General features: G+C 71.0%; 52 protein-coding genes and 1 tRNA gene (1 of these 53 running past the window's edge). 29 read left to right on the top strand and 24 right to left on the bottom strand.

Going from position 1 to position 46162, the window contains the following annotated elements:
- Positions 1 to 91: 91 nt before the first annotated feature.
- From AC068B_RS35005 to AC068B_RS34995, 3 genes are all read right to left on the bottom strand, one after another.
- Positions 92 to 910: a YceI family protein gene (locus AC068B_RS35005; protein WP_468565515.1), complete on the bottom strand. Its 819-nt coding sequence runs from the start codon at positions 908 to 910 to the stop codon at positions 92 to 94.
- Positions 911 to 1110: 200 nt separating this feature from the next.
- The gene (locus AC068B_RS35000; protein WP_478675542.1) at positions 1111 to 3609 is read right to left on the bottom strand and encodes an MFS transporter; all 2499 of its coding nucleotides are present in this window, start codon (positions 3607 to 3609) and stop codon (positions 1111 to 1113) included.
- A gap of 97 nt (positions 3610 to 3706) precedes the next feature.
- Entirely contained in the window at positions 3707 to 4201 is a 495-nt protein-coding gene (locus tag AC068B_RS34995) for a MarR family winged helix-turn-helix transcriptional regulator (protein ID WP_478675536.1), read from the bottom strand.
- A gap of 175 nt (positions 4202 to 4376) precedes the next feature.
- Here AC068B_RS34995 and AC068B_RS34990 point away from each other — a divergent pair, with 175 nt between their 5' ends.
- Positions 4377 to 4580 carry a hypothetical protein gene (locus AC068B_RS34990; protein ID WP_356261330.1) on the top strand — a complete coding sequence of 68 codons (204 nt, stop codon included), beginning with the start codon at positions 4377 to 4379 and terminating at the stop codon, positions 4578 to 4580.
- Between the two features lie 287 nt (positions 4581 to 4867).
- On the opposite strand, the gene AC068B_RS34985 is transcribed toward AC068B_RS34990, so the two are convergent.
- The 9 genes from AC068B_RS34985 to AC068B_RS34945 form a co-directional block, all read right to left on the bottom strand.
- The gene (locus tag AC068B_RS34985; protein WP_478675535.1) at positions 4868 to 5656 is read right to left on the bottom strand and encodes a hypothetical protein; all 789 of its coding nucleotides are present in this window, start codon (positions 5654 to 5656) and stop codon (positions 4868 to 4870) included.
- Positions 5657 to 5754: 98 nt separating this feature from the next.
- On the bottom strand, positions 5755 to 6618 hold the full coding sequence (locus AC068B_RS34980) for an RNA polymerase sigma factor SigF (protein ID WP_356261335.1): 864 nt from the start codon (positions 6616 to 6618) through the stop codon (positions 5755 to 5757).
- A gap of 244 nt (positions 6619 to 6862) precedes the next feature.
- Entirely contained in the window at positions 6863 to 7753 is an 891-nt protein-coding gene (locus AC068B_RS34975; protein ID WP_478675534.1) for an RNA polymerase sigma factor SigF, read from the bottom strand.
- A gap of 221 nt (positions 7754 to 7974) precedes the next feature.
- Positions 7975 to 8268: a Dabb family protein gene (locus AC068B_RS34970; RefSeq protein WP_478675533.1), complete on the bottom strand. Its 294-nt coding sequence runs from the start codon at positions 8266 to 8268 to the stop codon at positions 7975 to 7977.
- A gap of 49 nt (positions 8269 to 8317) precedes the next feature.
- Positions 8318 to 8497: a hypothetical protein gene (locus tag AC068B_RS34965; protein WP_356261344.1), complete on the bottom strand. Its 180-nt coding sequence runs from the start codon at positions 8495 to 8497 to the stop codon at positions 8318 to 8320.
- A 426-nt stretch (positions 8498 to 8923) separates the two neighbouring features.
- Positions 8924 to 9011, bottom strand: a tRNA-Ser gene (locus tag AC068B_RS34960).
- An 82-nt stretch (positions 9012 to 9093) separates the two neighbouring features.
- Positions 9094 to 9525, bottom strand: coding sequence for a tRNA adenosine(34) deaminase TadA (gene tadA, locus AC068B_RS34955; RefSeq protein WP_356261631.1), 432 nt, complete (start codon positions 9523 to 9525; stop codon positions 9094 to 9096).
- A gap of 94 nt (positions 9526 to 9619) precedes the next feature.
- On the bottom strand, positions 9620 to 10177 hold the full coding sequence (locus AC068B_RS34950) for a tRNA adenosine deaminase-associated protein (RefSeq protein WP_356261634.1): 558 nt from the start codon (positions 10175 to 10177) through the stop codon (positions 9620 to 9622).
- A 240-nt stretch (positions 10178 to 10417) separates the two neighbouring features.
- Positions 10418 to 10588: a hypothetical protein gene (locus AC068B_RS34945; RefSeq protein WP_167355623.1), complete on the bottom strand. Its 171-nt coding sequence runs from the start codon at positions 10586 to 10588 to the stop codon at positions 10418 to 10420.
- Between the two features lie 99 nt (positions 10589 to 10687).
- On the opposite strand from AC068B_RS34945, the gene upp reads away from it, so the two are divergent.
- Positions 10688 to 11323, top strand: coding sequence for a uracil phosphoribosyltransferase (gene upp, locus AC068B_RS34940; RefSeq protein ID WP_356261347.1), 636 nt, complete (start codon positions 10688 to 10690; stop codon positions 11321 to 11323).
- Here upp and AC068B_RS34935 read toward each other — a convergent pair whose 3' ends face one another.
- Both AC068B_RS34935 and AC068B_RS34930 read right to left on the bottom strand, forming a co-directional pair.
- Positions 11324 to 11977 (bottom strand): LytR C-terminal domain-containing protein, encoded by a 654-nt coding sequence (locus AC068B_RS34935; protein ID WP_478675532.1) that lies wholly within the window; start codon positions 11975 to 11977, stop codon positions 11324 to 11326.
- A 181-nt stretch (positions 11978 to 12158) separates the two neighbouring features.
- Positions 12159 to 12455 carry a type II toxin-antitoxin system VapB family antitoxin gene (locus AC068B_RS34930; protein WP_003955420.1) on the bottom strand — a complete coding sequence of 99 codons (297 nt, stop codon included), beginning with the start codon at positions 12453 to 12455 and terminating at the stop codon, positions 12159 to 12161.
- Positions 12456 to 12602: 147 nt separating this feature from the next.
- On the opposite strand from AC068B_RS34930, the gene AC068B_RS34925 reads away from it, so the two are divergent.
- A complete protein-coding gene (locus AC068B_RS34925) occupies positions 12603 to 14333 on the top strand; it encodes a helicase HerA-like domain-containing protein (RefSeq protein WP_478675541.1) in 1731 nt (576 codons plus the stop codon).
- Positions 14334 to 14604: 271 nt separating this feature from the next.
- Here the strand turns inward: AC068B_RS34925 and AC068B_RS34920 are convergent, their stop codons facing one another.
- The gene (locus tag AC068B_RS34920; RefSeq protein ID WP_478675531.1) at positions 14605 to 14928 is read right to left on the bottom strand and encodes a hypothetical protein; all 324 of its coding nucleotides are present in this window, start codon (positions 14926 to 14928) and stop codon (positions 14605 to 14607) included.
- A 763-nt stretch (positions 14929 to 15691) separates the two neighbouring features.
- Here AC068B_RS34920 and AC068B_RS34915 point away from each other — a divergent pair.
- From AC068B_RS34915 to AC068B_RS34905, 3 genes are all read left to right on the top strand, one after another.
- Positions 15692 to 16282 carry an HhH-GPD-type base excision DNA repair protein gene (locus AC068B_RS34915; protein WP_478675530.1) on the top strand — a complete coding sequence of 197 codons (591 nt, stop codon included), beginning with the start codon at positions 15692 to 15694 and terminating at the stop codon, positions 16280 to 16282.
- 160 nt (positions 16283 to 16442) lie between these two features.
- Positions 16443 to 18044 (top strand): ABC-F family ATP-binding cassette domain-containing protein, encoded by a 1602-nt coding sequence (locus tag AC068B_RS34910; RefSeq protein WP_478675529.1) that lies wholly within the window; start codon positions 16443 to 16445, stop codon positions 18042 to 18044.
- A gap of 95 nt (positions 18045 to 18139) precedes the next feature.
- A complete protein-coding gene (locus tag AC068B_RS34905) occupies positions 18140 to 18697 on the top strand; it encodes a GNAT family N-acetyltransferase (protein ID WP_478675528.1) in 558 nt (185 codons plus the stop codon).
- A 4-nt stretch (positions 18698 to 18701) separates the two neighbouring features.
- Here the strand turns inward: AC068B_RS34905 and AC068B_RS34900 are convergent, their stop codons facing one another.
- The 5 genes from AC068B_RS34900 to AC068B_RS34880 all read right to left on the bottom strand — a co-directional run bounded on the left by AC068B_RS34900 (position 18702) and on the right by AC068B_RS34880 (position 22072).
- The gene (locus tag AC068B_RS34900) at positions 18702 to 19433 is read right to left on the bottom strand and encodes a sensor domain-containing protein (protein WP_478675527.1); all 732 of its coding nucleotides are present in this window, start codon (positions 19431 to 19433) and stop codon (positions 18702 to 18704) included.
- 167 nt (positions 19434 to 19600) lie between these two features.
- On the bottom strand, positions 19601 to 20347 hold the full coding sequence (locus tag AC068B_RS34895; protein WP_478675526.1) for an ankyrin repeat domain-containing protein: 747 nt from the start codon (positions 20345 to 20347) through the stop codon (positions 19601 to 19603).
- Positions 20283 to 21077, bottom strand: a complete 795-nt coding sequence (locus AC068B_RS34890; protein ID WP_478675525.1) for a hypothetical protein — start codon at positions 21075 to 21077, stop codon at positions 20283 to 20285. The genes AC068B_RS34895 and AC068B_RS34890 overlap by 65 nt, the downstream gene beginning before the upstream one ends.
- Before the next feature lie 91 nt (positions 21078 to 21168).
- Positions 21169 to 21660, bottom strand: a complete 492-nt coding sequence (locus AC068B_RS34885) for a hypothetical protein (RefSeq protein WP_478675524.1) — start codon at positions 21658 to 21660, stop codon at positions 21169 to 21171.
- A 55-nt stretch (positions 21661 to 21715) separates the two neighbouring features.
- Positions 21716 to 22072, bottom strand: a complete 357-nt coding sequence (locus AC068B_RS34880) for a transcriptional regulator (protein ID WP_055565485.1) — start codon at positions 22070 to 22072, stop codon at positions 21716 to 21718.
- 482 nt (positions 22073 to 22554) lie between these two features.
- On the opposite strand from AC068B_RS34880, the gene AC068B_RS34875 reads away from it, so the two are divergent.
- From AC068B_RS34875 to AC068B_RS34765, 23 genes are all read left to right on the top strand, one after another.
- Positions 22555 to 22821: a WhiB family transcriptional regulator gene (locus tag AC068B_RS34875; protein WP_478675523.1), complete on the top strand. Its 267-nt coding sequence runs from the start codon at positions 22555 to 22557 to the stop codon at positions 22819 to 22821.
- The gene (locus tag AC068B_RS34870; RefSeq protein ID WP_478675522.1) at positions 22821 to 23384 is read left to right on the top strand and encodes a hypothetical protein; all 564 of its coding nucleotides are present in this window, start codon (positions 22821 to 22823) and stop codon (positions 23382 to 23384) included. The genes AC068B_RS34875 and AC068B_RS34870 overlap by 1 nt, the downstream gene beginning before the upstream one ends.
- Positions 23381 to 23578, top strand: coding sequence for a helix-turn-helix domain-containing protein (locus AC068B_RS34865; RefSeq protein ID WP_468565500.1), 198 nt, complete (start codon positions 23381 to 23383; stop codon positions 23576 to 23578). Before AC068B_RS34870 ends, AC068B_RS34865 begins: the two co-directional genes overlap by 4 nt.
- 243 nt (positions 23579 to 23821) lie before the next feature.
- Positions 23822 to 24223 carry a hypothetical protein gene (locus AC068B_RS34860; protein ID WP_478675521.1) on the top strand — a complete coding sequence of 134 codons (402 nt, stop codon included), beginning with the start codon at positions 23822 to 23824 and terminating at the stop codon, positions 24221 to 24223.
- A gap of 105 nt (positions 24224 to 24328) precedes the next feature.
- Complete coding sequence (locus AC068B_RS34855; protein ID WP_478675520.1) at positions 24329 to 24943, top strand: phage tail tube protein; 615 nt, start codon at positions 24329 to 24331, stop codon at positions 24941 to 24943.
- Positions 24944 to 25115: 172 nt separating this feature from the next.
- Positions 25116 to 25406, top strand: coding sequence for a hypothetical protein (locus tag AC068B_RS34850; protein ID WP_478675519.1), 291 nt, complete (start codon positions 25116 to 25118; stop codon positions 25404 to 25406).
- An 8-nt stretch (positions 25407 to 25414) separates the two neighbouring features.
- The gene (locus AC068B_RS34845; protein ID WP_478675518.1) at positions 25415 to 25825 is read left to right on the top strand and encodes a hypothetical protein; all 411 of its coding nucleotides are present in this window, start codon (positions 25415 to 25417) and stop codon (positions 25823 to 25825) included.
- A gap of 66 nt (positions 25826 to 25891) precedes the next feature.
- Positions 25892 to 26446 carry a hypothetical protein gene (locus tag AC068B_RS34840; protein ID WP_478675517.1) on the top strand — a complete coding sequence of 185 codons (555 nt, stop codon included), beginning with the start codon at positions 25892 to 25894 and terminating at the stop codon, positions 26444 to 26446.
- Between the two features lie 75 nt (positions 26447 to 26521).
- Positions 26522 to 27070 carry a hypothetical protein gene (locus tag AC068B_RS34835; protein ID WP_478675516.1) on the top strand — a complete coding sequence of 183 codons (549 nt, stop codon included), beginning with the start codon at positions 26522 to 26524 and terminating at the stop codon, positions 27068 to 27070.
- A 41-nt stretch (positions 27071 to 27111) separates the two neighbouring features.
- Positions 27112 to 28224, top strand: coding sequence for a hypothetical protein (locus tag AC068B_RS34830; RefSeq protein ID WP_478675515.1), 1113 nt, complete (start codon positions 27112 to 27114; stop codon positions 28222 to 28224).
- A gap of 48 nt (positions 28225 to 28272) precedes the next feature.
- The gene (locus AC068B_RS34825) at positions 28273 to 29091 is read left to right on the top strand and encodes a hypothetical protein (protein WP_478675514.1); all 819 of its coding nucleotides are present in this window, start codon (positions 28273 to 28275) and stop codon (positions 29089 to 29091) included.
- A complete protein-coding gene (locus tag AC068B_RS34820; protein ID WP_478675513.1) occupies positions 29078 to 31450 on the top strand; it encodes a hypothetical protein in 2373 nt (790 codons plus the stop codon). Before AC068B_RS34825 ends, AC068B_RS34820 begins: the two co-directional genes overlap by 14 nt.
- Positions 31447 to 31569 carry a hypothetical protein gene (locus tag AC068B_RS34815; protein ID WP_478675512.1) on the top strand — a complete coding sequence of 41 codons (123 nt, stop codon included), beginning with the start codon at positions 31447 to 31449 and terminating at the stop codon, positions 31567 to 31569. The genes AC068B_RS34820 and AC068B_RS34815 overlap by 4 nt, the downstream gene beginning before the upstream one ends.
- Before the next feature lie 72 nt (positions 31570 to 31641).
- Complete coding sequence (locus AC068B_RS34810) at positions 31642 to 32277, top strand: hypothetical protein (protein ID WP_478675511.1); 636 nt, start codon at positions 31642 to 31644, stop codon at positions 32275 to 32277.
- A gap of 25 nt (positions 32278 to 32302) precedes the next feature.
- Positions 32303 to 33157, top strand: coding sequence for a peptidoglycan-binding protein (locus tag AC068B_RS34805; RefSeq protein WP_478675510.1), 855 nt, complete (start codon positions 32303 to 32305; stop codon positions 33155 to 33157).
- A gap of 79 nt (positions 33158 to 33236) precedes the next feature.
- Positions 33237 to 33464, top strand: a complete 228-nt coding sequence (locus AC068B_RS34800) for a hypothetical protein (RefSeq protein ID WP_468565488.1) — start codon at positions 33237 to 33239, stop codon at positions 33462 to 33464.
- The gene (locus AC068B_RS34795) at positions 33451 to 33705 is read left to right on the top strand and encodes a hypothetical protein (protein WP_468565487.1); all 255 of its coding nucleotides are present in this window, start codon (positions 33451 to 33453) and stop codon (positions 33703 to 33705) included. The genes AC068B_RS34800 and AC068B_RS34795 overlap by 14 nt, the downstream gene beginning before the upstream one ends.
- A 210-nt stretch (positions 33706 to 33915) precedes the next feature.
- A complete protein-coding gene (locus AC068B_RS34790; RefSeq protein WP_478675509.1) occupies positions 33916 to 34335 on the top strand; it encodes a DUF7144 family membrane protein in 420 nt (139 codons plus the stop codon).
- A 56-nt stretch (positions 34336 to 34391) separates the two neighbouring features.
- Positions 34392 to 35444, top strand: a complete 1053-nt coding sequence (locus tag AC068B_RS34785; RefSeq protein ID WP_478675508.1) for a polyphosphate kinase 2 family protein — start codon at positions 34392 to 34394, stop codon at positions 35442 to 35444.
- Positions 35441 to 38197: a cation-translocating P-type ATPase gene (locus tag AC068B_RS34780; protein WP_478675507.1), complete on the top strand. Its 2757-nt coding sequence runs from the start codon at positions 35441 to 35443 to the stop codon at positions 38195 to 38197. The genes AC068B_RS34785 and AC068B_RS34780 overlap by 4 nt, the downstream gene beginning before the upstream one ends.
- Positions 38198 to 38233: 36 nt before the next feature.
- Entirely contained in the window at positions 38234 to 38701 is a 468-nt protein-coding gene (locus AC068B_RS34775) for a DUF7144 family membrane protein (protein ID WP_478675506.1), read from the top strand.
- Positions 38702 to 38780: 79 nt separating this feature from the next.
- The gene (locus tag AC068B_RS34770; RefSeq protein WP_478675505.1) at positions 38781 to 39398 is read left to right on the top strand and encodes a hypothetical protein; all 618 of its coding nucleotides are present in this window, start codon (positions 38781 to 38783) and stop codon (positions 39396 to 39398) included.
- Between the two features lie 14 nt (positions 39399 to 39412).
- Complete coding sequence (locus AC068B_RS34765) at positions 39413 to 39970, top strand: RDD family protein (RefSeq protein ID WP_478675504.1); 558 nt, start codon at positions 39413 to 39415, stop codon at positions 39968 to 39970.
- Positions 39971 to 39981: 11 nt separating this feature from the next.
- On the opposite strand, the gene AC068B_RS34760 is transcribed toward AC068B_RS34765, so the two are convergent.
- The 4 genes in view from AC068B_RS34760 to AC068B_RS34745 are tightly spaced (at most 12 nt apart) and all read right to left on the bottom strand, a layout consistent with a single transcriptional unit that may run on beyond the window.
- Positions 39982 to 41397, bottom strand: a complete 1416-nt coding sequence (locus tag AC068B_RS34760) for an MFS transporter (protein WP_478675503.1) — start codon at positions 41395 to 41397, stop codon at positions 39982 to 39984.
- 12 nt (positions 41398 to 41409) lie between these two features.
- On the bottom strand, positions 41410 to 42897 hold the full coding sequence (locus tag AC068B_RS34755) for an alpha-amylase (protein WP_478675502.1): 1488 nt from the start codon (positions 42895 to 42897) through the stop codon (positions 41410 to 41412).
- Positions 42894 to 45626 (bottom strand): MGH1-like glycoside hydrolase domain-containing protein, encoded by a 2733-nt coding sequence (locus AC068B_RS34750; RefSeq protein ID WP_478675501.1) that lies wholly within the window; start codon positions 45624 to 45626, stop codon positions 42894 to 42896. The genes AC068B_RS34755 and AC068B_RS34750 overlap by 4 nt, the downstream gene beginning before the upstream one ends.
- Positions 45623 to 46162 carry the 3' portion of a hypothetical protein gene (locus AC068B_RS34745; protein WP_478675500.1) on the bottom strand. It continues 975 nt past the right edge of the window, so only the last 540 of its 1515 coding nucleotides appear in the window; its start codon lies off the right edge, out of view; it ends in the stop codon at positions 45623 to 45625. Before AC068B_RS34745 ends, AC068B_RS34750 begins: the two co-directional genes overlap by 4 nt.

Raw genomic sequence — 46162 nt, 5'->3', positions numbered from 1 at the left:
CTAGTAGCTCCGCTACGAGGGCCTTCCGGCGCCTTGCGATCGCACGCACCAGACGCCGCTCCTTGCTCCACGCCGACCCATCGGACAGACCCTAGACCTGCGGCAGGACCTCCCCCTGCACGGCCTGGATGTCCAGCGTCACCTTCAGCGTCGTGCCGATCGCCGAGATGCCCGCCTGCACCACCTGGTTGTAGTTCATCGCGAAGTCCTCGCGCCGCAGCTCCGCCGTGGCCCGGAAGGCCGCCCGCGTGCCACCCCACGGGTCGGCCCCGGTCCCCAGGTAGCTCAGGTCCAGGTCCACCGGCCGTACGACCCCGTGCATGCCGAGCTCGCCGTGGACCGTCCACCGGTCCGTCCCCGCGGGCGTTAGCCCGCTGGACCGGTACGTGATCTCCGGGTACTGCTCGACGTCCAGGAAGTCCGCCGACTTCAGGTGCCCGTCCCGCATGCCGTTGCCCGTGTCGATCGAGGCCGACCTGATGACCGCCTCGACCCGCGACTTCTCGACGTCCTCGGCGATCTCGATCCGGCCGCCGAACTCGGTGAACCGCCCGTGCACGCTGGTGATCCCGAGGTGCTGGGCGACCGCGCCCACGGTCGAGTGGGCCGGGTCGACGGTCCACGGGCCCGGCGGCGGCAGCTCGGTGCCGCCCTGCCGGGCGAGGACGACGTTGCCGACCTCCGCCCGCCCGCTCGCCGTGACGAGCGCGGTGGACGCGACGGGCGCGTATCCGACGGCGGTGACGATGACGGTGTAGGGCCCGGCCGCGAGGGCGGTCCCATCCCGTACGACGCCTTCCACGTCCGCGTCGGCCCGCAGTACCTGCGTCCCGGTCATGTCCGTCACCGTGACGACGGCGTGGGGCACGGCCCATCCGTCACGCGTCCGGATCCGAGCGTTCAGTGCCATCCCGTTTACTCCTTGCCGGGCCTTCCGCTGCGGAAAGCCCCAAAGTCCAAGCTCAGTTCACGCTTAACAAGCAGACGGCCCCCGGCCCGGCGGTGACTGGCCGTCCCCTGCCATGAATGCCACCGCCGGGCCGGGGGCCCTTTCCGCAACCGGCCCGGGGCCGCGCCTCCGCTCGGGGCGCGGCCTCGGACCGGAGCCGGTCACTCGCCCGGGTGGGCGAGCTCGATGTCGTGGCCGTCGATGCCGCTGCCGGCCACCGTCAGCCCCGTGGCCACCGGCGGGTAGCCGGTCGCGATGACCGTGTAGTCGCCGCTGTCCAGGTCGGTGAAGGCATACGCCCCGTCCGTCCCGGTGGTCGCGGTGGCGACGACGTTGCCCGCGGCGTCCACCAGGGTGACGCGGGCGTCGTTCAGGGCCTTGCCGCCCGCCCGCACGGTGCCGAGCACCTGCGCGCCGGAGTTGAGCTCGACCTCGACCCGGGTGACCCCGGTGCCGCCGACCTCGACGGGGAGCGCGAGCGGCCGGTGTCCGGCGGCGTTCACCGCGATGGTGACGGTGCCGGGGACCAGCTCGGCGAAGGTGAACTCGCCCTGCTCACCGGAGAGTCCGGTGGCGAGGACGTCACCGCGCACGTCGGTCACGATGACCATCGCGCCGCTCACGGGCAGCTTGCTGTCCGCGTCCCGCACCAGACCGCTGAGCCCGCTGGTGCCGCTGAGCAGGATGTCGTACGCGAGGGCGTCCTCGCCCACGACGACCGTGGAGGCCTGCGGCTGGAACCCGTCGGCCGACGCGATGAGCACGTACGAACCCGCACCCGGGGCGTCGACGGCGTAGGAGCCGTCGCCCTGGGCGACCGAGCGGCCGAGCTGCCGTCCCCCGAGGGAGATCAGCGTGACGGCGGCCTGCGGGACGGGCGCGCTCTCGGCGCCGCGGACGAAGCCGCGTACCGGAACGCCACCCGTGACCGGCGGCAGCTCACCGGCGCCGGGCTGTGCGGCGGACGCCGTGGCGGCGAGCCGCTGGGTGCCCTCCGGGCCGGTCCCGTCCCCCGTGGCGACGGAGGCGAGCACGGGCTGCTCGGCGGTGGCGGCCGTGGCGGCCGTGGTGGCCGTGGTGTCGGTGGTGGCGGTGGCGACCGCGGTGTCGGCCGGAGCCGGGCTGTCCGCGGTCTGCGCGGCGGCCTGGGCCAGGGCGCCCGACGTCCGCAGCGGGACCTCCTTGATGAACAGCGTGAGCAGGAAGGCGATCAGCGCCATCGGAGCGGCGATGAGGAAGACATCGGCGATGCCGTGTCCGTACGCGCTCTCCATGACCGTGCGGAACGGCTCCGGGATCTTGTCGAGGTCCGGGATGCCGCCGCCACCGGTGCCGCCGTGGCCGAATTGCGCCGCGGCCTTCGGGCCGAGGTCGGTGATGCCGTCCTTGACGTAGTCGGTGATCCGCGTGGCCATGATCGCGCCGAGCGCCGAGACACCCATCGCACCGCCCAGGGAGCGGAAGAAGGTGACGGTGGAGCTGGCGGAGCCGAGGTCCTCGGGAGCGACCTGGTTCTGCGTGCAGAGCACGAGGTTCTGCATCATCATGCCGATGCCGAGACCCATCAGGGCCATGAAGATCGCGATGTGCCAGTACTCGGTGTCGTACCGGATGGTGCCGAGCAGCCCGAGACCCGCGGTGACCAGCAGGCCGCCCGCGACCAGCCAGGCCTTCCACTTGCCCGTCTTGGTGATGATCTGACCGGACACGGTGGAGGAGACGAACAGTCCACCGATCATCGGGATGGTCATGACGCCGGACATCGTCGGGGACTCGCCCCGCGCCAGCTGGAAGTACTGGCTGAAGAAGACCGTGCCCGCGAACATCGCGACACCCACGAAGAGCGAGGCGAGCGAGGCGAGCGTGATGGTGGGGTTGCGGAAGAGCCGCAGCGGGATGATCGGCTCGGCCGCCCTGGACTCGACGAACACGAAGATCAGCGCGAGCAGCACCGAACCGCCGACCATGGCGCCGGTCTGCCACGACATCCAGTCGTACTTGTCACCGGCGAAGGTGACCCAGACGAGCAGCAGGCAGACGGCGGCGCTGATGAAGAAGGCACCGGCCCAGTCGACCTTGACGTCACGCTTGACGACGGGGAGCTTCAGGGTCTTCTGCAGGACGATGAGCGCGATGATCGCGAAGGGCACGCCGACGTAGAAGCACCAGCGCCAGCCGAGCCACGAGGTGTCCGTGATGACACCGCCGAGCAGCGGGCCGCCGACGGTGGCGACGGCGAAGGTCGCGCCGAGGTAGCCGGAGTAACGCCCGCGCTCGCGCGGGGAGATCATCGCGGCCATGACGATCTGCGCAAGGGCGGAGAGACCGCCCACGCCGATGCCCTGCACAACGCGGCAGGCGATCAGCATCCCTGCGCTCTGCGAGAGACCGGCGACGACCGAGCCGCCGACGTAGATGACCAGGGCTATCTGGACCAGGGCCTTCTTGCTGAAGAGGTCCGAGAGCTTGCCCCACAGCGGCGTCGTCGCGGTCATCGCGAGCAGCGACGCGGTGACGACCCAGGTGTAGGCGGACTGGCCGCCGCCGAGGTCGCCGATGATTTCGGGCAGGGCGTTGGAGACGATCGTCGACGACAGGATCGCCACGAACATGCCGAGCAGCAGCCCGGACAGTGCTTCCATGATCTGCCGGTGCGTCATCGGAGCGTTCTCACCGTTGTGGCCGTGGTGAGCTCCGTGCTTGGCGTGGCTGCCCCGCACACCGGCTGGTGTGGTTGTTGCCATGGACTTCCTTTTCTTACGCGGGTGTACGGGTGGTCTCGGACGTGGTCCGCACGTCGTGGGCCAGCCGGGCGGTGGCCGCACGGCAGTCCCCGAAGCTGTCGCGCAGTCGCGCCAGCAACGTGCTGAGCTGGACGACCTCGTCGTCGCTCCAGTCGTGCAGGTAGTGGGTGAGCGTCCGGATGGAGAGCTCGGAGAGCTCGTCCACCTTGGCCTTGCCCTCGGGCGTGAGCCGCAGGATCCGGGAGCGCTTGTCGGCGGGGTCGGGATCGCGGACGATCCACTCCTTCTCCGCGACATGGGCGACGTGGCGGCTGGTCACCGACGTGTCGACGGCGAGCAGCTCCGCGAGCCTGCTCATCCGCATCGCACCGTGCCGGTCGAGCAGAATGAGTACGGCGGCGGATCCGGCGGGGCAGTCGTGCGGCAGGCCCCGTCCGAGACCACGCTTCACGGCACCGATGGCGCTGAGCTGTCGGGCCAGCTCCTCGTACTGACGCTGCGCGGCCACGGCACCTCCAATTTTTTTGTTGCTTAGGGCAACGATAGAAGCAGTTGGTTGCCGCAGGCAAACTAAAACGGGGCGGGCGGACTAAAGAGTCGGCAAAGCTCTGGGACCCCGCTTGTAAAGTCCCTGGCCAGAGGGGGTTGGGCCGATGGCGGTGGATTCGCTAGGGTCCTGCTCCATGGCACACAACCCCCAGGGCAATCAGGGCAACCCCGACCCCGCCGGTAACACGCAGATGTTCCGCGCCTTCGTCGACGAGGCGCCGCAGGGCCGCCAGCAGCAGGCGGCGGCTTCCTCTTCCGGCCCGCGGGTGGGCCTGATCATCGGCGTGATCCTCGCGATCGCCGTCGTGGCGGGCGTGGCCTGGCTGGCGCTCGCCTAGCGGCGCTTGGGCGGTTTCGTCTGCGGGTCGGCTGTGGCTGGTCGCGCAGTTCCCCGCGCCCCTGGGTGGTCCGGGGTTGGCCTGGACTCTGTTTCGGTGGGGCCGGGCGAGGCTCTGGTGCGGGTCGGCTGTGGCTGGGCGCGCAGTTCCCCGCGCCCCTGGGCAGGCCGGGGCGGGCCCGGACTTTTGGTGGGGCCGGGCGAGGTTCTGGTCAGGGGCGCGGGGAACTGCGCGAGCGACCACGACGCAGCCGCAGACGAAACCGGCCCCCGGCGGCAGCCCCTCCGCTACTGCCACTTCACCGCGACGTCCCGCGTCTCCACGTGCATGCCGAGTGGAACCCGCCACGCGTCGACGCATACCGGCCAGGTTTTCTCCTTCTTCTGACCGGGGCCGAGCGGCGCGGGCAGCTTCACGGTCGACTCGATCGTGGCCCAGTCGACGCCGAGCGCGCCGATGATGTGCGTACCGAAGGTGACCGTGCCCGAACGCACCGGTGAGCCACCGGTGTTGCGGAAGGCGACGGTCACTTTCTCGCACCAGCGCTTGTCCGCGGGCTTCCGCTCGGGGTCGCCGACGGAGAGCGCGGCGGGGCCGTCCGGCGGCTGCGGCTTCGGGTTCGGCTTCGGGTCCTGAGTGCCGGGGCCGTCCGTGCCGGGGGCCGACGGGCTGCCTGAGCCGCCGTTCGTACGCCCGGAGTCCGGACCGTCGCTCGACGAGGAGCCGTCGCCGGACGGGGCCGAGGACCCGGAACTCCCTTCCGCGGCGGGCGACTTCCCCTCCGAGCCGCCTGCGCCGCGCGACGCGGCCGAGGAGGACGAGTCGCCCGAGGGCGCCCCGGACGCGCTGTCGCCCTTGCCGGAGGGCCTCGCGCCGTCGCCGCCCTTGTCGAGCGGCACCAGCTTCACGTCGCCGCTCGGCCCCACGGTCTTCCCGGGGGCCCGCTCGGGCGCGGCTCCGGCCGCGCCTGTCGCCACGTAACCGTCGCCGCCGCTGTTGCCGCAGGCGGACAGCAGCCCGCCGAGGCAGAGCGCGGCGGCACTCGCACCGAGCACGTTCCGTACGCCACGTCGCATCGCGCCAGTGTCGCTGACGGGTCGTCAATTAGGAACCCCGTCAGCAACACCGGCCACGCGACCGTGTGGCTGTGCGTCCGCGTCACCTGCCCGCGCCGTCAGTCCGAGATGAGCCCCTCGCGGAGCTGCGCGAGCGTCCGGGTCAGCAGCCGGGAGACGTGCATCTGCGAGATGCCGACCTCCTCGCCGATCTGCGACTGCGTCATGTTGGCGAAGAAGCGCAGCATGATGATGCGGCGCTCGCGCGGCGGCAGCTTGGCGAGCAGCGGCTTGAGGGACTCGCGGTACTCCACGCCCTCCAGCGCCGTGTCCTCGTACCCGAGGCGGTCGGCGAGGGAGCCCTCGCCGCCGTCGTCCTCGGGGGTCGGGGAGTCGAGCGAGGAGGCCGTGTACGCGTTCCCCACCGCGAGGCCGTCGACGACGTCCTCCTCCGAGACGCCGAGCGCGGCGGCGAGCTCGGGCACGGTCGGCGAGCGGTCGAGCCGCTGGGCGAGCTCGTCACTGGTCTTCGTGAGCGCGAGCCGCAGCTCCTGCAGTCGGCGCGGCACGCGCACCGACCAACTGGTGTCCCGGAAGAAGCGCTTGATCTCCCCGACGACCGTCGGCATCGCGAACGTCGGGAATTCCACGCCGCGTTCGCAGTCGAAACGGTCGATGGCCTTGATCAGGCCGATCGTGCCGACCTGGACGATGTCCTCCATCGGTTCGTTGCGACTGCGGAAGCGTGCTGCCGCGTACCGCACGAGCGGGAGGTTGAGTTCGATGAGCGTGTCGCGCACATACATGCGCTCCGGGCTGTCCTGGTCGAGCGCGGCGAGCCGCAGGAAGAGGGAGCGGGACAGGGTCCGGGTGTCGATGGCTTCCGAGGCTGTTGAGCTTTGAAGCGCGTCGGGCGCGGATTCGCTCGGGCTCTTGACGAGCGTGAGCGTGAGCACCTTCGAGCTGCCCTGGTCTGCGGACATGCCACCCCCTTGAGGTCGCGGACGGTCGCGGCGAGCGCTCCCGTCGGAGGAACGCAGCCTCCACCTGAATACCGGAGGTGGGGCTACGGCAAACGCGGTTCCAGCAGAATGTCACATGTCGGCAACACGCTGTAGTTACTTGTCGACAAACAAGGGTGACATCCGTGCAGGAAAGAGGGGGTCTGGGGCTTTTCAGCAAACAGTGCCGTCGGGAACAGCCCCGACGGCACTCCACTCGATACGGTTACGCCTCGATCCGATTTGCGGACCGAAGGCGTGCGAAGCTCCGGGCCAGCAATCGCGACACATGCATCTGGGAGACGCCCAGTTCGGCACTGATCTGTGACTGCGTCAGATTGCTGTAGTAGCGCAGGAGAAGGATCCGCTGCTCGCGCTCGGGCAGTTGGACCAGGAGGTGGCGTACGAGGTCGCGGTGCTCGACGCCGTCGAGTGCGGGGTCCTCGTAGCCGAGCCGGTCGAGCAGGCCGGGCAGCCCGTCGCCCTCCTGGGCCGCTTCCAGCGAGGTCGCGTGGTACGACCGTCCTGCCTCGATGCAGGCGAGCACCTCGTCCTCGGTGATGCGCAGCCGCTCGGCGATCTCCGAGGTGGTCGGCGAGCGCCCGAAGGCGGTGGTGAGGTCCTCGGTCGCCCCGGTCACCTGCACCCACAGTTCGTGCAGGCGCCGCGGTACGTGGACCGTGCGGACGTTGTCGCGGAAGTACCGCTTGATCTCGCCCACCACGGTCGGCATCGCGAAGGTCGGGAACTGCACGCCGCGCTCGGGGTCGAACCGGTCGATGGCGTTGATCAGGCCGATCGTGCCGACCTGGACGACGTCCTCCATGGGTTCGTTGCGGCTGCGGAAGCGCGCGGCGGCGTACCGCACGAGCGGCAGGTTGGCCTCGATGAGCGCACCGCGCACCCGGCCGTGCTCGCGGCTGCCCGGCTCGAGGTCCTTGAGCTGGCCGAAGAGCACCTGGGTGAGGGCGCGGGTGTCGGCGCCGCGGGTGCTTCCCGTGCCCACGGCCTTGGGGGGCGGGGTCGTGGGTGGGGTCGTGGCGGGCGGAGCCTTCGCGGAGGGGGCCTCCGCGGGAGGAGCCTCGGGCGCAGTACTGGCCGGCACGGTCAACGCCACCCCTTCTCAGACAGGCACTGTCAGGCAGAGTCAAGCTCGGTCGACGCGTGGTCGACCTCGGTCAACTCATCCGTCAAAAGCGGTCATAGCATCACAAGACATGTGCACTGTGTGCAAGCACCTGATAACTACGTGTTGAAGGCAAGTTGAGGCGTACGAGAGCGAAGGGCCCCGCACCTTCGAGGTGCGGGGCCCTTCGGGGAGCAGGTGGGGAGGGTGGCTCAGAACTCGTAGTCGGCGATCACCCACGTGGCGAACTCGCGCCACAGCGCGACGCCCGCCTGGTGGGCCGGGTGCTCGATGTACCGCTTCAGCGCATCGACGTCGTCGACCGCCGAGTTGATGGCGAAGTCGTACGCGATGGGGCGGTCGGTGATGTTCCAGTCGCACTCCCAGAACGTGAGCTCCGGGATCTGCCCGCCGAGGGCGCGGAAGGCCTTGACGCCCTCGACCACGCGCGGCTCGTCGCGCTGCACGCCGTCGTTGAGCTTGAAGAGGACCAGATGGCGGATCACGGGCACTCCTTGGAGAGGGCTAGGCGGCTTCGGCGGCCGGGGCGACCGCTCAGTCCTTGCCTCCGTTGGCGACCCACGTCATGAAGTCGCCGATGCTCTGAGCGGCGCTCGAGACGCCTTCGAAGCCTATCTGCACATAGTCCGCGGCCTTGGCCGGGTCAGTGATGATCACGTAGAGCACGAAGACGACCACTGCGAAAAGGCCGAGCTTCTTCCACTGCACTGCCACGATCTCTGGCCTCCCCTTGCCGTGCCCCGTGTGACCCCTGTGACGGCGGCGAGTCTAACCCGGACCGTACTCACGGGGCTTTTAGGGACCAACGACCCGGCAGCAGAGGCCCTTTGCCCGCGCTCGAAGGCGGGTGCGGAGCGCAGGATTGGTGATGAGCCCCAGCGGATCTGGCAGGAATCCGCGGGGCGAGGGACCGGCCCTACTGCGGGGTCCGCGCCGTCTGCTTCCCCCCTGACGGCGGCGCTGACTTGAGGGCCTGTCCTCGTCGGGGGGAGCGGCTTGTCCCCCCGATGCCGCTTCCCCCGTCCTGACGGGAGAGAACCCCGGTGCCGTGCGGGCGCCGGGGTTCTCTGTATGCGTGCTTCTTTTGTGTAGTGCACGACGAAGGGCCCGTCCCTGAGGACGGGCCCTTCGTATCAAGAGCGGTAGCGGTGGGATTTGAACCCACGGAAGGGGGTTACCCTTCACTCGCTTTCGAGGCGAGCTCCTTCGGCCGCTCGGACACGCTACCGAGAGGAACTCTAGCCCAAGGTGGGCCGTGGACTGAAATCCGTTTGGGCCGCCTCTTGAATCAGCTCGAGCCAGTGGTTGAGTCAGCGGTTGCGGAAGAAGTCCGTCAGCTGTGCGGCGCACTCGTCCGCGAGGACACCGTGGACGACTTCCGGGCGGTGGTTGAGCCTTCTGTCGCGGACGACGTCCCAGAGCGAGCCCGCCGCGCCCGCCTTCTCGTCGCGCGCTCCATAGACGACCCGGTCCACGCGGGACTGCACGAGCGCACCGGCGCACATCGTGCACGGCTCCAGCGTCACGACGAGCGTGCAGCCCGTCAGCCGCCACTCGCCGAGCTCGGCGGCGGCCCTGCGCAGCGCGAGCACCTCCGCGTGCGCCGTGGGGTCGGCGGCCGCCTCGCGTTCGTTGTGCCCGACCGCGAGCACCGTCGTGCCGTCCGGGGACAGCACGACGGCGCCGACGGGTACGTCACCGCCCCTGACGGCGAGCTCGGCCTCGGCCAGAGCGAGCCGCATGGGCGCCCGCCAGCGGTCGCGTACGGGATCGGGATCGGTTTCGGGATCGGTGCTGATGTCGGTGCGGTCGTTCACACCGGGAACCTACGGGAACCTAGCGGACGGTCTCGAGCACCTCCGCCGCTCCGAGGATGTCGGCGATCTCGCTGAGCGCGTCGCCGCTCTCCAGGCCGAGCAGATCCTTCTCGGGTACGCCCAGGTCGGCGAGGATCTCCGAGTCGCCGAGCGGCCCGGAAGGCACCCCCGACGCCCCGGCTTCGGCTTCGGCGTCCGGGTCCGCCTCGGCTTCGGAGGCCTCGGGTTCACCGTCCTCCGTGCCGTCGAGGTCGAGGGCGTCCAGGTCGTCCGCCCCTTCGTCGTCCGGGTCCCGGCCGAGCATCTCGTCGGTGAGCAGGATCTCCCCGTACGAGCTGCGGGCGGCCGCGGCCGCGTCGGACACGTAGATACGAGGGTCCTCCTCACCGTCCACGCGGACGACGCCGAACCACGCGTCTTCCTGTTCGATGAAGACGAGCACCGTGTCGTCGTCGTAATCGGCCGTGGCTTCACGGGCCAGGTCGGCCAGATCCGACAGGGTCTCCACATCGTCGAGCTCCGTGTCGCTCGCTTCCCACCCGTCTTCGGTGCGCGCGAGCAGTGCGGCGAAGTACACCGTGACTCTCCCACTGGTCATAGGCAGTGCCGGTTGGCGGTTTTGGGGTCCCCCCGGCGAGGTCGGGGAGCGGGGATGCGGTACCTAGCCCCCGCCCATTCGGAATCGTGGCAGAAACGGCGCCGTCAGGAGAGGTCTTCCGGCCGCTGTGTTCCGCGTCGCGTTTTTCCGGGGCCTTCGGCGTGGTCTCCGCGGTGGCCTTCGGCGGGTCCGCCACCGGGCTCGTCGCGGCGCGGGTGGCTACCAGCGGAACGTGCGCATGCGCATCTGCTGCCGCATGCGTGCCGCCCGGGCGCGGCGCGGCTTCACGCGGTCGCGGAGCTCGATGGCCTCGGTGCGTTCACGCAGGAACTGGGCGCGCCGCCTGCGGCGCTCGGTGTCGGTCTCGTCTTCCGGACTGTGCCCCGTCATAGCCACACCACCTCAGTTCGTACGTCACCACCTTCCCTCGGATGGCGGTGTTGATGCCAGCGAGAGGCGCGGGGCCCGGGCCCGGTTACTGTTGATGTCATGCGGATCCACGTCGTCGACCACCCGCTGGTGGCGCACAAACTCACCACGCTGCGCGACAAGCGCACCGACTCCCCGACCTTCCGGCGCCTCGCCGACGAGCTGGTCACCCTGCTCGCGTACGAGGCCACCCGGGACGTGCGCACCGAGCAGGTCGACATCGAGACCCCGGTGACGGGGACGACCGGCGTGAAGCTGTCGTACCCGCGTCCGCTGGTGGTGCCGATCCTGCGCGCCGGTCTCGGCATGCTCGACGGCATGGTGCGGCTGCTGCCGACCGCCGAGGTGGGCTTCCTCGGCATGATCCGCAACGAGGAGACCCTGGAGGCCTCCACGTACGCGACGCGCATGCCGGAGGACCTCTCCGGGCGTCAGGTGTACGTCCTGGACCCCATGCTCGCCACGGGCGGCACGCTCGTCGCGGCGATCCGGGAGCTCATCAAGCGCGGCGCCGACGACGTGACCGCCGTGGTGCTGCTCGCCGCCCCCGAGGGCGTCGAGATCATGGAGCGCGAGCTGGCGGGCACGCCGGTGACGGTCGTGACGGCCTCGGTCGACGAGCGGCTCAACGAGCAGGGGTACATCGTGCCCGGGCTCGGTGACGCGGGTGACCGGATGTACGGGACCGCGGAGTAGTCAGCAGTTCTCTTTGCCCGACGGAGTGGGCGTCGGCTTGGGCTTGGCCAGTGCGGCCAGGGCCTTGTCGGCGTCCTCTTTTTTGGCCAGATTCTTGAACTGGTTGCCGATGACCAGGTCGACCTCGCCGCCCTTGCGGGTGTCGGACCGGTGCTCGGCCCCGGCGAGCTGCGTGCCGAGCACCGGGATCGCGGTGTCCGCGGCCGACTCGGCGCCGAGCAGCAGCCCGGTGCCCTTGACCTTCTTGTCGTACGCCTTCGTCGCGTTGCCGACCTTGCCGATGGCGAACCCGCGCTTCTTGAGCTCGTCGGCGGTGCTCTTGGCGAGGCCGCCGCGGGGCGTGGCGTTGAAGACGTTGACGGTGATCTGGCCCGGCTTGGGCAGCGGTTTCTGCTTCCGCACCGGCTCCGAGGCGGCCGCGGCCGGTTTGCGGTCGCAGTCCTGGGACGCGTGGCCCGCGGCCGATGCCTTGCTGCCGCCCGTGAACACGTCGATGAGCTGCAGGGTGCCCCAGCCGATCAGGCCGATGGCCGCGGCGGACGCGATGACCGCGAGCACGATCCTGCGGCGACCGCTCGGGCGGCGCATCCGTGGATATTTGTCCCCCGTGATGCGGTACTTGCCGCCCATGCCGGGGGGAGTGAGCATGCTCATGGGCGCAGCGTAGTGCGGCCGGACGGCGATGCCTACTAAATGATCATTACGCGGGGCCCAGTCCAACCCGAAAGGGCCAATGCGGGCCGTGGGGTCGCCTGAATGGCCGGTGCGGTGTGGGTCCGCCCGTGCGGGTGGGTCGTGCGGGTCGAACGGGTCGTGTGGGCCCGGCGGTCCGGGATCAGCCCAGTTCGAGCACGCGCGCGTGCAGCACCTGGCGCTGCTGGAGCGCGGCGCGGACCGCGCGGTGCAGGCCGTCCTCGAGGTAGAGGTCGCCCTGCCACTTCACGACGTGCGCGAAGAGGTCGCCGTAGAACGTCGAGTCCTCGGCGAGCAGGGTCTCCAGGTCGAGCTGGCCCTTGGTCGTCACGAGCTGATCGAGGCGGACCGGGCGCGGCGCGACGTCCGCCCACTGCCGGGTGCTTTCCCGGCCGTGGTCGGGGTACGGCCGGCCGTTTCCGATGCGCTTGAAGATCACACGGAAAGCCTACCGGGCAAGGCTCTCCGGGCGCAGCCATGGCGACGGAGTGCGACCCTGGGAAATGACGCCTTAAATCGGGTCAAACCGGGAACACGTCAGCCGGGAACAGGGGCCGAAGTGAGCGAGAGCCAGTCGATTCCGTCCATGCCGGGCCGCGTGAACCGCCCGAACGAGTCTGCGCCGGGCGTGGAGGTGACGGGCGGAGGCGAGGGTTCCGCGGGGGTGGGGGCGGATGTTGGTGCGGGGGCTGGTGCGGGTTCGGGTGTGTATGTGGATGTTGTTGAGGGTGCGGGTGCTGTTCTGCCTCGGGAAGCCTTGGAGATCGCTGCCGGGTACGCCTTCGAGGGGCCCGCCCTCGAACTCGGTGCGCTGCTGTGGGGCGGGGAGTGCCTCGCCGACGCGCAGGTCCGCATCCCGCTGCCCATGCTCAACCGGCACGGGCTGGTCGCCGGGGCCACCGGTACCGGCAAGACCAAGACCCTGCAGCTCATCGCCGAGCAGCTCGCCGCGCAGGGCGTCCCCGTCTTCCTCGCGGACATCAAGGGCGACGTCTCGGGGATCTCCGTACCCGGCGAGGCGGGTGACAAGGTCGCCGAGCGGGCCGCGGACGTGGGGCAGGAGTGGCAGGCCACCGGGTTTCCCAGCGAGTTCTACGCGCTCGGGGGCATCGGAACGGGGATTCCGGTCCGGGCGACGATCACCAGCTTCGGGCCCGTGCTGCTCTCCAAGGTGCTGCAGCTCAACCAGACCCAGGAGCAGTCGCTCGGCCTGATCTTCCACTACGCCGACCAGAAGGGGCTGGAACTGGTCGACTTGAAGGACCTCCGCGCGGTCGTCACCTTCCTCACCTCGGACGAGGGCAAGCCGGAGCTCAAGGGCATCGGCGGGCTCTCGACCGTGACGGCCGGGGTCATCCTGCGGGCGCTCACCGCCTTCGAGGCGCAGGGGATGGGCGACTTCTTCGGAGAGCCCGAGTTCGACACGAGCGAGTTCCTGCGGCTGGCGCCGGACGGGCGGGGTCTGGTGTCGGTCCTGGAGCTGCCCGCCGTCCAGGACAAGCCGCAGCTCTTCTCGACCTTCCTGATGTGGTTGCTGGCCGACCTCTACAACGACCTGCCGGAAGTGGGCGACGTCGAGAAGCCGAAGCTCGTCTTCTTCTTCGACGAGGCGCATCTGCTCTTCAACGGGGCCTCCAAGGCGTTCCTCGCGGCGATCACGCAGACCGTGCGGCTGATCCGCTCGAAGGGCGTCGGCGTCTTCTTCGTGACGCAGACGCCGAAGGACGTGCCCGCGGATGTGCTCGGACAGCTCGGCAATCGCGTCCAGCACGCGCTGCGGGCGTTCACTCCCGACGACCAGAAGGCGCTGAAGGCGACGGTGCGGACGTTTCCCGATTCGGCGTACGACCTGGAGGAGATCCTCACCGGGATCGGTACGGGTGAGGCCGTGGTCACCGTGCTCAGCGAGAAGGGCGCGCCCACGCCGGTCGCGGCGACGCGGCTGCGGGCGCCGGAGTCGCTGATGGGGCCGGTGGAGGCGGGGGCGCTGGAGCAGGCCGTGCGGTCGTCGGTGCTCTATTCGCGGTACGCGGAGGCGGTTGATCGGGAGTCGGCGTACGAGAAGTTGACTGCGCGGGAGGCGGAGAGGGTGGCGGGGGCGGAGGCGGCGGCCGAGGCGGAGCGTGCGGCTCGGGGCAAGTCGGCTGGGTCTGGGTCTGGGTCTGGGTCTGGGGCCGGGGCTGGGGCTGGGTCTGGGTCTGTGGTGGAGCAAGTCGTGGGGAGCGGGATGTTCAAGTCCCTGTTGCGGTCCATGGGGACGCAGATCGGGCGGGAGATCTCGCGGTCCGTGTTCGGGACGGCTCGGCGCAGGCGCTGAGTCTGGCGGGGGCGCCTTGAGCGGTTCGTCCTGCGCCGGCCGTCGCCTTCGGCTGGGTCAGGCGTCGTTGGGCTGTTGACGACGGTGGTGCTCGGGGGCTTGGTCGTCGTGCTCAAGAGGTGCCTGAGGTGCCGGGCGGGGTTCCTCGGGAGGCGTCGCGCGTACCGCTTCTGCGCGGAGCAAGGCTTGCAGGGCCGCGTAGGGGTCCATGGGCATGAGGTGTCCTTCTGCTCGTGCTGGTGGGGTGGAGGGCGTTTGCTTTGCCCTCCTGTCAGCAGCGCAGGACCACCGAGCGGGGGGTGGGGACGTGGGGGTGGAGGTGGGGCGGGGCCGGTGTGGGGTTTGTGGTGCGGTGGGGCGGTGCCGGGGTGTGGGGGCGTGCGGTGGGCAGGCGGGTGGCGTGGCGGGTGGGGAGGCGCAGGGCCGTTTCTGCGACGTCGTGCTGGGTCTCGCTGCCGGTCTCCGTGGAGATTGCGGTGGGGGGTGGCGGGGCGGTGGGGGCCGGGGCGAGGGTGGTCAGGAGGACCAGGAGGAGGATGAGCAGCGCCCTTGGCCACGCGGGGTGGCGGCGTGATGGAGGGGGCGGGGCGCTCATGGAGGGCATGTCCCCGGGCGGGCCCCTGCTTGATCGCACCGGGTCCGGATGCCGCCCTCATGGGCTAGGGGCGGGTCGCTTTGGGCGGGGGGCTGCGCTTGGGGTTCGTCGGTGGGCGCGCTTTGGGCGGGCGTCTGCGCCTGGGGTTCGGTTGTGGGTGCGGGGCCGCGGGGGTATGTACGTACTCGCTATCCCTGCGCCGCGCCTGGAGAGCTTCTGGCTGTCAGGGTTGGCTCGGTGCTCCGTGCGCACATACCCCCGCGTCCCCTCCCGTCTCGTACGCGGCTGCGGCCCGGCGGGGGCGGAGGACGCCCCGACCGCTGATCTCTCTGACGGCTGCGGAGGTCTCCCGCCCGCCCACTCACGCCCCGGCCCGGTGGGGGCCCCGGGGCTGCTGGTCTTGCTGACGGCTGCGAAGGGCCTCCCACTCGCCCACCCAGTCCCCTCGGCCGCTCGCGGGCTCTCCCACCCGCCCCCTGGCGACGGCGGGGCGGCCTCGGCCCCTGCCCCGCTGCTGCGGAGGGTCTCCCGCCCACCCCCACACCCTGGCGACGCCGGGACAGCCCCGGCCCCCACCCCCGCTGGACGTCGCGGGGCAAACGGGTGGGTGGGTGGGGAACATCCGCCGCGGAGCGGCGGGCTTGAGGTTCCTACCCCCGCCGGACGGCGCAGGGCGCCTGCGGGTTCCTGGCCCCGCCGGGCGGCGCGGGGTTCTGTACCTGGCCGGGCTGCGGGGGTGTGGGGAGCGGGGGATTATCGGGGTATGGAGCTTCATCTTGCTCAGGAGCCGGACGCGGACGCGCTGCTCGGGCGGAGTCCGCTCGCCGCGCTGGTCGGCATGCTTCTGGACCAGCAGGTCCCCATGGAGTGGGCGTTCGCGGGGCCGTACACGATCGCCACCCGCCTGGGGGCGGACGACCTGGACGCCCACGAGATCGCCGCGTACGACCCCGAGGACTTCGCCGCGCTCCTCTCCGCCAAGCCCGCGGTGCACCGCTACCCGGGCTCGATGGCCAAGCGGATCCAGCAGCTCTGCCAGTACCTGGTCGACCACTATGAAGGCGACCCGACGGTGTTGTGGCGGGATGCCGAATCGGGGCAGGAGCTTTTCGGGCGGCTGCACGCGCTGCCCGGCTTCGGTGAGCAGAAGGCCCGGATCTTCCTGGCCCTGCTCGGCAAGCAGATGGACGTCACGCCGAAGGGCTGGCGGGAGGCGGCGGGGGATTACGGCGCCCCCAAGGCGTACCGCTCGGTCGCGGACATCACCGGCCCGGACTCCCTGCACAAGGTCCGCGCCCACAAGCAGGAGCTGAAGGCCGCGGCGAAGGCCGCCGCCTCGAAGAAGGGGAAGTAGGGAGGGAGCAGGCGGCCGTGCGCGGGCGGGGGGAAATCGGGTGCGGGGGGAGCGAGCGCGGCGTTAGCCTCGGGGGTATGTCTACGCCTCGCATTTCCTAGCTGGGACACACGCCTTCACGTCACCCGTGTGTCCATTCGCTATTGCGGAGCGTTACCCCATGATCACCCTTCGAGGTGTCGACGTGCGCGTCGGCGCCCGCCTTCTGCTGTCCCACGTCTCCTTCCACATCGCCCCCGGCGACCGCGTCGGCCTGGTCGGGCGCAACGGCGCGGGCAAGACCAGCCTCATGAAGATCCTCGCGGGGCGGGAGGCCCCGGCCGACGGCGACGTCAGCCGGACGGGATCCGTCGGATATCTCGCCCAGGATCCCGGCGCCGCCGACCCCGCCGTCACCGTCACCGACCGCATCCTGTCCGCGCGGGGCCTGGACGAGGCCGTCGCGGCGCTGCGTACCGCCGAGGCCGCCATGGCCGAAGCCGCGGGACCGGCAGCGCAGGAGCGCGCCATGGCTGCCTACGCCCGCGCGGAGGACCGCTTCCAGGCGTGCGGCGGGTACGCCGCGGAGGCGGAGGCCGCCCGGGTCGCCGCCGGGCTCGGGCTGCCCGAGCGGGTGCTCGACCGGCCCGTCGGCGAGCTGTCGGGCGGCCAGCGACGCCGCGTCGAGCTCGCGCGGATCCTGTTCGCGCGGCACGACACCGTGCTCCTCGACGAGCCGACCAACCACCTGGACGCCGACTCGGTGGCATGGCTGCGCACCTACCTGGCCGGATATCCGGGCGGCGTCGTGCTGATCAGCCACGACACCGGGCTCCTCGCCGAGACGGTCAACCGCGTCCTGCACGTCGATGCGCTGCGTACCGCCATCGACGTCCACAACACCGGCTGGCAGGCCTACCGCGCCCAGCGCGCGGCCGACGAGCGGCGGCGTACTCGCGAGCGCGCCAACGCCGAGCGCAAGGCCGCCTCGCTGCGCGCCCAGGCCGACAAGATGCGCTCCCACGTCGCCACCGCCACCGCCGCGAAGAACATGGACCGGCGCGCCGCACGCATGCTCGCCGGGACCGAGCCGGTGCGGCGGGGCGAGAAGGTCGCGCGGATCCGGCTGCCGGAGCCCGCGCCGTGCGGCCGCATGCCGCTGGGCGCGGTGCGGCTGACCAAGGCGTACGGGTCCCATCGCGTGCTCGACGGTGTCGATCTGGCCGTCGACCGGGCGAGTCGGCTCGTCGTCCTCGGTCTCAACGGGGCCGGGAAGACGACGCTGCTTCGGCTGCTTGCCGGGCGTGAACTGCCCGATGGGGGGCGGGTGGTTGCCGGGAGTGGGCTGCGGCTCGGGTATTTCGCTCAGGAGCACGACACCCTCGACGGTGCGCTGACCGTCCGGGAGAACCTCGCGGGTGCCGCCCCGCATCTGACGGACGGCGAGGTGCGGCGCGTTCTGGGGGCCTTTCTGTTCGGCGGCGACGATGCGGACAAGCCCGCCTCGGTCCTCTCGGGCGGCGAGAAGACGCGGCTCGCGCTCGCCGGGCTCGTCCACTCCGGCGCGAACGTCCTGCTCCTCGACGAGCCCACCAACAACCTCGATCCGGCGTCCAGGGATGAGGTGCTGGGTGCTGTGGGGACGTATCCAGGAGCCATCGTGATGGTCACGCACGACGAGGGCGCCATCGACGCCCTGCGGCCGGATCGGGTGCTGCTCCTCCCTGACGGGGAGGAGGATTTGTGGAGCTCCGGCTATCGGGAGCTCGTCGCGCTCGCCTGATGGGTGGGTCTGCCCATGGACGGTAACGCTGTTGTCGGAGTGTCTACTTGGGCGTGCGGGGCGTGCTCGGTCGGCCACTGTGATTCGATGCTTCGATGAGACGAGACCGGGCCGCCGACGCGGCAGACGGCCACCCCGTCCTGCGGCTGCGGGAACGTTCCGGCCAGCGTGACCTGGAGGCCTGCGTCGGTGTGCTCGCCGCCGTCCACAAGGCCGACGGGTACCCGGTCAACTGGCCGCGGGAGCCCGGCGGCTGGCTGGAAGGAGCCGACGCCTTCGGGGCCTGGGTGGCCGAGCTCGACGGGCGGGTCGTCGGGCACGTGGCGCTGTCCAGGCCCGGGGCGGGGGACGAGGCGCCCGGGCTCTGGGGCGGGCGGGCGGGGGTCGAAGGGGCCGACGCGGCCGCGGTGGTGAGCCGCCTCTTCGTCGCGCCGGACGCCCGCGGTCACGGGATCGGTGCCCTGCTGATGGGGCGGGCCGTGCGGGAGGCGCGGGCGCGCGGGCTGCATCCGGTGCTTGACGTCGTGTCCACCGACGCCTCGGCTGCCGCGCTCTACGAACGCATGGGATGGCAGCTGCTCGGCATCGTCGAGCAGGAGTGGGGGCCGGGGCAGCGGGTCGCCCTGCACTGTTACGCGGCCCCCGCCGAGTAACCGCTCAGCCGAGGAGCGAGCGGACCGCGGCGCGGTCTACGTTCGTCAGGGCGCGGACCAGCTTCGGGGTGAGCAGGACGATCACCGCGCCGACGAGGGCGACCGCGGCGATCTGGAAGGGCGAGGTGATGTAGTACGCGTGCCGCTCGCCGCCCGAGGTGAAGTCGTAGACGCGGTAGCCGGGCCAGTCGAGGTAGCGGTGGAAGACCCAGGAGTACGTGGGGAAGAGCGCGACCACCCAGCCGGTGACCAGGAACGTCACCGTCAGGACGAAACTCGCCACCCGCCAGGGGAACATGACCACCTGGAAGAGCAGCGCCCGCCAGCCCGCCGCGTCCGCGAGCCGGGCCCTGACACCGGCCCACCGGCCCCCGGCGCGCGCCGTGTCGAGCGTGGCGGGGCCGACGACGTCCAGCCCGAGCCCCGCGCGGGCCCGGCCCCGCTCGGCGGCACCCAGCCCGCGCGCCCCGGCGAGCGCCGCGGCCAGGACGGGCAGGCCGAGCACGGTGACGAGCAGGCCCGCGCCGAGCGAGAACATGGTGACGGCGAAGACGAATGCGGCGATCGCGACGGGCAGGGACACCAGCACGTAGCCGACCTCACGGAAGGTGCCCGCGGCGAAGGGGGCGCGCCAGAAGCCGGGCCTCTCGGCGGAGGCGGAGGTGGCGGTGGAGGCGGGGGCGGGGGTGGGTGTGGGGGTGGGTGTCTGCCGGGCGGAGAGTGTGCTGGCGCTCATGGCGGTCTCGAATCGTCGCGGGGAGAGGGGAGATGAGGAGAGGGGGACGTGCCTTGCTGGTGTCCTCTACGCTCCCGGATCCGCAGGTCCGGCGGCATACGGCGACATGGTGTCCTGAGGGTGGTGCTAGGCCCCCTGTCGGCGGGGGGTGCACAGGAAAGGGGGCGTCACGTCAACTCCCTGCGCGTTCTTGCACCTTGCGCGCGCAGCCACTCCGCGACCTCGGCGGCCCCGGCCTCCACGGCGACGTCCAGCGGCGTCAGGCCGTCGTACCCGATCCAGTCGAGGTCGGCGCCCCGCTCCAGGAGGAACCGGGCGGTCGCCTGCTGCCCGCCGTGGCACGCGCCCCAGAAGGCGCTGGTGATGTCGTCGGCGTCGGGCGGGTCCGCCCCCTCCGCCCCGTCTTCGACGAGGGACGCGACCCGGTCGACGAGGCCCAGCGTCGCCGCGTCCTGCAAGGTCGTCCGCGCCCCGTGCGCGAGGAGCCGCCGGGCCGCCCGCCACTGCCCGAAGCCGCGCGCGTCGGCCAGCGGTGTGCCGCCCCCGATGACCGCCCCGGTCGCCTCGATGTCCGCACCGGCCGCGATCAGCGCGTCCAGCGCCGCGACGTCGTCGTTGCTCGCGGCCCAGTGCAGGGGAGTCTCCCGGTGCGCGCCGACGAACCGGGCGTCGGGGTCGGCGCCCGCCGCGACGAGGACCGCGATGACCTCGGGTCCGGCGGGGAGGTGGCCCGGCCAGTCCGTGGCGACATGGAGCAGGCTGCGCGTCCCCGCCGCCTCGCCGGTCCGCTCGATGCCCGTGGCGGCGAGCCCGGGGTGCGCGTCCAGCAGTTCGCGCAGCGCCGGGACGTCACCCGTCCTGATCGCTCCGGTCACCGCGACGGCCAGTGGGTCGCCCGCGTCGAGAACCGCCATGCCCGACCTCCTGAACTACTTGATCGACTTCCATCGATTCTGCCCGGCCTTCCTTCCGTCCGGGCAGGACGACCGCGAGGATCATCGCCACGGCGACGGCGACCAGGTGCTCGCGGCCCGCGAGGTTCGGCTCGGCGATCGACCCGGCCACCGTCGGGACGACCGCGGCGAGGAAGAGCAGTGGCGACCGCAGGGTCACGGCCGTAAAGGCGAAGAGGCCGACGATCGCCGCCGAGGCCCCCGTGTCCACCGTGTGCGCGGCCTCCGCGGGGAGACCGAGCCGGTCGGGGCCGAGGGCGATCATGACGCGCGCCCCGAGGGTTCCGGCGAGCGTGACGGCGTACGCGACCACCAGCGTGCGTACGCGACCGAAGAGCAGCTCGGCGAGTGCGAACGCCAGGAACAGGCGGGGCAGGCCGCCCCACGCGGGCAGGTCCACCGCGGGCACGAAGAGCGAGACGGGCGTGCGCAGCAGGGACAGCCAGACGGGCTGGTCGGCCCGCACCTCACTGAGCACACGCACCACACCGGCACCGGCGGCTGTCTGCTGGAACTCGTGCAGGCCGATCACGGCGACGCACGCGATGACAGCGAGCGAGACGCCAAGGGGGCCGCGCTCCCAGAGCCTGCGGCACGGGTCCGCGACAACGTTCCGCCACTCATGGAGCACGGCGTTCCGGCACCAGCCGGTCAGGCGCGACACCAGTGAGACCCGTGGGACCAGTGACACCGGCGTCCATCCTCTTCCCGATTGTTCGCCCGGACGGGCGAATGCGGAGGATACGTGACAGGTGGTGGCGGCGCGGCGGAGGAGAGTCGGCCTACTCGTCGGGGCCGGTGTGCTTCGGGTCGTCCTGCTCCCGCCGCCTGCGCGGCCGGTGCGCCATCAAGTCCCGTGTGCCGCGGGCCTCGTCCCTGCCCACGATCGGGAGCGGGTGCGTGCCTCGTGGCGCGTCTGAGGGGAACCGGAGCAGCCTCGCGGATCCGGCAGCCGCCGACGGCGGTTCTACGTCCACGTGGCCCGCCGGAGGCTCGGCGTCGGCGTCGGACGTACGGGCGTGCTCCGCCGCGCGGGCGTGTTCCGTCCAGCCCTCGCGGAACCAGCGCAGCTGGCTCTGCTGCGCCTCCTCCTCGGTGAGTATCCGGACGCCGTCGATCCCGGCCTCCTGGATCTTCGAGCCGAGTTCGATCAGCAGCGCGCCGACGAGGTGGGCGAGCTCCTCCGACGCCCTCGTTCCGCTCTCGACGTCATGGCGCCCCGCACCGCGACGCCGTGCGCCCCCGGACGGCCCCTCCGCTTCGTCAGTCGGCATGTTCGCACTCCCTCTGTGCCCCCGGGCTGCGCAAGTTCGGCCCCCTGCTGTTCGGCTACTCGACCTGCGGCAGGAACGCCTTCGTGACCCTCACGAAGACCGCCTGCAGTTCTGGGGGCACCCCCATTCTCCGGGCCGCTTCCTCGGGGCTCAGCAGTCGGGGGGCATCGGTCTCCCCGCCTCGCCCCGCCGCGATCGGCAGGTCATTCTCGGACAGTCGGCCGGAGCGGATCAGCATGTCCCGCAGCGGAACTCCGAGCACCGCCGCGAGGCGTCGCATCGTCTCCAGGTCGGGCATGCTCTGCCGCTGGATGAGGCGGCTGACGGCGGCCCGGTGCACACCTGCGTCGTCCGCCAGTTTCGACTTGCCGCCGCCGCGCGGACTGTCGATGTCGTAGCCGCGCTCGCGCATCACGCCCTCGATCCACTCGGCGAACTCCTCCAGTTCGTCCGCTCGGTTTCGGCCACTCTCCCGGACCTGCTCGTGGTCGCTCCCGGGTCGGTACCCCTGTTCGCTGCGGGCACTGGCCCGCGGGCTGGACACCATGTCGTCGTTCTCCCCTCGTCGCAGAGCGAGGGTACCGATCGTGCGCGCACCGAAATATGTGCGCGCTCGCACGTTGTTGTGAAGATCCCGGGCAGGCGGGCGCCGGAGTGCGCCCGACGGGCCGCCCCGGCGCCTTCGCGGCGCTGTCACGGCGGTTGTTTCCAGCCACCCCTTACGTCCCTTCCTGTCTCACGCCTCTCTGTTTTTAGTTGCGCATGCGCACGCAGCGTGGAACTCTGATCACGCATCGACGTGTTCGAACTAATGTTCGCATACCTGCGGAGGGGTTGCGCATGCCCAATCGGCCAGATCTGCTCGCACCTGCTCTGAACAGCGCTTTTACTGGAATGCAAGTCTCCGGACCCGGCCCGGACGAGGCTCTCGACTGGCGTCGGGACGCCGCCTGCGCGGATCTCCCCCAGCAGTACGTCTTCACTCGCACCCCCGCCGAGGCGGCGCCGGTATTGCGCGCCTGCAATCAGTGTCCGATCCGGCGCGAGTGCGAAGCCATCGTCGATCCCTCGCGCACCTGGTTCGACGGGGTCAGCGGGGGACGCCTGTGGCGCAACGGCCGCGAGGTCAAACCGCGCAAGTCGACCAAGGGGAGGTCGTGATGAGCGGTGGGGACGTCGTGAGGAGCGGTGGGGACACCATGGTGAGCGGCTCGGTCGGGCGCGCGGCCCTCTGGATCGATTCGCTGCGCCGCCGGTACCCCTTGCTCCTGGAGGAGCTTGCGCCCGGCACGGGACGGACGTTCCGCGAGGTGCGGGGCGGCGGTCCGGCCGCGTCCACCCTCGCGCCCGTACGCCTCTACGTCTCCGACGCCCTCCGCGACATCGGTGACGGCGTGGTCGAACTGGAGGAGGCCGTACGGGACCGGCTCGGCCTGCGCCGCATCTCCGCCGCCCCGGTGGCGGTCCGCCTCGGTCGACTCGCCGAACTCCTCGACGCGCTCGGGGAGATGCCCGACCTGGCGGCCCACGTCGAGGAGGAGACCCGCCGGATGGCCCACCGCTGCGCACGCGCCCTGGGGGACCCCGAGCAGCTGGTGCGGCTTCCGGGGCGCTGCCCGGCCTGCGGTTCGGTCTCGCTGCGGGCCTTTCCCGAGCGAGGCGTCGCGATGTGTGTGAACCCGCCCTGCCGACACGTGCTCGACGAGGCGGAGGAGACGGCATGAACACACCGCTGATCTCGGGAGACCTCGCCGCCACCGAGGCCGACGTCTCGCCCGCGACCATCCGCAAGTGGGTGCAGCTCGGTCATCTGAAGGCCGCGGGACGGCAGGGGCGCCGCTCGATGTACCGCCTGGAGGACGTGTTCGCCGCCGAGCGCTTCGTACGAGGGGTGGGGGCGGCGCGGCCGCAGACGTAACCGTACGAGGACGAGGCGATGGAGTGGCGTGGGGCCCCGCACCGGGTGGTGCGGGGCCCTTCGCGCGTCCCGGGACGGGCTCAACGGGGGCTCAACGAACCCTGCTCAGCGCTCAGTTGCGGGATCGGGGCCCCTGGATCACACTTGAAGCAGCGGCAGAGCTGCGCCCCACACCGGGGTGGCGGACCTGCCGCTTTGTGTTGCCCCCACTCATGTCCCTTCTGACTGACAGGGAGTGTCCATGTGTCCATCCTGACCTTTCCCGACGCGGAACGGCTCGTCGTCGACTTCCTCAAGAACCGGGCCGAGCTGGCCGGTTCGGTCGTCGACAACAAGCCGCCCGCCGGGTTCGACGGCACCCAGAAGGCCGTCCTCGTCTCCCGTGTCGGCGGCGCGTGGGTCGACGACCGGCATCTCGACCAGCCGCTGCTCGACCTCGAGGTCTACGGCCCGGACAAGTCCACCGCGCACGGCATCTCCCTCGCCGCCCGTGCCTGTGTGCTCGAACTGGCCGGCACCTCGTACGGCGGGGCCGTCGTCACCGACGTCACCGAGGCGGACGGGCCGCGCTGGCTGCCCGACTACAACCGCCCGGCGGGCAGCCGGTACCTGTCGACGGTGCGGATCTCGATCCGCCCCGAGTGAGCACACCGCATCTCCCCGCACGCATCACGCATCACGCACCAGAACCACAGGCCCTGCCGATCCGGCGGGGCCTTCGTCGTACCAACTGAGATCTGAGGAGTACCCATGGCAGGCAACAACGGCAAGGAAATCCGCGTCGCCGGTACCGGACGCGTGCTGATCGCGCCCGTCGAGACCGAGGCCCCGGCCAGCATCGGCACCGCGTGGGACCCGGCGAAGTGGACCGACCTCGGTTACACCACGACCGACGGCATCAAGTTCAACAAGAAGGACAAGATCGACCCGGTCGACACCTGGCAGTCGGTGAGCCCGGCGCGGTTCATCTACTCCGACCGTGACCTCACGGTGAAGTTCCAGCTGATGCAGCTGAACAAGGCGACCCTGGCCTTCTTCATGGGTGGTGGCGCGGTCAAGCCGGCCACCACCAGCACCCCGCCGGCGGGGCTCGACGCGCAGGCCGATCCCGAGTTCAAGGAGTTCACGTACGACCTCGCCAACTCCCCGGCGGCGGACGAGCGGGCGCTGGGCATCGAGTTCACCGACGGTGCGTCGATCTACCGGTTCGTCGTGCCGCGCGGGCAGGTCACCGAGACCGAGGAGATCGGTCTGACCCGGACCGGTGCGGTGAAGCTGGGCGTGACGTTCACGGCGCTCGCCAAGAACGACACCGCGCCGCTGGCCAGCTTCCGCATCAAGGAACTGTCCACGTCCTACTCGTAGGCGGACCGGGCTGGTAGGTGGACCGGTCCCAACCCGACCGGGCCCGCCCCTGCCCTGCTGGTTGATTGCGCAAAATCGCCGGTTGCGCTTGCGCGCGACCGCATAGGATCCCAGCGACGCCCGGCCCGTGCCCCCAGCACGGCCGGGCGTCGCCTTGCCGAAGGAGAGACCCGTGTCCGGCTTCAACGTCAACGCCGCCCGCGCCCAGCGCCTCGAAGCGCTCGGCCGGGCCTGGACCTTCGAGCTCGACTCCGACAGCTTCGAGCTGCCGACCGAACTGACCCGCGCGACCGCGCGCAAACTGCGGGACCTCGACGACAACGATGTGGACGGCCTGCTCGAACTCCTCCTCGGAGAGGAGCAGTTCGCCCGCTTCGAGCGGCATGAGGTCACGATGCAGGACATCGCGGCGATCCTGGAGGCGTACGGCAAGGAGACCGGGCTCGGCCTGGGGGAAGGCTGAGCCTCGGCGTGTTCGTCGACGAACACGCCGAGGCTCTGGAGGCCGACCTGCTCCGCTTCTACGGCCTCGACCTCCTGGACTGGCACCGCGGCCGCCTGTCCTCCCGCCGCCTCGCGGTCCTGATCCGGCACTTGCCGCGGGACGGGGCGGTGGCGCGGGAGACGGAGGGGGAGGGGGCGGAGTGGTCGGTGGGTGACTATCTCCTCGCCCACGTGGTGGATCAACTGGCCGACGCGAACTGGATGTTCGCGACGGTCAACCAGGACGAGGACGCGGACCCCCTGGATCCCCCGAAGCCACTGCCGCGCCCGGGCGCGGACCGGCCGCCGGAGGCCCGGGACGACGAGGAGCCCGCCCCCGACACCACCGCCGCCGACCCCAAACCGTCAGCCGTGCAACTGGCGGCCTTCTTCTCCTGACCTTCCCGCCACGACAACCGACAGGCGATGATCTGCCGGACAGCGTGGACCAGGGGAGGGAACCTCGTGAACGACCCGAAACAGCAGTGGTCATCTTGGCGCAGCCGCGAAATCCTCATCCGTGAGGCGGGCGATGCCGCGCCCATACCGCTGGAAATCCGCGGAGTGTTCGGAGCACGGCTCGACGCGTATGTCGTCCGTCGCACGGAGGCGACACAGGAAGCGGGATACGGCTCCACTCTGTCGGGTATGCAACGCCACCGGTTCGTGCTGCCGTCGGATTTCAATTCCCTCAGGCTGTTCCGGCACGGCGGCAAAGCCACTTTCACGGGTTTCGGCGGGTGGCGGGTGAGCCGGTTGACCGAGCAGGACGTCGAGTTCGTCGCCGGTGAGATGTCCGGTGAAGGACCGTGGGTGCTGCGGGTCGCCGAAGGCGCGAAGAAGCGGCTTCGCATCACGTGGAACAAGGGCGCGTACGCGGGGGCGTTGACGCTATTCGGCCCCGCTTTCGGCGCCGGTAAGGAGCTGTCCGCGCCGCATCACACGCACGAGACCATCAGTGTCACCGGGCCCGGATACCTCCTGTTGAACGCCCAGCACTGGAGCCTCACCACCGACTGAACGCACCAACCCCAACTGGCGGCCTCCCATGCCTGATCCGACGGCATGTGGGGCCGTCACCTGTTTTAGGAGCTGATGATGGCCGACGGTAGTCAGCCGGAAAACAGTACGGTCAAGCTGATCAAGGACATCACGGAGCGCGAATACGTCAAGAAGGCCGAGCTGACGGCATTCAAAAGCGAGTTCAATGGCGGCGCCTTCGCCTTCAACGCCGCTGGTGGTGGGCTGACCGGGCTCAAGCTGGAGCACACCATATGGGACCCCATAGGCGACCTGAAGGCAAAGCGGGAGAAAGAAAAGGAAGCAGCCGAGGCGCGTTCGCGCAACCAGCACCCGGAGCAGCTGAAGAGCGCGGCCACCAAGGCCCAGACGACCGCCGACAAGGCGATCACCAAGGCCAACGGAGCCAACCGGCGCATCAACGACTTGGCCCGTGACATCAACCAGAAGCTCCGCCGCAAGGCCGACAGGTCCACGGTGTCGCTGGCCAACGACCGGCAGAACAGCCAGCTCTCGGCCCTGCGAAGCAGTCAGGTCGCCGCGCTGCGTCGGGAGTCCGAGCGGGCCAGCGCCAATGTGCAGCGCCTGAACAACCAGATAGCCCGGCTCAATTCCCGCTTCTGACGCGGCGATCGAGGAGTGGAAACGCAGAGGAGTAGAAGACCATGGGACTGAACCAGTCCATAAGCACCGCGGCCACCCAGCTCGGCCGCATGCGCAGCGCCGCGGGCCAGACCGCCACCCAGGTCGGCAAGCTCGGCAAGTCCACCGGCTCCGCCGCAGGATCCGTCAACAAGCTGGGCAAGCCCACCAGTTCCGCCGCCACCGCCGTCGGCAAGCTCGGCAAGTCCACCACGTCCGCCGCCACGGCGGTGGGCAAGCTGCGTACGTCCGCCAACAGCAGCAGCAGCGCGGTGAAGAAGCTGCACAGCGGGCTGCGTACCGCCGACGGGTCCCTGGGGAAGGCGAAGAAGGAGTCCGACAAATTCAAGAGTTCGCTCGACAAGCTGCGGAGCTCCGCGAACAAGGCCAAGACCGCCCTGCGTGACGTGAAGCGCCAGGCCGACGCCGTGGACAAGTCCGTCGGCAAGGCGGGCAAGAACGCCGACAAGGGCGGCAAGTCCATGGGCAAGCTGGGCAAGGGGCTCAAGGGGGCGAGCGCCGCGCAGAAGGGGCTCAACCTCGCCATGGCGGGCAGCCCGTTCGGGCTGATCATGACGCTCGCCGCCCCGCTGATCACCCAGTTCGTGAAGATGGACAAGGTCACCGCCGCCCTCAAGCGCGGTATGAACGCCGCCTGGAAGGGCATCAAGACCGGCACCCGCGCGGCCGTGGACTTCGTGAAGCCGCTGGTCAAGGGGTTGGGCAATCTGATCCTGACGCCGATCAAGGGGCTCGCGTCCGCCCTGAACGGCGTGTTCAACGTCCTCGCCGGGATCAAGATCTCCATCCCCAGCTGGGTGCCGAAGTGGGGCGGGAAGTCGTTCGGCTTCCCGCGCCTCCACGTGCCGGTGCCCCACCTCGCCCAGGGCGGCATCGTCCAGGCCCGCAACGGCGGCACGCTCGCGCTCGTCGGCGAGGCGGGCGAGCACGAAGCCGTCATCCCGCTCTCCCGGCTGGAACGGATGATCAGCAACGGCGGCGGCAACGCCGTCGCCCTGCGCCGCCTCGCCGAGGCCATGGAGCGCCTCGCCGACCGGCCCGTCCACGTAGACGTCGACTCGCAGACCATCGCCCGCGCCGTCTTCGCGGGCCGCCGCGCCCTCGCCCGCCGATAGCCCCGGCGGCACTGAAAGCCACAACAGAACACAGAACAGGAGGAGTCCATGGCCAGGAACCTGTGGATCGGAGCCCCCGGCCGGCTCCGGGAAATCCGGCAGGCGGCGAAGAGCTGGGACCGCACCGCCGAGCTCAACGTCACCGAGTTCAAGGCGCTCGAAGGCCGCGTCACCACCTTCGCCCCCACCCGCACCACCCGCCGCCTCAAGCTCTCCTTCGAGTGGCTGGAGCCCGCGGACGCCCAGCACCTCGCCCAGTTGGCCCGCCGCGTCGGCACCGGACGCGGCCCCCTCGTCGTCCTCGACCCCGCCTCCGTCAATCTGCTCGACCCCTATCAGGCGGCCGGGCAGTCGGACATCCCCGGCGGCTGGGACCACTGGTTCACCATGAACGGCGACATCGCGCTCGCCCGCGGCGCCGACGGCATCACCACCGTCGACTGCCGGGACGCGGCCGCCGCCGTCGGGTGGATCCACGGAGTCTGGTCCGGATGGCCGGTGGAGCCGGGCATGCGGGTGTCCTGGCTGCTGCCCGCGGGCTGGGACCCGGCCATCGCCACCGCCCAGCTGGACTGGAAGGCGGCGGACGGGACCTACCTCAGCAGCAGCCACGCCGTCGGCGGCTCCGTCACCGCCACCGCCCCCGCGGGCGCCGCCTTCGCCACGCCCGTCGGACGGCCCGGCGCCGTCGGCCTGTTCGGGCTCGCGGGCGGCTGCCTCACCCTCGACGAGGAGCCGGTCGCGCACGCCCTGGGCGACGGCTGCCCGGCCATGGTCGTCACCGCGTACGGAGACGTCCCCTCGGCCCGGCTGCCGTACCGGAACGTCAACCTCGACCTCGTGGAGGTCCGAGATGCAGCGCTCTGACGAGGTCCTCGACCGGGCCCTGACCACACCCGAGCGCGTGCCCTCCCACTCCACCCGCCTCGGCGGCAAGGAGGTCGGCCCGCAGGTCCAGTCGTGGAAGATCGAACGGGCGTACGCGACGGACCTGCCCGAGGCGATGCGCGCCGTGTCGGGCAGCGCGTCCGCCCAGCTGGAGCTGCTGCTCGGCGGTGCGGAAGGCGTCCCCGCGCCGCGGCTCTACTCGGCCTGGGCGGACCGCCTCACCGGTGATCTCGTACGGCCAGGACAGTCCGTCGTCCATACGGCGGGGGCGGGCGGCCGCACCGTGCCCGCCTTCCGCGGCACCGTGCGTTCGCGCACGGCGGCCTCCGGCAGCGACACCGTCACCGTGCAGGCGCTGGACGGGGCGGAGCGGTTGCGGGGGCCTGCTTATCTGCCGCGTCCGTACCACGGCTTCATGTCGGGCCGCCCCGTCGCCACCGCGACCTGGTGCGTCGACGAACTCCTGCGCCAGGGCGGCATCCACAGCTGTCCGCCGCCGCGGGCCCCGGACATCGACCCGGCCGACACGAAGCCGTTCACCGCGCTGTACGCCTCCCTGCACGGCGGGTTCAACGCGACGTACGGCCAGCCCGAGACGCTGCCCGATCCGTCGGAGTACGACTGGATCAGGGATGGCGCGCCCTTCGAGATGGCCCTGATGCCCAAGGCGGCCGGGCTCAAGGCGTCCTGGATGCCGCGCTCGCGGTTCACCCTGCCGGGCAGCGTCTTCCAGCTGGAGTGCTGGGTCAACACGGCGCTCACGCACGGCAACATCGTCGAGTTGTCGGCGGTCTTCGACCAGAACGGCACCAGGACGGGGACCATCAAGGCCGCCTTCGACATCGCCACGGGCGACGTGAACATCGCATCGGGCACCGACAACGTCGGCAGCCTGGGGATCACCAAGAACTTCCCCAAGCTGGCCACGCTGCGCGGGACCTGGCACCTGAGCCTCATGGTCGACACGACGTCGACCGGGACGGTCGTCCGTCCGACGGTGCTGCCACGCCTGACCGCGCCCGACGGCTCGTACCACGTGGCGGAGAAGTACACCTTCGTGGGCGAGGCCACGTGGCAGCCGGTCTCGGAGCTGCACCGGGTCGACCTGAAGACCGACATGGCCGTCGAATGCGTCCAGGTCACCGACCGGGTCTGGAAGGACACCACCACCTACCCGCAGGAGGAGTGGGAGCAGCGGGGGCAGTGGACCAAGGGTGCTGCCCTCGACACCCCCGAACTGCCGCTCTTCGACATCCCGAAGGTGTCGGGATCCCAGTGGGACGCGATCACCGAGATCGCCAGGGCCAGCATGTCCACCGCCGAATTCGACGAGCAGGGCGTCTTCCGCTGGCGCGGCCCCTCGCGGTTCACCACGGTGCCGACCGTGCCCGACCTCACCGTGACCACGCGTCGGGACATCTCGTCGCTCACCGTCACCGAGGAGATCGACGCCTGCCGCAACTACTGCGAGCAGCCCTACCAGGACTGGAACGGGATCAAGGCGGTCGTCGGCGAGCCGATCCAGGACACGGTGGTACGGGAGATCAAGCCGAACTCGGCGATCGTCGTGCAGTACGCCATGGCCGAGGACGACGTCGAGGTCGGCCCGCCCGGAGTCCTGGACGACTCCGTCTCCGGCGAGGGGCACCAGGTGCGCTTCGGCACCGCGAAGACCGGTGGGACGTCGGTCAAGGGCGATGTCACGGTGAGCTGTTGGCGGGACGGTCCGACGTACTCCGTGCGGTTCGCCAACCACAGCGCGGCCACCCTGTGGACGGTGACGAAGGACGGCAAGCCCTCCGTGCGGCTCCAGCCGCTCAAACGGTCGGCCGACCCGAAGCAGCGCTCGTACGCGTGGCGGAACACGACCAGTCAGAAGTACTACGGCAAACAGCAGTACACGGCGCCGACCGGAGACTGGGTGCAGACGGTCGAGACCGCCTCCGCCCTGTCGAAGGCCATGCTCACCGCGGGCCGCTACCCCGTGCCGCTCCTCGGCGACGTCGAGGTCCTGCATGATCCGCGCATCCAGCTCGGCGACGTTGTCCGGGTGGTCGACACCGCGGGCGCCGAACTCGACACGCTCGCCTGGGTCGTGGGCATCCGCACCACGCACGCGGCCGACGGCGCGCCGCAGCAGACCCTCACCCTGCGCGGCACCGCCTTCAACGGCGTACCGGCCGACTCCGGGCTCGCCCCCGACGCACCGGTCGACCCCGCGTACGGCCAGCAGCGGAAGTACCAGCGGCTCACCGCGCAGTACGCGACGCTCGACGCCCTCACCAAGCAGGCGATCAGCTACCGGACGCTGCTTGACACGCCGGGAGGCACGGCATGAACGAAGAGGAGACGCCGGTCGACGACGGCTACGAGCCGCCGTCGGGGCCCGTCCAGATCGACGACCCCCTCGTGGAGGCGGGCGACGAAGGGCCGGACTGGAGCCAGCTGCTGCCGTAGCCCCTCGAATCCGACCTCGACCACCCCGCCCCCGCCCCCGCCCTCGCCCCCGCCCAAGGAGGATCCGAACCCATGGTCGCTCTCACCCCTCTCGGCAGCCTGCCCTACCCGCAGCCCGCCGACAACGCCGACATCCCCGTCCACCTGCAGTCCCTCGCCGAGGCCGTCGACGGCCGCACCGTGCTGCGGTTCGCCGACGCGGCGGCCCGCGACGCGAAGGTGACCGACCCGATCCCGGGGATGGTCGCCTGGCTCAACAACCCGGGGCACCACTACTACTTCACCGCCGCCAAGCAGTGGGCCCCGATGGGGCCCGGCCCGATCGCCTGGTTCAGCAATCTGAGCGGTACGACGGCCTCGACCGCGTACGTCGAGACGCTGACCGGCGCCACCGATCCCCTCGCCGTCACGTTCATCGCCCCGCCGTCCGGCGCGGCGCTCGTGATGGTCGGCGCCCGGGTCAACAACAGCGCGGCGGGCACGGCCTACTTCTCGGCCTCCGTGAAGCAGGGCACCCGGGTGGTCAGCGCCGCCGCCGACACCCGTGCGGCCGTCGTGGGCGGCACGACCTCGACCTCGGCGAGCAGCGTGTTCCCGCTCACCGGGCTCACTCCGGGCGCCGCCCACACGGTGACCGGCGCCTTCCGCACGACCGCCGCGTCGACGGCCTTCGCCAACCGCTTCCTCACCATCACACCCATGATCTGAGAACCGACGCACCGAGGAGGCCCTCATGGCCACACCTCTGTCCCCCGACGCCCTCGTCCGCGCGCTGCGCGGCGAGGGCGTCCGCATGAGAGAACACGGCAACTGGAGGACGTACAACCGCAATCACAAGGGCCCCTGGGGCCCGGTGCACGGCGTCATGCTGCACCACACCGCCGGTCGCGACAGCCTCGCGCTGTGCCGCCGCGGCACCCCCGACCTGCCGGGTCCGCTCTGCATCGGCCTGATCACCAAGGACGGCACGCTCCACCTCGTCGGCTACGGCCGCACCAACCACGCGGGCAACGGCTCGTCGGCGGTGCTCGACGCGGTCCGCGCGTCGAAGGTGCTGCCGTCCCGGCCGGGCCCCGACGCCGTGGACGGCAACGCCCGCTTCTACGGCTTCGAGATCGAGAACCTCGGCAACGGCAGCGACCCCTTCCCCGCCGCCCAGCTCGCCACGGTGGAGCGCCTGTCGGCCGCCCTGTGCCGGGCGCACGGCTGGTCGGGGGCGAGCGTCATCGGCCACAAGGAGTGGACCCGCCGCAAGATCGACCCGACCTTCTCGATGCCGGTGATGCGCGGCCGCGTGGCGGCCCGCCTCGGCAAGGATGCGCCGGGCGACGACGACACCGCGTACGAAGCGTTCCCCGGTGCCGCGTACTTCGCGATCGGGCGGCGTGCCGAGCTGTTCACGGCGGTCGGACGCCGCCTGGTCAAGGAGGGCTGCGGACGGTACGCCGTCGGGCCCGGGCCGGTGTGGAGCGAGGCCGACCGTGCCTCGTACGCCGCCTGGCAGCACAAGCTCGGCTACCGGGGCGGCGACGCGGACGGGATACCGGGGCGGGCCAGCTGGGACCGGCTGCGCGTGCCGCGGTCCTGACCCGGAGCCCCCAGCCCCAGCCCCAGTCCCAGTCCCAGTCCCAGTCCCAGTCCCGGTCCCGAGTCCTGGGAGGACGACCATGACCGATGCCACGCGCAGAGGCCTGCGCACCGCCGTACAAGCCCTGTTCACCCTCGTCGCCGCCGTGCCGCTGCTCGCGGCCGCCCCGGGGATCGCCGACATCCCGGTGCTCGCGGGCCTCGTGGCCTTCGCCACGGCACTGAGCCGCGTGATGGCCGTCCCGGCCGTCGAGGCGCTGCTGCCCCCGTGGCTGCGGAGGAAGGGGGCGGACGATGGCGGGAGCTGACACGGGGAGCGTCCCCCTGGAGCTGGAGCGGCTGCGCCGTTCCGTGGACGTCGGTTTCGCCACCACCCGGGGCGATCTCGCCCTCCTGCTCCAGCGCGCCGACCAGACCGACAAGACCCTCTCGGAGCACGAGGACCGCCTGGACGCCCTGGAGCGCAGCCGCTGGCCCCTGCCGTCCCTGGCAGCGATCACCTCCTGCACCGCCCTGGCCCTCACCCTGTGGCAGCAGGGGGGCAGGTGAGGCGTTGAACCACGAGGGCCCCGGCCGCAGCTGCGGCCGGGGCCCTTTTCCGCTGTTTCGGGGCTGTGCCGGGCCGTTCCGGGCCGTTCCGGGCCGGGGCGCGCGGCTCCGCTATCACCCCCGGAGGGTGACCACCAGCGCTCCGGCCAGGGGGAAAACTCGAAGCACAACGGTGCAACCGGCACTCTCCCTGAGCTTGGAGGTCCTGTCATGGCCACCTCGACCCCTGTGCACCACGGCTCGAGCAGCACTGCGCAGGCGGCCGCCGCCGGGCTGACCGTCTTTGCCGCGGTCATGCTGATGATCGCCGGCATCCTCGGATTCATCCGCGGCCTGATGGCCGTCCTCGAGGACAAGGTGTTCCTCTCGACACCCGACTACGTCTTCCAGTTCGACCTGACGACCTGGGGCTGGATCCACCTGATCCTCGGTGTCGTCGCGATCGGCGTCAGCGTCGGTCTGTTCCAGGCGATGGCGTGGGCCCGGGTCCTCGGCATCATCATCGCCGGGCTGTTGATGATCGCCAACTTCCTGTCGATCCCTTACTACCCCTTCTGGTCCCTGACCCTGATCGCCGTGAACGGCTTCATCATCTGGGGGCTGTGCGTGGTGCGCCGCGAGGACGTCTGACCGACATCCAGGAGTCGCGGTAAGTGCAGGAAACCTGCCATCCGTCAGGAGGGGCCATGCAGGCCGGACGGGAACGTACGTCGGACAAGCAGGCCCGACGGATCGCGGAGTTCATCGCCCCGCTCCGGGTCGAGCCCGGAGCGAAGGTGAACCTGGCCAAGGACTTCGACCCCGCCCACAAGGCGGGGATCAAGAACAAGGCGGCCGGCCAGGAACTGCTGGGCGTCGGCGTCGAGTTGCTCGCCGACTACCAGCGGCGCCTGGCCGCCCAGGGCACGCACGGCGTGCTGGTCTGTCTCCAGGCGCTGGACGCCGGAGGCAAGGACGGCACCATCCGGCACGTCATGAGCGGGGTGAACCCGCAGGGCGTGCACGTGAACAACTTCCGGGTGCCCTCGGCCGAGGAGCTCGGCCACGACTACCTCTGGCGCTATGCGTGCAGGCTGCCGCGGCGCGGGGAGATCGGCATCTTCAACCGGTCGCACTACGAGGAGGTCCTCGTCGTGCGGGTGCACCCCGAACTCCTCACCCGGCAGGGGATACCGGGGGCGGACGAGGGGGAGAAGGCGGTCTGGCGGCGGCGCTTCCGGGAGATCAACGACTGGGAGCGGTATCTGACCGACAACGGCTTCAGGGTCGTCAAGCTGTTCCTCAACCTGTCCAAGGAAGAACAGCGCACCCGCTTCCTGCGGCGCATCGACGTCCCGGAACGGAACTGGAAGTTCTCCGCGGCCGACGCCCGTGAGCGCACCTTCTGGGACGCCTACCAGGCCGCGTTCTCCGAGATGCTCGCCGCCACGAGCACTCCCTGGGCACCTTGGTACGTGATCCCGGCCGACCGCAAGTGGTTCGGCCGCATCTGCGCGGCGGCGGTCCTCGCCGACACCCTGATCGGCATCGACCCGCGCTATCCGGAGATCGGCGACAAGAGCCGACGCGAACTGGCGCGGGAGAAGGTGCTGTTGGAGAGCGAGGCCCCGGAGGGTGCGGCGCCCGACCCGTACGCGGCGTCGGCCACCGCGGGACCGAAGCACGGGAACCGCGGCAACCACGAGAAGCGGGGCAAGGGCGACCGGAGCGGCAGGAACCACGGGAGGCGGCAGCGATGACGGCACCTGCACCCGCACCCGGCCACCGCCCGCCCCCCGCAAGGACCACCACCTGGCACGCGGACTCCGCCGACGTGGTCGCCGCGCAGCTCGGCGTCGACCCGGCGGCGGGCCTGGATGCTCAGCAGGTTGCCGCACGGCTCGCAGAGGACGGCCCCAACGCGCTGCCGGAGGAGAAGCCGCAGTCCGGCTGGCACCGGTTCCTCGGGCAGTACGCCTCGTACATGCAGATCATTCTCGTCGGCGCCGCGGTGGTGTCCCTCGCCGTCCAGGAGTGGGGGACCGCGGTGGTGCTCGCGGCCCTGACCGTGCTGAACGCGGTGATCGGCATACGCCAGGAGGGCAAGGCCGAGAGCGCCATGAACGCCCTCAAGGCGATGACGAAGGCCACCGCGCGGGTGCGGCGCGACGGCACCGAGGCCAGGATCCCGGCGGAGGAGATCGTCGTCGGGGACGTCGTCCTCCTCACCGCGGGGGACGAGGTCCCCGCCGACGGACGGCTCGTCCGGGCGAACGCCCTGCAGATCGACGAGTCCGCCCTGACCGGGGAGAGCGTGCCCGCCGCCAAGGACGCCGCACCGGTGCGGCTGTCGCCGGACATCGAGCCGACGCCCGCCGACCTGACCAACATGGCGTTCATGAACACCCCGGTGACGCACGGCAGCGCCGTCCTCGTGGTCACCGCCGTCGGGTCCGGCACCGAGCTGGGCCGGATCGCGGGGATGCTGTCGACCACGCCCCGCGAAGAGTCGCCCCTCACCCGTGAGTTGAACCGGCTGACGCTGTGGATCGTGGGGGCCGCGGGCCTGACGATGTTCATGATGTTCGTCCTGGGCCGGGAGCGGGGCGACGCGTGGGACGCCCTCTTCATCAGCGCGGTGTCCCTGGCGATCGCCGCCGTCCCCGAGGCGCTGCCCACGGTGACGCAGACGATCCTCTCCCTCGGCGGCCTCGAACTCGCCCGCAGGCACGCGATCGTCAAGGATCTGCCCTCGGTGGAGACCCTGGGCTTCACCTCGGCGATCAACTCCGACAAGACCGGCACGCTGACGCTCAACCAGATGACCGTGGTGGAGGTCGTCGATCCCTGCGACCGCTACACGGTCTCGGGCACGGGCTACGGCCTGGCAGGCGGCATCCAGCACGCCGCGGGGACGAGCGCGAGCATCGAGGGCGCGATCCTGCCGTACCTCGTCGCGAGCGACGCCTCGCTGGTGGCGGGCAACGTGGTGGGCGACCCCACCGAGGGCGCCCTGCTCGTACTGGGCCACAAGGCGGGACTCGACGTCGACGCCACGCGCGCCCGCCTGCCCCGGCTCGCCACGCTGCCGTTCGACCCCGCGTACAAGCTGATGGCGACCTTCCACGAAGCGCGGGACGCGCAGGGGCGCACGGTGGTGCGCTGCTTCGTGAAGGGAGCGGCACCGGCCGTGCTGGCCCGCGCGACCACGGCTCTCTCGGACGGCGCGGCCGTCCCCTTCGACAAGGTCCTGAGCGAGCGGGCGCAGGGCGAGCTGGAGCGGATGGAGCGGGCGGGCCGCCGGGTGATGGCCGCCGCGGTCCGCGACCTCGACCCGTCGGCGTTCACGCCCAACGGCGATCTCCTGTCCCTGATGACGGAGTTGACGGTGACCAGCCTCGTCGGCATGGTCGACCCGCCGCGCACCGAGTCCCGTGAGGCCGTGGCCGCGGCCCAGGCGGCCCACATCCGGGTCCGCATGGTCACCGGCGACGACGTCATCACGGCCGCCGCCGTCGCCGAGCAGGTCGGCATCCCGGGCGAGGCCATCCTCGGCGCCGAGTTCGCGGCCCTGCCGGAGCGGGAGCGGCTGGCCCGCATCGACGACATCGGCGTCGTCGGGCGCGTGGCCCCCGAGCACAAGGTGCTGCTGGCCGAGACCCTCAAGAAGAAGGGCGACGTCGTCGCCATGACCGGTGACGGGGTGAATGACGCCCCGGCCATCAAGGCCGCCGACATCGGCATCGCCATGGGGTCGGGCACGGAGGTCACGAGGAACGCCGGACGCATGATCCTGGCCGACGACAACTTCGCCACGATCGTCCACGCGGTCGAGCAGGGCCGCAAGATCTACGACAACCTCACCAAGTACATCCGGTTCGTGCTCGTGCTGCTCGTCGCCTTCGTGCTGACGTTCCTCGGCGCGACGCTGTTCGACATCGCCGACGGCGAGCCCTTCACGCCCGCCCAGGTGCTGTGGATCCACTTCTTCGTCAACGCGGCGTTCGGCTTCGCCCTCGGCTTCGACCGGGTGAGCGCGGGCCTGATGAACCGCCGCCCGCGCCCTCGCGGCGAACCCGTGATGACCCCGGGCCTGATGCTCACCGTCGGGCTCGTCGGGACGGCCCTCACCGTCGGACTGCTCAGCATGATCAAGCTCGGCGAGTCGCGGTACGACAGCCTGGCCGTGGGCAACTCCATCGCCTTCACGACGTTCGCGCTCTGTCTCCTGGTCGCCGCCCTCGAATGCCGCAACCAGACGGGCACGGTCTTCACCGCCGACTCCTTCGACAGCAAGCAGCTGAACTGGACGCTCCTCGGGGAGTTCGCGCTCGCCGTCGTCGTGACCCAGATGGAAGTCTTCAACCGTCTCCTTGACACCACACCGCTGAGCGTCGGCCAGTTCGGCTGGGCCCTGCTGCCCGCCCTCGCGCTCCTCGGCCTGTGGGAGCTGGGCAAGCTCGCCGCCCGCCGACGGCTGCACGCGCGGCCGCACCGTGATTCCGCATCGTGATCTTGCATCGTGATTTCGTCGAGGAGGAGGTTCGACATGGCTGAGCAGTACCCCCGGGGCCAGGCCGGTCCCGCTGCACCCCCGCCCGAGCCGGAGCACCGCGTCGGTGTGGTCACCCTCGGCGGGGTGGTGTTCGCCGCGTGCGTGCTGGGCCTCGTCGGCTCGTACCACGTCATCGCGGGACTCTCCGCGATCCTGGGCGACAACTACTACGAGACGCAGAACAACTACTCCTACGACTTCGACGTCAACACCAGGGGCTGGGTCGAGATGCTCACCGGCGTCGTGGTGCTCGCCGCGGCGCTGAGCCTCTTCTCAGGACGCACATGGGCCCGTGTCGTCGGCATCGTGATCGCGGGGCTGAGCGCGATGGAGCACTTCTTCTTCACGCCGTACCACCCCGTGTGGTCGGCCCTCATCATCCTGCTCGACGTCCTGGTGATCTGGTCCCTCGCCACGTACGGCCACCGCGAGGCGCACAAGGCGTACGGGGCACCCATGTGAGCCACGGACGACCCGCGGCGGCGTGAACTCACCCGCCAGGGAGGATGGCGGCGGCCCCGCGATCCGGTGCGATGTCGAGGTGAACGCATACAGAGGCCCCGACATCGTGGGCACGCTGCTGATCGTGCCGCGCATGGTGCTCAGGGCCGCGGGCGTCGGTCTCGACACGGTCGTACGGGAAGTGCTCGCTGCCGTGGTCCGGCGCATCGAACTCGACGACGTGGTGTCCCGGGTCGATGTGGACCGGGTCGTCGAGCGGGTCGACGTGGACCGGGTCGTGGAGCGCGTCGACGTGGACCGGGTCGTGGAGCGGGTCGACGTGGACCGGATCGTGTCCCGGGTCGACGTGGACCGGATCGTGTCCCGGGTCGATGTGGACCGGATCGTGGGGCGCGTCGACGTGGACCGGGTCGTGGACCGGGTCGACGTCGACGTCATCGCCCGGCGCCTCGACATCGACGCCGTGATCGCCCGGATCGACCTCGTCACCCTGGTCGTCGACGTCCTGGCGGAGATCGATGTGCAGCACATCGCCAGGGAGGCGGGCAGCGGCATGACGCGCGAGACCGTCGAAGCCGTGCGGGAGCGCGGCATCCGGGCCGACCGGCTGGTCGGCCAGCTCGCCGACCGGCTGCTGCGCCGCGCGGGCGACGAGCGCGCCGGAGCGCCCCGGCCACCGCGCGTCCGGCCGGTGTGAACGGCGGCGCGGGGATGGCGGGTCCGGGGGAGCCGTGGCAGGCCCAGGGCCGGGCGGCCGGACTCGTCTCGCGTCTCCTCGCCGCCGGAATCGACGCGCTGGTGGTGACGCTGCTCGGCGTCCTCCTGCATCTGGGGGCGTCCGCCGCCGTGTTGGTGGTGACCGGGCCACCGTTCGAGATCCTCGACCCGCCCTCCTGGGTCACGGCCGCCTGCGGCACCGCGATCGCCCTGGGCTACGCGGCGGGCAGCTGGGTCACGACCGGGCGTACGGCGGGCGACCAGGTGATGGGCCTGCGGGTGAGCGCCCGTTCGGGGCGGCTGCTCGGGGTGGCGCCCGCGGTGCTGCGGGCCGCGCTCTGCCTCGCCCTCCCGGCGGGGCTGCTGTGGATTCCGCTGAGCCGCCGGTGCGCGTCCGTCCAGGACCTCCTGGTGCGGAGCACGGTGGTCTACGACTGGACGCCTCGCGACCCGGGCGTCGCCGCGTACCGCAGCAGCCGCCCGGGGGCCTCTTCGTACCGCAGGAGCGCTGCTCGCGCTCAGCAGCCGCCGGAACCGGAAGAAGAGCCCTAGGGGCAGGGGCCCTAACCCGCCCCGGCGGGCCGCGTCGTCGCCACGTTCGGGGCGGTGCCGCCGGGCAGCAGCGTCGCGGCGCCGAGTCCGACCAGGCCCAGCGCGGCGAGGGTGATCATCGCGGCGGCGTAGGCGTGGGCGGGGTCGGCGACGAGGATGGTGCCCGCGATGGCGGTGCCCACCGAGGAGCCCAGGTTCGAGACGCTGCGGGACAGGCCGGATATCTCGCCCTGCTCGTCCTCGGCGAAGCTCGACTGGACGATGTTGACCGACGGGGTCAGCATCACGCCGAGGCCCACTCCGACGAGGAACAGTCCGGGGGACGAGGCCCAGGCGCTGGCGCTGCCGCCCGTCATGGCGAGCAGCACGACGATGCCGCCCAGGGTGAGGACGAACCCGGCCATGATGAGCGTCCGTTGGGCCCTGCGCTTGGCGAACCGCTCGGCGGCCAGGGACGAGGCGAGCAGGCCCACCGTGGCCGCCGTGAAGATCACGCCGGTCTCGATGGCGTTGTAGCCGCGGACGACCTGGAGATAGGCGGCGACCACGAACGACGTCCCCATCAGGACCAGCCACTGCACGTGCTGGGTGATCAGGCCCAGGTTGGAGGTGCGGTTGCGGAAGAGGTCCGCCGACAGGAGCGGTTCCTTGCCCGCCGCTTCCATGGTGCGCGCCGCACGGAAGAACCACAGGAGGATCAGCGCCCCGGCGGCGAGGAGCCCGGCGGCCAGCCAGCCGTTGTCGTCGACGGCCAGGATGCCCGTGACCAGGACGATGAGGCCGACGGCGCTCAGCACCGCGCCGCGGATGTCGAAGGACGCGGTCGGATCCGCGGGCAGCGGGTCGGGCACGCGACGGCTCAGCACGAGGATGAACCCGACGATCAGGGCCTGGAACACGAAGGCCGCACGCCAGCTGATCGCGGTGGTGATGAGCCCGCCGATCAGCGGTCCCGCGGCCGCCCCGATGCCGCCCATCGCCATGATGGCGCCGAAGGCCTTGGCCCGCGAGGTCATCTCGGTGAAGAGCAGCGTGGCGAGGATGTACACGGGCGGGATCAGCAGGGCCGTACCGATGCCCTCCAGGATGGAGTTGCCGATGATGAGCACGCCGAGGCCGGGGGCGAACGCGCTGAGCAGCGCGCCGACGCCGTACACGGCCAGGCCCATCCGGAAGCAGCGCTTGCGGCCGTAGCGGTCGGTGAGCTTGCCGCCCGGGATCATCAGCGCCGCCATCACCAGGAGGAAGATCGTGATGGCGGTCTGGACGCCCTGCACGGTGGTGTCCAGGTCATCGCTGATGTCGTTGATCATCACGTTCATGTTGGAGCCCGCGAAGCTGCAGATGAACTGGGCGAGCGCCAGCGGGAGCAGGACGTGGCGAGGTCCGGTGGTGGTGGGCCCCGGCGGGGCGGCGTGGTCGGCCATGGGTGCCGCCGCTCAGGTGCCGCTGTCGGTGGAGACGGCGAACACGTGGGTGCCCCAGGGCCCGAGGGCCACGTAGAGGCCGGGGTCGTGCAGCTCGTCGCCGGAGCGTTCGTGGCGCGAGCCGTCCAGGAGGTCGGTCAGCTGGACGGCGCGGCCGCCCAGTTCGGGCCAGGGCAGCCGGATCCTGGCCTGCGCGGGCTGCCCGGAGTGGTTCACGGCCACGGCGAACCGCCCGTGGGCGCCGGTCCAGCTCCAGGCGAGCACGGAGCGGTGGCTGGGGTTGTCGGGCCATCCCTCGCTGTCGAGCGGGCGCCAACTGCCCCCGCGCATGCCGCTCTTGTGGACGGCGGAGAGCAGCCGCTCGTGGAAGGCGCGCAGGGCGGTGTCGGGCTCCTCCTCGGGGCGCCGGTCCAGGAAGACGGGCAGCTGGGTGCGGCGCCCGGTGAACTGGCCCTCGTGCCACAGCGTGGCCCCGGGCAGCGTCGCGATGGTGACGGCCGCCGCGCGCTCCTTGTCCGCGGGCAGCGTCCGGGCGGCCCTGGGCTCGTCGTGGTTCTCCAGGAACCGTACGAGGCGGCGCTGGTAGTCCACCGGCGCCCGCAGGTGCTGCCGGACGGACTCCGCGTCCTCGTGCACGATGCGGTCGTAGAGCCGCTTGTCGTAGCAGAAGTCGAACCCCTGCTGCTGCAGGTCCCATTCGAGGTCCCAGTACGCCTCGGCGACGAAGACCATGCCCGGGTGCTGACGCCTGACCTCGCCGAGGACGGTGGGCCAGAAATCCTGCTGGGGCGGCGGCCCGGCGTACTGCCCCCAGGTGCGGGCGAAGACGTCGTTCATGAGCAGCATCGCCATGTCGCAGCGCACCCCGTCGCAGACACCGCCGATGTCGGTGAGGACCTGTGCGGTGGCGGCGCGCAGCGCGGGCGCGAAGGCGTCGAGCTGTACGACGTCCGGCCACGGCGGGAAGAAGGGGTCGCGGCCGCGCGCGTACACCTCCGACCCGGCGCCGAGGAACGCGGCGGGGTCGCGCCGGAGGTCCTCCGCCGTGCCCCGCACGAAGTACTCGGGGTGCTCCGCCACCCAGGGGCTGTCGGGCGCGACGTGGTTCGGCACGTAGTCGAGGAGCAGCCCGACGCCGCGGCGGTCGAGCTCGGCGCGTGCCACGGCGAGCCCCTCGGCGCCGCCGAGCGCCGCGTCGGCCTCGTAACGGCGGATGCAGTAGGGCGACCCCGCGATCTCGTCGTCGGCGATGTCCGGCACCGCCCGGGCGAAGGCGTCCCGCAGCGACGCGTCGCGCAGGGCGATGGAGCGGCCCTGCGGACTCCGCTCCCACACCCCCATGAGCCAGACGGCGTCGACGCCGTGCGGGGTGATCCGGTCCCAGGCGTCCTTGGGCACGTCGGCGAGGCCGGTGTGCGGGCCGGTGCGCTGCTGGAGCTCGCGCAGCCACACGCGGGTGTTCACTTCGTGCACGACGGGTTGTGCGGGCAGCCCGGTCATGAGGTCTCCTCCCCGGGGTCGGCCAGGAAGTCCTGTGGCCGACTGCTCCCGAAGATCATCATCAGGGGGGCCACGAGGCCGGTCCAGCCGGTCTGGTGGGCGGCGCCGATCCCGGCGCCGTTGTCCCCGTGGAAGTACTCGTAGAACGAGATCAGGTCGCGCCAGTGCGGGTCGTTCTGGAACTTCTCCTGGCCGCCGTAGACGGGCCTGCGCCCGTCGGGGCCGCGCAGGAACGTCGAGCCGAGCCGGCGGGAGATCTCCTCGGCCACTTCGTAGAGGGTCATCCGCACCCCGGAGCCGGAGGGGCACTCCACGGTGAGGTCCTCGCCGTAGAAGCCGTACAGGTTGAGCAGGGCCCGTATGACGAGGGCGTTCACCGGGAACCACACGGGGCCGCGCCAGTTGGAGTTGCCGCCGAACATTCCGGAGTCGGACTCGGCGGGCACGTAACCGACCTGGTGCTGCTCGCCGTCGACCCAGAAGGTGTAGGGGTGCTCGGCGTGGTGGCGGGAGAGCGCGCGGATGCCGTGGGGGCCGAGGAACTCGTCCTCGGACAGCAGGCGTTCGAGCACCCTGAGGAGCTTCTTCTCGTCCATCACCGACAGCAGCCGCGGCCCGCCCGCCGAGCCCGACTGGGCGGAGGCGAGGGTGGTGGAGAGCGAGGGGTGGCGGGTAGCGAAGCGGTGCAGCCGCTCGCGAAGGCCGGACACCTTCGCGAGCTGGGAGGGCCGGAAGACGGTCGACGCGCACAGCGGAAGCAGCCCGACCATGGAGCGCACCTTGAGCCGGACCGCCTGGCCGTCCGGAAGGCGCAGGACGTCGTAGTAGAAGCCGTCCTCCTCGTCCCACATCCCGTCGTCGAGGTCGCCGACGCGGTCCATGGCCGCGGAGATCCACAGATAGTGCTCGACGAACTTCAGCACCAGGTCCTCGTACGCGGGGTTGTGCTCGACGAGTTCCAGGGCGATCTGCAGCATGGCCTGGCAGTACAGGGCCATCCATGCGGTCCCGTCGGCCTGTTCGAGCTGGCCGCCGGTCGGCAGGGGCGCACTGCGGTCGAAGACGCCGATGTTGTCGAGGCCGAGGAAGCCGCCCTGGAAGACGTTGCGCTCGCTGGGGTCCTTGCGGTTGACCCACCAGGTGAAGTTGGTCAGGAGCTTCTGGAAGGTGCGCTCAAGGAACTCCCGGTCGCCGTGGCCGGTGCTGTTCTGCTCCATCGTGTAGACGAAGTACGCGGCCCAGGCGTGCACCGGCGGGTTGACGTCGCTGAAGTTCCATTCGTACGCGGGAAGCTGCCCGTTGGGGTGCAGATAGGCGTCCCGGGTGAGCAGCTCCAGCTGCTCCTTGGCGAACCGGACGTCCACCATCGACAGGGCGATGGCGTGGAAGGCCAGGTCCCAGGCGGCGAACCAGGGGTACTCCCACTTGTCGGGCATGGAGATGATGTCGTCGCTGACCATGTGGAACCACTCGCGGTTGCGGGTGTCGCCCCGCGGCAGGCTCCACGGGGTCAGGCCGTGCTCGGCCAGCCAGGTCTCCAGGTCGAAGTAGTAGTACTGCTTGCTCCACAGCATCCCGGCGAACGCCTGCCGCATCACGCGCCGTTCGTCGTCGCCCGCGCTCTCCGGCGCGAGACCGTCGTAGAAGGCGTCCGCTTCGGCGATCCGCGTGGCGAAGACGGCGTCGAAGTCGCGGTCGAGCGAGAGCTGCGAGCCGGTGGGGGCGAGCCGCATCCGCAGGGTCGTCGAGCCGCCCGCGGGCAGGGTGAGCGTCCAGTGGGCGGCCGCTTTGGTTCCTTCCTGCGCCGGGTTGACGGCTTCGGTCTCCCCGTCCACGACGTGGCGGCCGATGCCGTCCTTGGCGTACGCAGACGCGCCGGGCGAGCCGAAGAGCCGCTCGCTGTTGGTCTCGTTCTCCGTGAAGAGGAGCGGCACCGAGGCGCCGAAACGCAGGTCGTAGCTGCCGAGTTCGTGGTGCGCGGCGGTGAGGGCCACCGTGCCGCGGGGGCTGCCGCCCACGCCGATCCGGGGCTTGTCGGCTGCCACGGCTCCCCCGGCACCCTCGACACCTTCGACTCCCCCGGCGCCTACGGACCACGACCAGGTGTTGCGGAACCACAGCGTCGGCAGCACGTGCACGGTCGCCTCGTCGGGCCCGCGGTTGTCGACGGTGACGCGGACGAGGACGTCGTCGTGGGCGGCCTTGGCGTACTCGACGCTCACGTCGAAGTAGCGGTCGTCGGCGAACAGCCCGGTGTCCATGAGTTCGTACTCGAAGTCGCCGCGCCCGCGCTGCTGGTTGGTGCCCACGAGGTCGTTGTAGGGGTACTCGGCCTGCGGGTACTTGTACAGATAGCGCATGTAGGAGTGGCTCGGGGTGCTGTCGAGGTAGAAGTAGTACTCCTTGACGTCCTCGCCGTGGTTGCCCTCGCCGTTGGTGAGGCCGAAGGCGCGCTCCTTGAGGATGGGGTCGCGGCCGTTCCACAGCGCGAGGGCGAAGCAGAGGCGCTGCTTCTCGTCGCAGATGCCGCCGAGACCGTCCTCGCCCCAGCGGTAGGCCCGGGACCTGGCGTGGTCGTGCGGGAAGTACGACCACGCGTCGCCGTTGTCGCTGTAGTCCTCGCGGACCGTGCCCCACTGGCGCTCGCTCAGGTAGGGGCCCCAGAGCCGCCACCGGCCTTCCTCGTCGCCCTGCGGGCCGATCTGCCCGGTGCTCGTGCGTGTGCTCATGGGTTCCCTCCCTGCGGCGAGGTGACCTGGGCAGCGTCAGTCTCGGTGGCGGGCCCGGGCCCGGCCTCACCTGCGGTGGGTGAGGCGTCCTTGCCGGTTTCGGCCTTGTTGGTTTCGGCCTTGCTCGTTTCGACCTCGCTCGGTTCGGCCTCGCCGCGGGCGAGCAGCGTGATCCCCGCCTCGTACGCGAACAGCAGCAGCGCCACCACGAGCAGCGCCGTCCACGAGGCGAGCAGCAGGGCGACCAGGGCCGCCACGACGAGCCCGCCGACCCGCAGCACATCGGCGTGGGTGCGGATCCACTGCCGCGCCCCCGCACCCGTGCCGCGGTGCGCGGACCGCGCGACGAACCCGCCGAAGGCCCGGCCGCCCTTGGCGACGGTGCGGCGCAGCCACACGGGTAGCCTGCCCGGTCCGACGAGATAGGCGATCAGCGCGATGGCGACACCGATCCACAGGAGCTGGGCGCCACGCTCGCGCAGCTGCTCGAACACGGTCCACAGCACGTCGCGCACCCCCTCCCGGTAGGCGCCGGG

Source organism: Streptomyces sp. NPDC042371 (assembly GCF_056437465.1).
Note: the sequence above shows the minus strand (reverse complement) of the source record. Positions and strands in the feature narration are given on the sequence as shown.

Bases quoted from the DNA above. Each gene is read 5' to 3' on its own strand.
- AC068B_RS34755 (WP_478675502.1), bottom strand. From the start codon at position 42,897: ATGACCGGGCTGCCCGCACAACCCGTCGTGCACGAAGTGAACACCCGC.
- AC068B_RS34750 (WP_478675501.1), bottom strand. From the start codon at position 45,626: ATGAGCACACGCACGAGCACCGGGCAGATCGGCCCGCAGGGCGACGAG.
- AC068B_RS34765 (WP_478675504.1), top strand. From the start codon at position 39,413: ATGGCGGGTCCGGGGGAGCCGTGGCAGGCCCAGGGCCGGGCGGCCGGA.
- AC068B_RS34870 (WP_478675522.1), top strand. From the start codon at position 22,821: ATGAGCGGTGGGGACGTCGTGAGGAGCGGTGGGGACACCATGGTGAGC.
- AC068B_RS34990 (WP_356261330.1), top strand. From the start codon at position 4,377: ATGGCACACAACCCCCAGGGCAATCAGGGCAACCCCGACCCCGCCGGT.
- AC068B_RS34935 (WP_478675532.1), bottom strand. From the start codon at position 11,977: ATGAGCATGCTCACTCCCCCCGGCATGGGCGGCAAGTACCGCATCACG.
- AC068B_RS34830 (WP_478675515.1), top strand. From the start codon at position 27,112: ATGGGACTGAACCAGTCCATAAGCACCGCGGCCACCCAGCTCGGCCGC.
- AC068B_RS34800 (WP_468565488.1), top strand. From the start codon at position 33,237: ATGACCGATGCCACGCGCAGAGGCCTGCGCACCGCCGTACAAGCCCTG.
- upp (WP_356261347.1), top strand. From the start codon at position 10,688: ATGCGGATCCACGTCGTCGACCACCCGCTGGTGGCGCACAAACTCACC.
- AC068B_RS34795 (WP_468565487.1), top strand. From the start codon at position 33,451: ATGGCGGGAGCTGACACGGGGAGCGTCCCCCTGGAGCTGGAGCGGCTG.
- AC068B_RS34875 (WP_478675523.1), top strand. From the start codon at position 22,555: ATGCAAGTCTCCGGACCCGGCCCGGACGAGGCTCTCGACTGGCGTCGG.
- AC068B_RS34895 (WP_478675526.1), bottom strand. From the start codon at position 20,347: ATGGCGGTTCTCGACGCGGGCGACCCACTGGCCGTCGCGGTGACCGGA.
- AC068B_RS34915 (WP_478675530.1), top strand. From the start codon at position 15,692: ATGGAGCTTCATCTTGCTCAGGAGCCGGACGCGGACGCGCTGCTCGGG.
- AC068B_RS35005 (WP_468565515.1), bottom strand. From the start codon at position 910: ATGGCACTGAACGCTCGGATCCGGACGCGTGACGGATGGGCCGTGCCC.
- AC068B_RS34885 (WP_478675524.1), bottom strand. From the start codon at position 21,660: ATGCCGACTGACGAAGCGGAGGGGCCGTCCGGGGGCGCACGGCGTCGC.
- AC068B_RS34865 (WP_468565500.1), top strand. From the start codon at position 23,381: ATGAACACACCGCTGATCTCGGGAGACCTCGCCGCCACCGAGGCCGAC.
- AC068B_RS34780 (WP_478675507.1), top strand. From the start codon at position 35,441: ATGACGGCACCTGCACCCGCACCCGGCCACCGCCCGCCCCCCGCAAGG.
- AC068B_RS34825 (WP_478675514.1), top strand. From the start codon at position 28,273: ATGGCCAGGAACCTGTGGATCGGAGCCCCCGGCCGGCTCCGGGAAATC.
- AC068B_RS34815 (WP_478675512.1), top strand. From the start codon at position 31,447: ATGAACGAAGAGGAGACGCCGGTCGACGACGGCTACGAGCCGCCGTCG.
- AC068B_RS34925 (WP_478675541.1), top strand. From the start codon at position 12,603: ATGCCGGGCCGCGTGAACCGCCCGAACGAGTCTGCGCCGGGCGTGGAG.
- AC068B_RS34835 (WP_478675516.1), top strand. From the start codon at position 26,522: ATGATGGCCGACGGTAGTCAGCCGGAAAACAGTACGGTCAAGCTGATC.
- AC068B_RS34855 (WP_478675520.1), top strand. From the start codon at position 24,329: ATGGCAGGCAACAACGGCAAGGAAATCCGCGTCGCCGGTACCGGACGC.
- AC068B_RS34900 (WP_478675527.1), bottom strand. From the start codon at position 19,433: ATGAGCGCCAGCACACTCTCCGCCCGGCAGACACCCACCCCCACACCC.
- AC068B_RS34880 (WP_055565485.1), bottom strand. From the start codon at position 22,072: ATGCGCGAGCGCGGCTACGACATCGACAGTCCGCGCGGCGGCGGCAAG.
- AC068B_RS35000 (WP_478675542.1), bottom strand. From the start codon at position 3,609: ATGACGCACCGGCAGATCATGGAAGCACTGTCCGGGCTGCTGCTCGGC.
- AC068B_RS34985 (WP_478675535.1), bottom strand. From the start codon at position 5,656: ATGCGACGTGGCGTACGGAACGTGCTCGGTGCGAGTGCCGCCGCGCTC.
- AC068B_RS34920 (WP_478675531.1), bottom strand. From the start codon at position 14,928: ATGAGCGCCCCGCCCCCTCCATCACGCCGCCACCCCGCGTGGCCAAGG.
- AC068B_RS34810 (WP_478675511.1), top strand. From the start codon at position 31,642: ATGGTCGCTCTCACCCCTCTCGGCAGCCTGCCCTACCCGCAGCCCGCC.
- AC068B_RS34905 (WP_478675528.1), top strand. From the start codon at position 18,140: ATGAGACGAGACCGGGCCGCCGACGCGGCAGACGGCCACCCCGTCCTG.
- AC068B_RS34790 (WP_478675509.1), top strand. From the start codon at position 33,916: ATGGCCACCTCGACCCCTGTGCACCACGGCTCGAGCAGCACTGCGCAG.
- AC068B_RS34760 (WP_478675503.1), bottom strand. From the start codon at position 41,397: ATGGCCGACCACGCCGCCCCGCCGGGGCCCACCACCACCGGACCTCGC.
- AC068B_RS34805 (WP_478675510.1), top strand. From the start codon at position 32,303: ATGGCCACACCTCTGTCCCCCGACGCCCTCGTCCGCGCGCTGCGCGGC.
- AC068B_RS34820 (WP_478675513.1), top strand. From the start codon at position 29,078: ATGCAGCGCTCTGACGAGGTCCTCGACCGGGCCCTGACCACACCCGAG.
- AC068B_RS34945 (WP_167355623.1), bottom strand. From the start codon at position 10,588: ATGACGGGGCACAGTCCGGAAGACGAGACCGACACCGAGCGCCGCAGG.
- AC068B_RS34785 (WP_478675508.1), top strand. From the start codon at position 34,392: ATGCAGGCCGGACGGGAACGTACGTCGGACAAGCAGGCCCGACGGATC.
- AC068B_RS34910 (WP_478675529.1), top strand. From the start codon at position 16,443: ATGATCACCCTTCGAGGTGTCGACGTGCGCGTCGGCGCCCGCCTTCTG.
- AC068B_RS34775 (WP_478675506.1), top strand. From the start codon at position 38,234: ATGGCTGAGCAGTACCCCCGGGGCCAGGCCGGTCCCGCTGCACCCCCG.
- AC068B_RS34980 (WP_356261335.1), bottom strand. From the start codon at position 6,618: ATGTCCGCAGACCAGGGCAGCTCGAAGGTGCTCACGCTCACGCTCGTC.
- tadA (WP_356261631.1), bottom strand. From the start codon at position 9,525: ATGCGGCTCGCTCTGGCCGAGGCCGAGCTCGCCGTCAGGGGCGGTGAC.